Origin of the sequence: Alloalcanivorax venustensis ISO4 (assembly GCF_015356855.1) — a bacterium.
Classification (GTDB): domain Bacteria; phylum Pseudomonadota; class Gammaproteobacteria; order Pseudomonadales; family Alcanivoracaceae; genus Alloalcanivorax; species Alloalcanivorax venustensis.
The window spans coordinates 111,721-169,330 of the sequence record NZ_ARXR01000007.1 but is presented as its reverse complement, the minus strand read 5'-3'; the positions used below and the strand labels follow the sequence as shown (position 1 = coordinate 169,330).

The 57,610-nt window shown below is 57.8% G+C and carries 52 protein-coding genes and 1 tRNA gene (1 of these 53 cut by a window edge); 22 read left to right on the top strand and 31 right to left on the bottom strand.

Features of this window, described 5'->3' with window-relative positions; genetic code table 11:
• Window positions 1-39: 39 nt before the first annotated feature.
• Window positions 40-1,020: an NAD(P)H-dependent flavin oxidoreductase gene (locus ISO4_RS06595; RefSeq protein ID WP_142947312.1), complete on the bottom strand. Its 981-nt coding sequence runs from the start codon at window positions 1,018-1,020 to the stop codon at window positions 40-42.
• 62 nt (window positions 1,021-1,082) lie between these two features.
• Window positions 1,083-2,018, bottom strand: coding sequence for a DMT family transporter (locus tag ISO4_RS06590; protein WP_194855598.1), 936 nt, complete (start codon window positions 2,016-2,018; stop codon window positions 1,083-1,085).
• 169 nt (window positions 2,019-2,187) lie between these two features.
• On the opposite strand from ISO4_RS06590, the gene ISO4_RS06585 reads away from it, so the two are divergent.
• Both ISO4_RS06585 and ISO4_RS06580 read left to right on the top strand, forming a co-directional pair.
• Window positions 2,188-3,438 (top strand): multifunctional CCA addition/repair protein, encoded by a 1,251-nt coding sequence (locus ISO4_RS06585; RefSeq protein ID WP_142947314.1) that lies wholly within the window; start codon window positions 2,188-2,190, stop codon window positions 3,436-3,438.
• A complete protein-coding gene (locus ISO4_RS06580; RefSeq protein WP_142947315.1) occupies window positions 3,417-4,154 on the top strand; it encodes a pteridine reductase in 738 nt (245 codons plus the stop codon). Before ISO4_RS06585 ends, ISO4_RS06580 begins: the two co-directional genes overlap by 22 nt.
• Window positions 4,155-4,160: 6 nt before the next feature.
• Here ISO4_RS06580 and folK read toward each other — a convergent pair whose 3' ends face one another.
• Together folK and folB are read right to left on the bottom strand one after the other, a co-directional pair.
• Window positions 4,161-4,652 carry a 2-amino-4-hydroxy-6-hydroxymethyldihydropteridine diphosphokinase gene (gene folK / locus ISO4_RS06575; RefSeq protein WP_194855597.1) on the bottom strand — a complete coding sequence of 164 codons (492 nt, stop codon included), beginning with the start codon at window positions 4,650-4,652 and terminating at the stop codon, window positions 4,161-4,163.
• On the bottom strand, window positions 4,652-5,008 hold the full coding sequence (gene folB, locus ISO4_RS06570) for a dihydroneopterin aldolase (protein WP_194855596.1): 357 nt from the start codon (window positions 5,006-5,008) through the stop codon (window positions 4,652-4,654). Before folB ends, folK begins: the two co-directional genes overlap by 1 nt.
• A 57-nt stretch (window positions 5,009-5,065) precedes the next feature.
• On the opposite strand from folB, the gene plsY reads away from it, so the two are divergent.
• Entirely contained in the window at window positions 5,066-5,680 is a 615-nt protein-coding gene (gene plsY / locus ISO4_RS06565) for a glycerol-3-phosphate 1-O-acyltransferase PlsY (RefSeq protein ID WP_194855595.1), read from the top strand.
• Between the two features lie 7 nt (window positions 5,681-5,687).
• On the opposite strand, the gene tsaD is transcribed toward plsY, so the two are convergent.
• Entirely contained in the window at window positions 5,688-6,728 is a 1,041-nt protein-coding gene (tsaD, locus tag ISO4_RS06560; protein ID WP_142947319.1) for a tRNA (adenosine(37)-N6)-threonylcarbamoyltransferase complex transferase subunit TsaD, read from the bottom strand.
• A gap of 154 nt (window positions 6,729-6,882) precedes the next feature.
• Here tsaD and rpsU point away from each other — a divergent pair, with 154 nt between their 5' ends.
• From rpsU to ISO4_RS06530, 6 genes are all read left to right on the top strand, one after another.
• Window positions 6,883-7,098, top strand: coding sequence for a 30S ribosomal protein S21 (gene rpsU / locus ISO4_RS06555; protein WP_014993329.1), 216 nt, complete (start codon window positions 6,883-6,885; stop codon window positions 7,096-7,098).
• 56 nt (window positions 7,099-7,154) lie between these two features.
• Window positions 7,155-7,604 (top strand): GatB/YqeY domain-containing protein, encoded by a 450-nt coding sequence (locus ISO4_RS06550; protein ID WP_067607531.1) that lies wholly within the window; start codon window positions 7,155-7,157, stop codon window positions 7,602-7,604.
• 54 nt (window positions 7,605-7,658) lie between these two features.
• Entirely contained in the window at window positions 7,659-9,605 is a 1,947-nt protein-coding gene (gene dnaG, locus ISO4_RS06545) for a DNA primase (protein ID WP_194855594.1), read from the top strand.
• 134 nt (window positions 9,606-9,739) lie between these two features.
• Complete coding sequence (gene rpoD, locus ISO4_RS06540) at window positions 9,740-11,683, top strand: RNA polymerase sigma factor RpoD (protein WP_142947322.1); 1,944 nt, start codon at window positions 9,740-9,742, stop codon at window positions 11,681-11,683.
• 113 nt (window positions 11,684-11,796) lie between these two features.
• A tRNA-Ile gene (locus ISO4_RS06535) sits at window positions 11,797-11,873 on the top strand.
• A gap of 206 nt (window positions 11,874-12,079) precedes the next feature.
• Window positions 12,080-13,282: a tyrosine-type recombinase/integrase gene (locus ISO4_RS06530; RefSeq protein ID WP_194855593.1), complete on the top strand. Its 1,203-nt coding sequence runs from the start codon at window positions 12,080-12,082 to the stop codon at window positions 13,280-13,282.
• Here the strand turns inward: ISO4_RS06530 and ISO4_RS06525 are convergent, their stop codons facing one another.
• Both ISO4_RS06525 and parS read right to left on the bottom strand, forming a co-directional pair.
• Window positions 13,283-13,747 carry an RES family NAD+ phosphorylase gene (locus ISO4_RS06525; RefSeq protein ID WP_138770615.1) on the bottom strand — a complete coding sequence of 155 codons (465 nt, stop codon included), beginning with the start codon at window positions 13,745-13,747 and terminating at the stop codon, window positions 13,283-13,285.
• Entirely contained in the window at window positions 13,744-14,193 is a 450-nt protein-coding gene (gene parS / locus ISO4_RS06520) for a type II RES/Xre toxin-antitoxin system antitoxin (RefSeq protein ID WP_194855592.1), read from the bottom strand. The genes ISO4_RS06525 and parS overlap by 4 nt, the downstream gene beginning before the upstream one ends.
• A gap of 313 nt (window positions 14,194-14,506) precedes the next feature.
• Here parS and ISO4_RS06515 point away from each other — a divergent pair, with 313 nt between their 5' ends.
• The 4 genes from ISO4_RS06515 to ISO4_RS06500 all read left to right on the top strand — a co-directional run bounded on the left by ISO4_RS06515 (window position 14,507) and on the right by ISO4_RS06500 (window position 17,662).
• Complete coding sequence (locus tag ISO4_RS06515; RefSeq protein ID WP_194855591.1) at window positions 14,507-14,905, top strand: hypothetical protein; 399 nt, start codon at window positions 14,507-14,509, stop codon at window positions 14,903-14,905.
• Window positions 14,906-15,130: 225 nt separating this feature from the next.
• Entirely contained in the window at window positions 15,131-16,255 is a 1,125-nt protein-coding gene (locus ISO4_RS06510; protein WP_194855590.1) for a Shedu anti-phage system protein SduA domain-containing protein, read from the top strand.
• Between the two features lie 74 nt (window positions 16,256-16,329).
• Window positions 16,330-17,040, top strand: a complete 711-nt coding sequence (locus tag ISO4_RS06505; RefSeq protein WP_194855589.1) for a hypothetical protein — start codon at window positions 16,330-16,332, stop codon at window positions 17,038-17,040.
• Window positions 17,041-17,392: 352 nt separating this feature from the next.
• The gene (locus ISO4_RS06500) at window positions 17,393-17,662 is read left to right on the top strand and encodes a hypothetical protein (protein WP_194855588.1); all 270 of its coding nucleotides are present in this window, start codon (window positions 17,393-17,395) and stop codon (window positions 17,660-17,662) included.
• 120 nt (window positions 17,663-17,782) lie between these two features.
• Here the strand turns inward: ISO4_RS06500 and ISO4_RS06495 are convergent, their stop codons facing one another.
• The gene (locus tag ISO4_RS06495; RefSeq protein ID WP_194855587.1) at window positions 17,783-18,979 is read right to left on the bottom strand and encodes a PDDEXK-like family protein; all 1,197 of its coding nucleotides are present in this window, start codon (window positions 18,977-18,979) and stop codon (window positions 17,783-17,785) included.
• A gap of 58 nt (window positions 18,980-19,037) precedes the next feature.
• Window positions 19,038-19,478 (bottom strand): hypothetical protein, encoded by a 441-nt coding sequence (locus ISO4_RS06490; RefSeq protein WP_194855586.1) that lies wholly within the window; start codon window positions 19,476-19,478, stop codon window positions 19,038-19,040.
• Window positions 19,479-20,095: 617 nt separating this feature from the next.
• Here ISO4_RS06490 and ISO4_RS06485 point away from each other — a divergent pair.
• Together ISO4_RS06485 and ISO4_RS06480 are read left to right on the top strand one after the other, a co-directional pair.
• Entirely contained in the window at window positions 20,096-20,596 is a 501-nt protein-coding gene (locus ISO4_RS06485) for a JAB domain-containing protein (protein ID WP_194855585.1), read from the top strand.
• A 161-nt stretch (window positions 20,597-20,757) separates the two neighbouring features.
• Window positions 20,758-21,177 (top strand): hypothetical protein, encoded by a 420-nt coding sequence (locus ISO4_RS06480; protein ID WP_194855584.1) that lies wholly within the window; start codon window positions 20,758-20,760, stop codon window positions 21,175-21,177.
• Between the two features lie 411 nt (window positions 21,178-21,588).
• Here the strand turns inward: ISO4_RS06480 and brxL are convergent, their stop codons facing one another.
• From brxL to ISO4_RS06435, 9 genes are all read right to left on the bottom strand, one after another.
• Window positions 21,589-23,655, bottom strand: a complete 2,067-nt coding sequence (gene brxL, locus ISO4_RS06475) for a protease Lon-related BREX system protein BrxL (RefSeq protein ID WP_228547955.1) — start codon at window positions 23,653-23,655, stop codon at window positions 21,589-21,591.
• A complete protein-coding gene (gene pglZ, locus ISO4_RS06470; RefSeq protein ID WP_194855583.1) occupies window positions 23,639-26,269 on the bottom strand; it encodes a BREX-1 system phosphatase PglZ type A in 2,631 nt (876 codons plus the stop codon). Before pglZ ends, brxL begins: the two co-directional genes overlap by 17 nt.
• Before the next feature lie 169 nt (window positions 26,270-26,438).
• Window positions 26,439-27,803, bottom strand: a complete 1,365-nt coding sequence (locus ISO4_RS06465; protein ID WP_194855582.1) for a DUF2130 domain-containing protein — start codon at window positions 27,801-27,803, stop codon at window positions 26,439-26,441.
• A gap of 28 nt (window positions 27,804-27,831) precedes the next feature.
• Complete coding sequence (locus ISO4_RS06460; protein WP_194855581.1) at window positions 27,832-28,635, bottom strand: hypothetical protein; 804 nt, start codon at window positions 28,633-28,635, stop codon at window positions 27,832-27,834.
• Window positions 28,628-32,182, bottom strand: coding sequence for a BREX-1 system adenine-specific DNA-methyltransferase PglX (pglX, locus tag ISO4_RS06455; protein WP_194855580.1), 3,555 nt, complete (start codon window positions 32,180-32,182; stop codon window positions 28,628-28,630). The genes ISO4_RS06460 and pglX overlap by 8 nt, the downstream gene beginning before the upstream one ends.
• A gap of 23 nt (window positions 32,183-32,205) precedes the next feature.
• Window positions 32,206-35,784, bottom strand: coding sequence for a BREX system P-loop protein BrxC (brxC, locus tag ISO4_RS06450; protein ID WP_194855579.1), 3,579 nt, complete (start codon window positions 35,782-35,784; stop codon window positions 32,206-32,208).
• A gap of 29 nt (window positions 35,785-35,813) precedes the next feature.
• Window positions 35,814-36,386, bottom strand: coding sequence for a DUF1788 domain-containing protein (locus tag ISO4_RS06445; RefSeq protein WP_194855578.1), 573 nt, complete (start codon window positions 36,384-36,386; stop codon window positions 35,814-35,816).
• Between the two features lie 13 nt (window positions 36,387-36,399).
• Window positions 36,400-36,984 (bottom strand): DUF1819 family protein, encoded by a 585-nt coding sequence (locus tag ISO4_RS06440; protein WP_194855577.1) that lies wholly within the window; start codon window positions 36,982-36,984, stop codon window positions 36,400-36,402.
• Window positions 36,985-37,208: 224 nt separating this feature from the next.
• Complete coding sequence (locus ISO4_RS06435) at window positions 37,209-38,021, bottom strand: DUF6694 family lipoprotein (RefSeq protein ID WP_194855576.1); 813 nt, start codon at window positions 38,019-38,021, stop codon at window positions 37,209-37,211.
• Between the two features lie 161 nt (window positions 38,022-38,182).
• Here ISO4_RS06435 and ISO4_RS06430 point away from each other — a divergent pair, with 161 nt between their 5' ends.
• Complete coding sequence (locus tag ISO4_RS06430) at window positions 38,183-39,073, top strand: helix-turn-helix transcriptional regulator (protein ID WP_194855575.1); 891 nt, start codon at window positions 38,183-38,185, stop codon at window positions 39,071-39,073.
• 213 nt (window positions 39,074-39,286) lie between these two features.
• Here ISO4_RS06430 and ISO4_RS06425 read toward each other — a convergent pair whose 3' ends face one another.
• On the bottom strand, window positions 39,287-39,913 hold the full coding sequence (locus tag ISO4_RS06425; protein WP_194855574.1) for a hypothetical protein: 627 nt from the start codon (window positions 39,911-39,913) through the stop codon (window positions 39,287-39,289).
• Window positions 39,910-40,164, bottom strand: coding sequence for a hypothetical protein (locus tag ISO4_RS06420; protein WP_194855573.1), 255 nt, complete (start codon window positions 40,162-40,164; stop codon window positions 39,910-39,912). The genes ISO4_RS06425 and ISO4_RS06420 overlap by 4 nt, the downstream gene beginning before the upstream one ends.
• 457 nt (window positions 40,165-40,621) lie before the next feature.
• On the opposite strand from ISO4_RS06420, the gene ISO4_RS06415 reads away from it, so the two are divergent.
• Window positions 40,622-41,167 carry a hypothetical protein gene (locus tag ISO4_RS06415; protein ID WP_194855572.1) on the top strand — a complete coding sequence of 182 codons (546 nt, stop codon included), beginning with the start codon at window positions 40,622-40,624 and terminating at the stop codon, window positions 41,165-41,167.
• 84 nt (window positions 41,168-41,251) lie between these two features.
• Here the strand turns inward: ISO4_RS06415 and ISO4_RS06410 are convergent, their stop codons facing one another.
• The 3 genes from ISO4_RS06410 to ISO4_RS06400 form a co-directional block, all read right to left on the bottom strand.
• Window positions 41,252-41,527 carry a hypothetical protein gene (locus ISO4_RS06410; protein WP_194855571.1) on the bottom strand — a complete coding sequence of 92 codons (276 nt, stop codon included), beginning with the start codon at window positions 41,525-41,527 and terminating at the stop codon, window positions 41,252-41,254.
• Between the two features lie 22 nt (window positions 41,528-41,549).
• Entirely contained in the window at window positions 41,550-42,263 is a 714-nt protein-coding gene (locus ISO4_RS06405) for a hypothetical protein (protein WP_194855570.1), read from the bottom strand.
• Window positions 42,264-42,375: 112 nt separating this feature from the next.
• Window positions 42,376-43,383 carry a helix-turn-helix transcriptional regulator gene (locus ISO4_RS06400; protein ID WP_194855569.1) on the bottom strand — a complete coding sequence of 336 codons (1,008 nt, stop codon included), beginning with the start codon at window positions 43,381-43,383 and terminating at the stop codon, window positions 42,376-42,378.
• A gap of 267 nt (window positions 43,384-43,650) precedes the next feature.
• Here ISO4_RS06400 and ISO4_RS06395 point away from each other — a divergent pair, with 267 nt between their 5' ends.
• Window positions 43,651-44,094, top strand: a complete 444-nt coding sequence (locus ISO4_RS06395) for a hypothetical protein (RefSeq protein WP_194855568.1) — start codon at window positions 43,651-43,653, stop codon at window positions 44,092-44,094.
• 2 nt (window positions 44,095-44,096) lie between these two features.
• Here ISO4_RS06395 and ISO4_RS06390 read toward each other — a convergent pair whose 3' ends face one another.
• Entirely contained in the window at window positions 44,097-44,429 is a 333-nt protein-coding gene (locus ISO4_RS06390; protein ID WP_194855567.1) for a helix-turn-helix domain-containing protein, read from the bottom strand.
• Window positions 44,430-44,686: 257 nt separating this feature from the next.
• Between ISO4_RS06390 and ISO4_RS06385 the strand changes: the two genes are divergently transcribed.
• A complete protein-coding gene (locus ISO4_RS06385) occupies window positions 44,687-47,470 on the top strand; it encodes a PKD domain-containing protein (protein ID WP_194855566.1) in 2,784 nt (927 codons plus the stop codon).
• Window positions 47,471-47,616: 146 nt separating this feature from the next.
• Window positions 47,617-49,191, top strand: coding sequence for a DUF726 domain-containing protein (locus ISO4_RS06380; protein ID WP_194855565.1), 1,575 nt, complete (start codon window positions 47,617-47,619; stop codon window positions 49,189-49,191).
• Between the two features lie 73 nt (window positions 49,192-49,264).
• Here ISO4_RS06380 and ISO4_RS06375 read toward each other — a convergent pair whose 3' ends face one another.
• The 3 genes from ISO4_RS06375 to ISO4_RS06365 form a co-directional block, all read right to left on the bottom strand.
• Window positions 49,265-50,077 carry a hypothetical protein gene (locus ISO4_RS06375; RefSeq protein ID WP_194855564.1) on the bottom strand — a complete coding sequence of 271 codons (813 nt, stop codon included), beginning with the start codon at window positions 50,075-50,077 and terminating at the stop codon, window positions 49,265-49,267.
• Between the two features lie 23 nt (window positions 50,078-50,100).
• Window positions 50,101-51,027 (bottom strand): metallophosphoesterase, encoded by a 927-nt coding sequence (locus ISO4_RS06370; RefSeq protein ID WP_194855563.1) that lies wholly within the window; start codon window positions 51,025-51,027, stop codon window positions 50,101-50,103.
• 106 nt (window positions 51,028-51,133) lie between these two features.
• Window positions 51,134-51,322: a helix-turn-helix transcriptional regulator gene (locus tag ISO4_RS06365; protein ID WP_228547964.1), complete on the bottom strand. Its 189-nt coding sequence runs from the start codon at window positions 51,320-51,322 to the stop codon at window positions 51,134-51,136.
• 444 nt (window positions 51,323-51,766) lie between these two features.
• On the opposite strand from ISO4_RS06365, the gene ISO4_RS06360 reads away from it, so the two are divergent.
• Window positions 51,767-52,912: a hypothetical protein gene (locus tag ISO4_RS06360; RefSeq protein ID WP_194855561.1), complete on the top strand. Its 1,146-nt coding sequence runs from the start codon at window positions 51,767-51,769 to the stop codon at window positions 52,910-52,912.
• Between the two features lie 8 nt (window positions 52,913-52,920).
• On the opposite strand, the gene ISO4_RS06355 is transcribed toward ISO4_RS06360, so the two are convergent.
• From ISO4_RS06355 to ISO4_RS06340, 4 genes are all read right to left on the bottom strand, one after another.
• A complete protein-coding gene (locus ISO4_RS06355; protein WP_194855560.1) occupies window positions 52,921-54,330 on the bottom strand; it encodes a YfjI family protein in 1,410 nt (469 codons plus the stop codon).
• The gene (locus ISO4_RS17285; RefSeq protein WP_194855604.1) at window positions 54,327-54,527 is read right to left on the bottom strand and encodes a helix-turn-helix transcriptional regulator; all 201 of its coding nucleotides are present in this window, start codon (window positions 54,525-54,527) and stop codon (window positions 54,327-54,329) included. Before ISO4_RS17285 ends, ISO4_RS06355 begins: the two co-directional genes overlap by 4 nt.
• Before the next feature lie 168 nt (window positions 54,528-54,695).
• Entirely contained in the window at window positions 54,696-56,174 is a 1,479-nt protein-coding gene (locus tag ISO4_RS06345) for a hypothetical protein (RefSeq protein WP_194855559.1), read from the bottom strand.
• Between the two features lie 423 nt (window positions 56,175-56,597).
• Complete coding sequence (locus ISO4_RS06340) at window positions 56,598-56,951, bottom strand: metal-dependent hydrolase (protein ID WP_194855558.1); 354 nt, start codon at window positions 56,949-56,951, stop codon at window positions 56,598-56,600.
• A 627-nt stretch (window positions 56,952-57,578) separates the two neighbouring features.
• Between ISO4_RS06340 and ISO4_RS06335 the strand changes: the two genes are divergently transcribed.
• On the top strand, window positions 57,579-57,610 hold the start of the coding sequence (locus ISO4_RS06335; protein ID WP_228547953.1) for a WYL domain-containing protein. It continues 754 nt past the right edge of the window; 32 of the gene's 786 nt are visible here — the first part of the coding sequence; it begins with the start codon at window positions 57,579-57,581; the stop codon falls past the right edge of the window.

The following is a 57,610-nucleotide window of genomic DNA, read 5'->3' as shown; positions in this document are numbered from 1 at the left end:
ACACAGACCCGCGCCCCCGCTGGAGGGACCATCTTGCATTCAGGAGGCGGCGAACACCGACAGCCGGTCGCGGATGGTGCTCTCGCACTCGCGGATGATTTCCTGCACCAGGTCCTCGCAGGACGGGATGGCGTCGATCAGCCCCTGCACCATGCCGCTGGTCCAGATGCCGTAGTCCACGTCGCCCTCGGTGAGGGCCACCTTGCCCTTGGCGCCGGCGACCATGTCGCTGATCAGCTCGAACTTCATGTCCTTGCCCTGCTCGCGCTCGATCTCGTTGACCCGCTCGGCGACCTTGTTCTTGTAGACCCGGGCGGTGTTGCGCAGCGGCCGGTAGACCAGCGCGGTGTCGCGCTCGCTGCCTTCGACGATGGCGCGCTTGATGTTCTCGTGGATGGGCGCTTCCTTGGTGGCCATGAAGCGCGTGCCCATGTTGATGCCGTCGGCACCCAGGGCCAGGCAGGCGGCCATCTGCGCGCCGGTGCCGATGCCGCCGGAGGCGACCATGGGAATGTCCAGCACCTTGGCGGCGGCCGGCAGCAGCACCAGGTTGGTGACGTCGTCCTCGCCGGGGTGGCCGGCGCACTCGAAGCCGTCCACGGACACCGCCGCGCAGCCCAGGCTCTGGGCCTTCAGGGAGTGGCGCACCGAGGTGCACTTGTGGATCACCTTGATGCCGTGCTCGTTGAACAGCGGCATGAAGGGTTCCGGGCTGCGCCCGGCGGTTTCCACGATCTTGACGCCGGCGTCGACGATCACCTGGGCGTACTCTTCGTACGGCACCGGCTTGATGGTGGGCAGCAGCGTCAGGTTGACGCCGAACGGCTGGTCGGTCATTTCCTTGCAGCGGGCGATCTCCTTGGCGAGATCCTCCGGCGTGGGCTGGGTCAGCCCGGTGATGATGCCCAGCGCGCCGGCGTTGGACACCGCCGCCGCCAGTTCCGCGTAGCCGACATTCTGCATGCCGCCCTGGATGATCGGGTAGCGGGTACCTAGCAATTCTGTAAGACGTGTTTTCATTGATTCACTCTCCCGTCGTGACCCAGTGACCCTACTCAGAGGCCGCCGTGGGCGCAATGATCTTATCCGTCGCCGGCGGCGGTGGAAACGACACCGCGCCGCACCCGCCGGTCGCCGAGCAGGTACAGACCCAGGGCCGCCACGATCACGGCGGCGCCGGCCAGCACCCGTGCGCCCAGCAGTTCATCGTTGAGGGCGGCGCCCAGCATCAGCGCCAGCACCGGCGTGATCAGGGTGACCAGCGCCACCGTGGCGGCGGGCAGCCGCGCCAGCACCTGGAAGTAGCAATAGAAGCCCAGCAGGGAACCGAACACCGCCAGATAGACGATCGCGCCCAGGCCGCGCTGGTCGCCGCTGTAGTCGAACCCCTGGCCGCTCAGCCACATGGCCAGGGCGTACAGCGGCAGGGAAAACAGCAAACCGCCCACGGTCTGCTGCATCGGCGCCAGCCCGGCGCCGACCCGCTGCACCACGATGCCGGAGGCGGCGAACAGGGTCACCGCGCTGAGAATCCACAGCAGCCCGCGCCCGCGCCGCGCCTCGTCGCCGACCAGCGCGGCGCCGTCCTGGAACAGCAGCGCGAAGCTGTCGCCGAATACCAGCGCCAGGCCGGCCAGCCCCAGCAGGCAGGCCAGCCAGTGCCAACCGTTGAGCCGGGTGCCGCCGGGCAGCCACTGCATCATCACCCCGGAGATCAACGGCGCCAGCCCGAACACCACCGAGATCAGGCCCGACGGCAGGTCCCGCGCCGCCATGTAGCTGCAGCCCATGGCGCCGAAAATCCCCGGCAGCGCCGCCGCGTAGCTGGACAGCGCGCGGCGATGCAGGGGCAGCCCCTGACGCCGCGCCGCCAGCCACAGCAATCCCAGCACGGCGGCGATGGCCATCCGCGAACCGGCGGCGGCGAACGCCGGCAGCGCCTCGCCACTCCATTTGATGCCCAGAGGCGTGGTCGCCCATACGGCGATCACGATCAAATAGGCGACCAGGGTATTCATGGTGTTTATCCGTTCGTAAAACTTGTACCTCGGGGACGCGACAGTGAAAATGCGTTCACTAAGGAGCCCACCGACCTGGATCAAGGTTCCAAAAACAAAAAAGCCGCAGGCTTAACAGCGCCGCGGCCTCGATGTAATCATTCTGCGTTAAAGGGTTGGTAACAACAACATGGACATTTATCTGGTAGGCGGTGCCGTGCGCGATCAACTGCTCGGGCTGCCGGTCAAGGAAAGAGACTGGGTAGTGGTCGGCGCCACGCCGCAACAACTGGTGGACCAGGGTTTCAAACCGGTGGGCAACGATTTCCCCGTGTTTTTGCACCCGGACACCCGCGAGGAGTATGCCCTCGCCCGCACCGAGCGCAAAAGCGGCCACGGTTACGGCGGCTTTGTGTTCCATACCGACACCGATGTAACGCTGGAAGACGATCTGATCCGGCGCGACCTCACCATCAACGCCATGGCCAGAACCCCGGGCGGCGAGATCATCGATCCTTTTAACGGCAAGCGGGATTTAAAGGCGCGTATTCTGCGCCATGTGTCGCCGGCCTTCGCCGAGGATCCGCTGCGCGTGCTGCGCGTGGCGCGCTTCGCCGCCCGCTACCACTGGATGGGTTTCCGGGTGGCGGACACCACCCTGGAACTGATGGGCGACATCGTGATGAGCGGCGAGATGACGCACCTGGCCGCCGAGCGGGTCTGGAAAGAGACCAGCCGCGCCCTGATGGAACGCTCCCCTCAGGTCTTTTTTCAGGTGCTGCACGAATGCGGCGCGCTCGCCGAACTGTTTCCCGAGGTGGCCAACCTGGACGGCATTCCGCAATCGCCGGACCACCAGCCGGCCCTGGATGTGCTCAGCCATCAGTGGCGCTGTCTGGCCCAGGCGGCGCGTCTGAAGCTGCCGTTGACGTCCCGCTACGCCCTGCTCTGCCACGATTTCGGAAAAGCGGAAACGCCGCCGGACGGCTGGCCGGAACACCGCGGCCATGAACGACGCGGCATGCACGTGGCCAAGACCATGTCCCAGCGGCTGCGCGTGCCCAAGGAAATGACCGACGCCGCCATGACCATGGCGCGCTGGCAATCGCGGGTGCAGCGGGTGCTGAAATTGCGCCCGCCGGAGGTCTGGGAGCTGCTGCACAACCTGGACGTGCTGCGCCGCCCCCGGCGGCTGAAGTTTCTGGTCGACGCCTGCGAGGCGGACGCCCGGGTGTGCTCGGCGGACTACAAAACGCCCTACGTTCAGGGCGCGTTTTTGCTGGGCCTCAGTGAAGCGGTGCGCGACGTGGACGTGGCCGGCCTGCGGGAAGCGGGCCTCACCGGTCCGGCCCTGGGCCGCGCCCTGGACGACAAACGCATTAAACGCATCAAGGAATACAAAAAGGAGTTCCTGGAAAAATGGCAGCCCCCATCGCTCTGATTACAGGCAGCGCCCGGCGCATCGGCGCCCGCATCGCGGAAACCCTGCACCGGAAAGGCTGCCGGGTGGTGATTCACTACCACCGGAGCGAACAGGAGGCCCGCCAGCTGGTGGACGCTTTCAACCGCGAGCGGCCGGCCAGCGCCGCGTGCCTGGCCGCCGACCTGCGCGACCCGGTGGCGGTGCGCGATCTGGCGGTGCGCGCCCGGGACGCCTTCGGCGGTCTCGACGTACTGATCAACAACGCCTCCAGCTTCTACCCCACGCCGCTCGGCCAGGCGTCCGACGACGACTGGGACACGCTGATGCACAGCAACCTGCGCGCCCCCTTCCTGCTAAGCCAGCAACTGGCCGGTGACCTGGAGGCGGCCGGCGGGGCGATCGTTAACATCGTCGACGTCTACGCGGAGAAGCCGCTCGCCGGACACCCGCTCTACTGCATGGCGAAAGCCGGGCTGGCGATGATGACCAAGAGCCTGGCCCGCGAATTGGGGCCGGCGGTGCGCGTTAACGGCGTGTCGCCGGGCGCCATCCTGTGGCCCGAGCAGGGCCAGGAAAACCAGCAGGACATCCTCGACGCCACCGCCCTGGGCCGCGCCGGCGATCCCGACGACATCGCCGCCACCGTGGCCTGGCTGGCCCTGGAAGCGCCCTACATCACCGGCCAGATTCTGGCGGTGGACGGCGGCCGCTCGCTCTCCTTCCCCGGCGGCTGAGCCGCTTCAGGGCCAGACGAACGGCACCTGCCAGAGGCGCTGCTCCGGAAAACGGTATTCGTTGAACAGGGCCGCGTAGGTACGGCCAAACTGGGGATGCATCGCGTACGGCGCCAGATCGGCCAGCGGCCGCAGCACGAAAGCGTGTTTGAGGATTTCATCGCGGGGCAGGCTGACGCCGTCGAACTCGCCGGTGAGATCCCCGTAGGTGAGAATGTCGATATCCAGGGTACGGCTGGCGAATTTCTTCTCGCCACGCACCCGGCCGTGGGCGCGTTCGATGTCGCGCAGCCGGTCCGCCAGTTCCGCCACCGGCAGGTCGGTGTCCAGCGCCACCACCAGATTGAAGAACGGGCTGCCCTTGAAACCCACCGCCTCGCTTTCATAGACCGGGCTCAGACGCAGCTCGCCGAAGGCGGCGGCCAGGTCGTCCAGCCCCGAACCGATGTTGTGCTGCCGGTCGATGTTGGAGCCGAGGCTGAGAAATACCGTGGTCATCAGGTGCGCTCCCCCCGCTCAATGATAACGCCCACATCCCGCGACCCGCGCAGGGCGCCGGGCTTGCTGAGGCGCAGCTTCAGCCAGGCCACCCCGAACTCCTCGCGGACCACGTCGGCGACCCGCTCGGCCAGGGTTTCCACCAACTGGAAGTCGCTGTCTTCGATGAACTGAATCACCCGCTTGCCGATGCTCTTGTAGTCCAGAGCGTCATCAATGTGATCGCTGGCGGCGGCCTTGCGTATGTCGGTGGCCATTTCCAGGTCCAGGCTTACGGTCTGGCGGATGCGGCGCTCCCAATCGAAAATGCCGATTACCGTGTCCACCTTCAGATCATTGATATAGACGATATCCATGTTGGTCCTTGATAATGCCCGGGGTTTCGAGACTTTAAAAAAACAGGATTATAGCCGGTGGACACCATAGCATTACAGGAAAGCTGGAGCTGGTTGCTGCCTTTGTGCGCGGCCGCTTACCTGCTGGGTTCGATCTCCAGCGCCATTCTGGTATGCCGGCTGTTCGGCTATCCGGACCCGCGCACCCAGGGGTCCAGCAACCCCGGCGCCACCAATGTGCTGCGCATCGGCGGCAAACCCGCCGCCGCCCTGACCCTGCTCGGCGACGTGCTCAAGGGCACCGTGCCGGTGCTGGTGGCTTACGGCCTGGGGCTGTCCGCCACGGCGGCGGCGCTGGTCGGCTTCTGCGCCTTCCTCGGCCACCTGTTTCCGGTGTTTTTCCAGTTCCGGGGCGGCAAGGGCGTGGCCACCGCCTTCGGTCTGCTGTTTCCGCTGCACTGGCCCAGCGGCCTGGTGGCGGGGGCGGTCTGGCTGCTGGTGTTCGGGGTGACGCGGATCTCCTCGGTGGCGTCGCTGCTGGCCTTTGTCGCCGCGCCGATCAGTCTGTGGTTCTGGCTGCCCACCGCCTTCTGGCCGATGGCGGCGCTCACCGTGATCATGGTGATCCGCCACCGGGCCAACCTCACCAAGCTGCTCAGCGGCGAAGAGCTGGGGTTCCGCGGCAAACGCTGAGATCCGTTCAGGAGGCGTCTTGCGATAGCGGGGCCAGCTCCGCCAGCGGCCAGCGCGGCCGCACCGCGATCGGCAGGCCGCTGCGTTCGCCGCCGGCCAGCCGCAACGCGCCGGCGTAGGCGATCATGGCGCCGTTGTCGGTGCAGTAGGCCAGCCCCGGATAGAACACCCGCACGCCCTTCTTGGCCATGGCCGCGTCCAACCGCTCGCGCAGCATCACGTTGGCGCTGACGCCGCCGGCCACCACCAGCCGTTTGGCGCCGGTCTGCTCCATGGCGCGGCGGCACTTGATCACCAGGGTGTCCACCGCCGCCTCCTGGAACGCCAGGGCGATGTCACAGCGGTCCTGGTCGCTCAGCGCGGCGACGCCGCCCAGGTCGTTGATGGTGTTCAGGGTGAAGGTCTTGAGCCCGGAAAAGCTCATGTCCAGGCCGGGCCGGTCGGTCATCGGCCGGGGGAAGCGGAACCGCCCGGCCGTGCCGCTCTCGGCCAGCTTCGCCAGGCGCGGGCCGCCGGGGTAGCCCAGGCCCATCATTTTCGCCACCTTGTCGAAGGCTTCGCCGGCGGCGTCGTCCACGGACTCGCCCAGCGGTGCGTAGTCGCCCAGGGCGCGCGCCTCCAGCAGCAGCGAATGGCCGCCGCTCACCAGCAGCGCCACGAACGGGAAGTCCGGGCCATCCTCTTCCAGCATCGGCGCCAGCAAATGCCCCTCCATATGGTGCACCGGCACCGCCGGCAGGCCCCAGCCGTAGGCCAGGCTGCGGCCGACGCCGGCGCCCACCAGCAGCGCCCCGGCCAGCCCCGGGCCGGCGGTGAACGCCACGCCGTCGAGCTGCTCCGGGGTGGTGCCGGCCTCGCTCATCACCTGGCGCACCAGCGGCAGCAGCCGGCGCACATGGTCGCGGCTGGCCAGCTCCGGCACCACGCCGCCGTAGGCGGCATGCATGTCGATCTGGCTATACAGCGCCTGGCCGAGCAGGCCCTGTTCGGTGTCGAAGATGGCCACGCCGGTCTCGTCACAGCTGGATTCGATGCCCAATACGCGCATGGAGACTCCCTGAATAAGGAGGCGCATGATACCGCCAAGCCCGCCTCTTTGCATTTCCTCCGAGCTCAGGTAGAATTCGCGCCCTGCTGTCCGGGCCCTCCACCTGAGCCCCTCAGCGCACTCATTAATCCAATTTCAAGGTAGGTGATACTTCATGCCTCAGGTGAAAGTGAAAGAAGGCGAACCCTTCGACGTGGCCCTGCGTCGTTTCAAGCGTTCCTGCGAGAAAGCCGGTGTGCTCTCCGAAGTCCGTCGTCGCGAGAACTACGAGAAGCCCACCCAGGAGCGTAAGCGCAAGCGTGCCGCCGCTGTAAAGCGTCACCTGAAGAAGCTCCAGCGCGAGCAACTCGCCCGTAAGCGTCTCTACTAAGCCGTTCCGGCCGTAGAGACCGCCCGCTAACACGGGCCGCACAGTCAGGAATCGCCATGAGCGCTCTTAAAGAACAGCTCACCACGGCCATGAAAGACGCCATGCGCGCCAAGGACAAGGCGCGCCTGGGCGTTGTGCGTATGGCCCTGTCCGCCATCAAGCAGATCGAAGTGGATGAACGCATCGAGCTGGACGATGAGCGCAGCCTGGCGGTGCTCGACAAGCTGATCAAACAGCGCAAGGATTCCGCCACCCAGTACCGCGACGCCGGCCGGGACGACCTCGCCGACATCGAGGAGGCGGAAATCCAGGTGCTGCAGACCTTCCTGCCCGCGCCGCTCAGCGAGGCGGAGGTCGACGCCCTGATCGATGACGCCATCGCCCAGACCGGCGCCGCCGGCATGCAGGACATGGGCAAGGTCATGGGCGTGCTCAAGCCGCAGCTGCAGGGCCGTGCCGACATCGGCGCCGCCAGCGGCAAGGTGAAGAAACGCCTGACGGCCTGATCGGGCCGTCCGCCCGATCTTGATTCGCGGCCCCGCCGCGAGGAATATCCCCCCATGGCCGGTCGCATTCCCGAACACTTCATTCAGGATCTTCTCGCGCGCAGCGATATCGTGGCGCTCATAGACAGCCGTGTGCCGCTGAAGAAGACCGGCCGCAACTACGCCGCCTGCTGCCCGTTCCACCAGGAAAAGACCCCGTCGTTCACGGTCGCCCCGGACAAGCAGTTCTACTACTGCTTCGGCTGCGGCGCCTCCGGCAACGCGGTGGGCTTTTTGATGGAGTACGACCACCTCAACTTCCCCGAGGCGGTGGAGCAGCTGGCGATCCGCGCGGGCCTGGAAGTGCCCCGCGAGGAAGGCCACGACGCGCGCAAGGACAAGGCCAAGCGGGACCGTCTGCAGACCCTTTACGACCTGCTCGCCCGCGCCGAACGCTTCTACCGGCAGCAGCTGAAAAGCGCCCCGGAAAAGCAGAAAGCAGTGAATTACCTCAAGGGCCGCGGCCTCACCGGGGAGATCGCCGCCCGCTACGGCCTGGGCTTCGCGCCGCCGGGCTTCGACAACCTGATCAACGGCCTGTCCCTGGACAAGGAAGGCCTGGAACAGGCGGTCACCGCCGGCCTGCTGGTGCGCCGCGAAGACAACGGCCGCACCTACGACAAGTTCCGCGACCGTATCCAGTTCCCGATCCGCGACCACCGGGGCCGCACCATCGGCTTCGGCGGCCGGGTGCTGGGCGACGGCAAGCCCAAGTATCTGAACAGCCCGGAAACCCCGGTCTTCCACAAGGGCCGCGAGCTCTACGGCCTGTGGGAATGGCGGCAAAGCCGCGACCGCAGCGACCGCCTCTACGTGGTGGAGGGCTACATGGACGTGATCGCCCTGGCCCAGCACGGGGTGCCCAACGCGGTGGCCACCCTGGGCACCGCCACCAGCGAGGACCACGGCCAGCTGCTGTTCCGCCAGGTCAACGAGGTGGTGTTCTGTTTCGATGGCGACGAAGCCGGCCGGCGCGCCGCCTGGCGGGCGCTGGAATCGATTCTGCCGGTGCTGGACGACGGCAAGCAGGCCCGCTTCCTGTTCCTGGACGAAGGGGAAGACCCGGACACCCTGGTACGCACCCAGGGCCCGGAGGCGTTGTTAGCGCTCACTGACAAGGCCGACGCCCTGTCCACCTACCTGTTCCGGCACCTCTCCGAGGGGCTGGACCTGGCCACCGTGGACGGCCGGGCGCGGCTGGCGCGGCTGGCGCTGCCCTACCTGGACAAGCCGGCCGGGCCGGTCTACCGCGCCCTGCTGGAAGAAGAGCTGGCGCGCCTTACCCGCCTGGAGCAAAGCTCCCTGGAAAAGCTGCGCCAGAGCCTGCCCGCCCAACGGGGCCGCCCGGCGGCGCCCGCGGAGCCGAGCGCCCCGCCGCCAGCGGACGACTACGGCTATGGCGATGGTTACGAGCCGGCAGGCGATCCGGCAGGCGACCCCGGCGGCGAACCACCCCCGGACTGGGACGCCGCCGCCGTGGCCCGCGCCGCCCGGGCAAGGCCCAAGCGCCCGCAACGGCAACGAGGCAGCGCCGGCGGCCTGGGGCTGGTGGAACGGCTGGTGCTGGTGCTGCTGTCGCACCCGGAAGTGCTGGAGGAGCGCCCCCTGCCGGAGGGCCTGGAAGAGCTGGATATCCCCCAGCTGGACCTGCTGATCCAGGTGGCCGGCACCGCCCGCGACCAGGCCAGCTCGCCGCCCGCCCTGCTGGGCGCGGTGATGGCGCTGGAACAGGGCGAATCCCTGTCGGTACTGCTGCGCGAGGCGCTCAAACCGCCCATGGACGCGGCCACGGCGCGGCGCTACTGGCACGACGCCCTGGAGCACCTCAACGCCCTGGCGCTGGAGCAGGCCCTGGAACTGGAGCAGCGCCGCCCGACACCAGACGGGGCGCGGCTTTCAGAGCTGATCAAGGCGCTCGCCGAGGCCCGCAACCGGGCCCGCCAGGCGCCCATCAGCGACTGACGCCGCCCGTGCCGGGCTCTGGCGCCACCCCTTGTACAAACTGGCCCCGGACCCCATATCCCAGTATAATACGCCGTTTCCCAACGACATCTCGTTTTCCTCGACACTCTTCCAATCTGCACGGGCTTTTTCGCATGACGACTCAGAAACAGCAGCAATCACAGCTGAAGCAGTTGATCGCGCTGGGCAAGGAACAGGGCTACCTGACCTATGCCGAGGTGAACGACCACCTGCCCGAGTCCATCACCGACACGGATCAGGTGGAAGACATCATCCAGATGATCAACGACATGGGCATCAGCGTGGTGGAGAAAGCCACCGACGCCGATCAGATCATGATGGATGAGAGCGCGGAAAGCACCGACGAGATGGCCGCCGAAGAAGCCGCCGCCGTGCTCGCCTCCGTGGAGAACGAACCGGGCCGCACCACCGACCCGGTGCGCATGTACATGCGCGAAATGGGCACCGTGGAGCTGCTCACCCGGGAAGGCGAAATCGAGATCGCCAAGCGCATCGAGGAAGGCACCCGTGAAGTCATGCACGCCCTCGCCTTCTGGCCCGGCGCCGTGGAAATGGTCCTCGACGAGTACCAGCGCATCACCGACGAAGAGCGCAAGCTCACCGACGTGATCGCCGGCTACCTGGACCCCAACGACGACGGCGCCGCCGCCACCAACGCCAACAAAGAGCCGCGCTTCAGCCAGAAGAAGCGCGAGGAAGCGGAAAAGGCGGCGAAGGAAAAAGAGCGCGAGAAGGAAAAAGAGAAAGCCAAGCAGAAGGACGACGACGAAGAGGACGACGCCGACAAGAACACCGCCGGCGCCGACGCTGACGAGGAAGAAGAGGACGAAGGCGGCCTGGACCCGGTCCTGGCGGCGGAGCGTTTCGCCGAGCTCAAGAAGCTCTACGAGAAGGCGCAGCGTTCGTTCAAACGCAACGGTCGCGACCACGCCAGCACCGCCAAGGCCCAGGAAGCCCTGGCCGCGCACTTCACCCTGTTCAAACTGGTGCCGCGCATCTACGACCAGCTGCTGGTCGGCGCCCGCACCCACCTGGACACCGTGCGCCGCTTCGAGCGCCACATCATGGCGCTGGCGATCCGCCGCGCCGGCGTGCCGCGCCGTGACTTCATCAAGATCTTCCCCGGCAACGAAACCAACATGGACTGGGTGGATCAGACGCTCAAGAGCAAGAAGTCCAAGGACTACGCCGACAAGCTCCGCCTGGTCAAAGAAGACATCCAGCGCAACCAGCGCAAGATCATGACCCTGGAAGAGGTCATCGGCCTGCCCGTGGCCGACATCAAGGAGATCAACCGCCGCATCTCCATCGGCGAAGCCAAGGCACGCCGCGCCAAGAAAGAAATGGTCGAGGCCAACCTGCGCCTGGTGATCTCCATCGCCAAGAAGTACACCAACCGCGGCCTGCAGTTCCTGGACCTGATCCAGGAAGGCAACATCGGCCTGATGAAAGCCGTGGACAAGTTCGAATACCGCCGGGGCTACAAGTTCTCCACCTACGCCACCTGGTGGATCCGGCAGGCGATCACCCGCTCCATCGCCGACCAGGCCCGCACCATCCGGATTCCGGTGCACATGATAGAGACGATCAACAAGATCAACCGGGTGCAACGCCAGATGCTGCAGGAAATGGGCCGCGAACCGACCCCGGAAGAACTGGGCGTGCGCCTGGAAATGCCGGAAGACAAGGTCCGCAAGGTGCTCAAGATCGCCAAGGAACCGATTTCCATGGAGACCCCGATCGGCGACGACGAGGACTCCAGCCTGGGCGACTTCATCGAAGACGGCAACGTGGACTCGCCGGTGGATTCCGCCACCTCCCTGGGCCTGGAAGAAGCCACCCGGGAAGTGCTGGCCAACCTCACCGCCCGCGAAGCCAAGGTGCTGCGCATGCGCTTCGGCATCGACATGAACACCGACCACACCCTCGAGGAAGTGGGCAAGCAGTTCGACGTCACCCGGGAGCGGATCCGTCAAATAGAGGCCAAGGCGCTGCGCAAGCTCCGCCACCCCTCGCGCAGCGAACATCTCCGCAGCTTCCTCGACGCGGACATGTAATTCGGTATATAACTACCGGCCCGGACAGTCCCGCTGTCCGGGCACCCTTGTAGGAGCGGGCCCGGCCCGCGAAAGCAGGCGCAGCCTGCGCCAACAACAATCAAAACTATCTCGGGCCTATAGCTCAACTGGTTAGAGCAGCGGACTCATAATCCGTTGGTTGCAGGTTCAAGTCCTGCTGGGCCCACCATCTCCCCTTCCGAAGAATTCCCGCAAAGTGCAAAATCTCTCGTAAGACCCTGATAATTAACAACTTTCATTCCCATCCGTTCCGATAGCATCCTGTGGCATCCGACTTCAGTGCGGGTATTGCTGTGGGTATGGCGCCCTTGCTAAGGTCCATACCCACAGCGATTTGGCCGGATGATCGGAGCCATACCCACAACAAGGAAAACTATGAACAAGGGCATCCATAAACTCACGGACAAAGAGGCTAGGAACGCCACCACGGAAGGCGCCCGGCAAAGAAAGTTGGCGGATGGTGGTGGCCTCACCCTGGTAGTTCGCCCCACCTCTAAAGCCTGGTGGCTGCGCTATAGATTCCACGGCAAGGAGCGCACCCTCACCCTCGGCAGCTACCCCCGCACCAGTCTCAAGGAAGCCAGAGCCGCGCGCGACGAAGCTCTCAAGTTGCTCGATCAGGGTATCGACCCCGTGGATTACCGACGTATGGAACAGCGACGGCGGCAGACGGAAACCGCAGATACCTTTCAGAGCATCGCCCTGGAGTGGTACGAAACCATCCACAAACACGAGGTAGGCGCCACCACGCACCCCAAGAACCTACGCCGGATGGAGATGCACCTATTCCCTTATATCGGTCGCATGCCGATCCGCGATATCACCCCACCGGATGCACTCAGCACCCTTCGGCGCATCGAGCAGAAAGGCCATGTGGACAACGCGCACCGACTCAAGACCATCATCGGCCAGGTCTTCCGGTACGCCGTGGGCATCGGCAAAGCCGAGCGTGATATCACCGTGGATTTGCGTGGTCTGTTGCGCTCCCCGAGCGTCAAGCACTACGCCGCCATCACCGACCCCGATCAACTCGGCGATCTGTTGCGCGTTCTGTGGGGTTACGAGGGCACGCCCACGGTCTCTGCCGCCCTGAAGCTGGCTCCTCTGTTCTTCCTGCGCCCTGGCGACCTGCGCCAGATGCAATGGGATCAGATCGACTGGCAGAAAGCCCAGTGGAGCGCGCAGAGAACGAAGAACAGCGACCCTCTGATCGTGCCCCTGGCCGATCAGGCGATCGAGATCCTCCGGGAGCTGGAGCCTATCAATGGACGTAGCCCATACGTCTTCCCCAGTGCCCGTTCACGGGCACGCCCCATGAGCGAAAACGCCGTCACAGCGGCGCTGATTAACCTCGGCTACAAGGACACCATGACCGGGCACGGCTTCCGCGCCACGGCCAGAACACTGCTGGAAGAAGAGCTGCGCTTTCCGGTGGCCATCATCGAGATGCAAATGGCCCACCGGGTGCGCGACGTTCACGGGCGGGCCTACAACCGGACCCAGTGGCTGGATGAGCGCCGCAAGATGATGCAAACGTGGGCCGACTATCTGGAAGGGTTACGCAACGTCCGCAGCTAGCTACAGACGAACATCCGGCTCGAAATTCACCTCCTTCGCGCCAGCAACCAGGCGCTCATACCCCGGATGGCCCGGGTTAAGCAGGTAATTCCACTCCCGGGGCACCACCACGCTCGGCACCGCGAGCACCAGGCTGCTCTGGCCGTCCAACCAACCATCACCCAACTCCGCCGTGGACGGAGGCGCCGGTTCGTCACGCCAATCGCCAGGCAGGTCGGATTCCGGCAACCGCAGTACCTGGTCCTCTGGTAAGCGCACTTCCAGCAGCGCGTAGTGCTGCAGCAAACTGTAATCATCCAGATGGACCATCACCTCCAGCAGCGCCAGAGATTCAGAGCCCGCCAGATACACGCAGGACTTGCCACGGCTGTTCCAGCGACCGCCAAAGCGCCGCGCGCCTTCGCCGTCGAAGACGGTATCCAGCCACTTACGCTTAACCAGCCGATACGCAGCAATCCCACTCATGCGAAGACGCCGTGCTCAAGCCGGCCGATCAGGTCCAGAACCGCCTCCACTTCGGCGGACGTGGCCAGCATGTCCACGGGGCGCCGGTCCCCCAGCCCCCGTACGGGGTTCGACAACCAATGCACGGCCCGCTCACGGTCACCCTCAAACAGATCAATGGCCGCCTTAAGCACCTCCGCGAAGCGGTACAGGCGATCGCTCTCTTCCACCTTGAACTTCCCGGCCTTGGCCCGTCGCCGCAACGTGGCGGGCGGGATCACCAGATAACGGGCCAACTCCTGGTGCTCCAGACCGGCCACCGACACCAGCTGCTTATACACAACGTAGGACACCCCTTCCCGCAGCGCCTCGTGCAACCGGGCGCCGCGCGCAGGGATCCCGACCGTCTTCCAGAAACCTGAGCCTGCTTCCCTAGGGGCTCGATACTCGCCCAAATCAACTGACATAACTTTCGCCCCGAATACTCACCTGATACTTTTAAATAGTATCAATTTGTCACTGAAAAGCAATTATCAGCTCATCGACCTGCCCGCCCTCTCAAAAGTACGCGCCTGATAACGGCCAACCCCGGTCATTTGTGGCTTCGCGACACATGGCCACAAGTATTGACTTGTGAGACAGGTCACGTTTTTATGATTCGATAGTCTGTTCTGAAAATCAGTATAAAAACGCTGACACCGGGATACGGCACACGTGCTTTGTTCAGAAAACCTGCAAGCACGTCTACTACTTGTCATGTTTAAACCATCGGGGGTTATAGTGAGTGAACCGATTCTTGTGAGCTCTAGGGCTGAGCTGAAACAGGCTCTGAGTCAAAGATGCGGAGAAATTCTAATTACGGACAGCAAACTTGCAAACCAAGTGAAAGTGGTCAGCTATGCGTCTAAGGCAGCCATTGCGGCAGCGGTTACGGGCGCGGGAGTCGCAACGGTTAATGCGTGGAACCCTATTGGCTGGGGCGTTGCAGGCATCACCGCAATTACATCCGGTACATTAATTTCTGCTGTGGCGGCCTTAGGTATAGGTGCAGTGTTAATCTGGGTTTTATGGAATGATTACGATTTCAGCTTTGAGGGCGGGACGGAGTACACAGACCCGACCGGGGGCAAACATAAGGTGTACGGCAAGGCATCATTCAATAAGCATAAGAAGAAGTAAGAAAACCTTACTAACTGGGCCCACTAAAGCGCGCTGGTACGCTTGATACTATTAGGACAAAGGCTGCGGACAAGAATTACCGATGAATAACCTTGAAGTCGGCGTTCAAGTTCTGAAGCCTATTGCAACAAGGTACATAGTAGACGCGGTGGTGATTCACCTTAGGATGATGGAGCCGGCATCGACCGTGCCTAACTCAAAGGTTAAGAGGAAACGCTACCGCCTATGAGCCTCCCTCCTGAAGCTACAATCGAGGATGTTAAGGTTCGCATCAGAAAATCGATGCGTAACCCGCATATCGGAAAGGTCGAACAAGCGGTACTGCGTGAGGGGCCTAGAGCTTTTAGATTAGCTACCCTATTTGAGATTCTCAATCCGGGAGACAGCTCGCATCATCACTATACCCTTCGTCTGGACAGTATTGATAAGAAAAAGACTGGATGGTTCCACAAACCAGAAAAGTCTATAACCTTAGAGGCAAATGAACCCGATGAGATATCTCGTCTATATCGCTTTCTGACCGCTCACTTGGCTGGAACGCTAAGTGAGGCGTCGGGCGACGTACGAATAATCAGCTCAGCGGAATATAAAAAACTTGAGAATCTTCTCGAGTTACTTCCCAACTTGGCCTCTCCCGATATGGTCGAGATTCTGCGCGGTATACTGCCCCGGATAAGCGACGCGGGCTCTTACGCTAAGGATTTTTCCGAGGCGCTTGAAAGCAGCGATCCCGATACTGTGGAACACTTAGGCGTTGCGGCTCGATGGGTGCAACATAAAAGGGAGTATGAACGCCTGGTGACACTAATCGATTCTGGTGAATCTAGGGAACAAGCCTATCAAGAGCTCTTGACACAAAACCCTTGGATGTTCGGGAGCGAGTACAGCGAACTCCTCGACCGCCGCACATGGACCCGGGATGACAATCTCGACTTCATGCTTCGGAGGACGTCAGATAATTATCTAGAGATAATCGAGATAAAGACACCGTTCAGAGATAGCTTAATGTTGAAAGACAAATCCCATGGAACATACTATCCATCCTCGAAACTCTCTCCAACTATTGGCCAGGTCATCGGCTACATGGAGGAGATTGAAAGATCTCGAGATACCATTATAAGTAAAGATGGATACGACACTTTAAAAGTACGTGCCCGGGTCATCGTTGGCAGAGACGGGGACCCTTCGGAACAAGAGGCTCTTCGTAACCTCAATGCTCATTTACACAGAATTGAAGTTCTCACCTTCGACCATCTGCGCAGAATAGCTGAAAGAGTAGTAAACGTATTTGGAGTTAAAGAATCAATCGTTAGTCACCAGTCAGAAGTCGATGAAGATATTCCATTTTAGGATGTGGCTGTCGTCGGCCTCAAATCTATCTGCGACATGCCAAAATCAAAACATTAAAGCCTTAAAGGACGAGCATGGATCCAGATGACTCTAAATTACAAAGCAACAGGGTCGATAGCGCGGTTTCAATCGCCAAAGGCGTCTTGGGTACAATACCCTTTGCCGGCAGCGCATTTTCAGAGCTAATCGGCCAAGTAATACCCAATCAACGACTAGATAGAATTGCAGCATTTTTAAATGAGTTAGACAAACGATTAATGAAAATCGAAGTCGAAATGCTACATCAAAATCAATACGCACTGGATCTCTTTGAAGACAGCATGTACCAATCAGTTAAGATCCTCTCTGAGGATCGCAATAAGTACCTGGCTATATTTTTAAAGAAATCTATAGACGTAGACTCGGCGTCCTATAGCACAAGAAAGCAGCTCTTAAACATTCTCCAAGATGTCACAGATGACGACCTAGATGTATTGATATCAATCTCTAGGTACTGGTATCAACCAACAGCACGAAAAAATCTGCTCCGCTCTTTAACCGTTGGACAATACGACTCACTCTCCGACGACGAGAGAAACGAATACGAACACGCTCGAGTTTCCTTCGGCTTGCACATTGCCACTTTAAGCCGCCTAAATCTTATCCATGTAAAATATAAGGAAACTGACCCAGAAGGACACAATGCTCACATAGACCGTGATACAGGTCTGCCTGAAGTAGAAGACTGCTCTTTAACGAATATAGGCAAGCTTCTTCTTTTAAATATAGGCGCATCTGAACTCTAAACTTAGCAAGCAGCATCGTCCTTTCCGGCCCGCCTTTCTGCGCGATGGCGCTATTCTTGGTGCGTAGCGAACGGTTTCTCAATATTAATGAGCAGCTTTCTTTCCCAGATCATCGGATGGATACCCATCAGGACAGACAATTCGAGAAAAACAAGATGCCCGCTGGCAACGTATAGATGTAGCTTTCAGCGGCAGGCGTAACTAACCAGAGGCATGGGCTTAGTTTTCCATACCAAATTGCGTAATTTATTGTCTATAAAAACTGAGATAGTGTCACTTCGTTTTCCAGTACCGATGAAGCCGTCGCCGAACGGCCTTTATTTTTAATTTAAAACCGTCCAGGAGGCCCGATATGGAAGATCGCTCTGAAGCCAAGATAAGCCCTTTAAGCCAGCACCTGAGCGCGGGGAATAAAACCGTCAAGATAGAAATTTGCCGTGGTGACGCTGGCGGCTGGAATCTCGAAATCATAGATGAATTCGGCACATCTACGATATGGGACGACGAGTTCGACACAGACGCGGCGGCACTGAATGAGGCCAAAACCACGATCCGGGAGGAAGGGATTGATTCTCTGATATGTACCGACCCGTGGGTGATGGCGAAGCAGCCACAACACTAGACGACCGACACGAAGGCCGCTGGCGTGATCCTCGCGATCCGAGCATCAGCATTAAACTTAGGTGGCGCCCTTCACGGACCCTGGCCGTTGATTTGCGCTAGGGTTATATGGTGAAGGGCTTTATCTAACCTCTCTCAGATAGCGCCGGCAAAGGTCTATTGCTTTATCAACAATGACACCTTTCCCTTCGGATGTTGCTAATCTCCCAACTCCGCTATCCCCATCAAACTGTGCTGGGTCCACTTCCTGAATCGTAACCCAGCTCAACCACCAATTATTGTGCGTCGCCCCTTCGATGTCAGCAAAGCGATTGCGGTCAGCGGGCACTTCAGCGTGCTTTCCTTCCTCGAAACGCCCCAGACCTACCCAAAACCTGTCTGATGCGTCCAGCCCTACTACCAAATGCATATCCTCTAGCTCGGCATCGCGCACACCATTTATACGGTAGAATCGGTAGCCACTAGGCGTTCTCCCCCTCGCCCAGCCTTCATAGATCCCCCAGTCAAGCTCACTCCAGCGCTCCGGCGATTTTACTCTTTCCAGGCGAGGCTCTTTCTCTAGCGCCTGATGTATACCCTCGATCAGTTCGTCAAGCAGCCTGGCGTGCAAGAAGAAGACGGAGCGGGTTAGCCTCGCCAATGTGGTTACCTCGCCCTGGTTAGCGACCACGTGATCCATCAAACCGCTGCTATTCAGTTCGCTCAATGCCTCTTCTCGCGAGTGCATGCCGATAGCCTCCATTAAAACTTCGTTGTATTGCGTCAGGATATGGTGAATCCGGCCTGTTTTCTGCTTATCGGACGTCCATTCCAACAGGCCGGTTAGCCAAGAGTGGATCTCGGTCTCGTAGCTGATGCATTGATAGCTGCCTTCTGCCAGCCCCGGCGTATCGCCGGAGCTGGCCGGGGCAGAAACCGAGATGGGAGACGGTTCACAGCCGTCTAGCGTGAGATAACACAGACGTGAGGTTACGGGTGGTGTTGCCTCGGATGCGAGCACCTGCTGGTAGCGCCATAGCTGAGCTTCTTGATCGGCCGCGTAGAGCTTGTTCTCGATCACCAAGCAGCAACTGGGCAGCCGGATCATCAGATCGACCCGACCATGCTCAGGGAAAGACCGTTCACGCCAGACCTGGGCGTGGTCGGCGCCAGCGTCATCAATCTCCAGCATGGATAAGAAGCGGCTCAAAGGCTCCCTTCCCAAGCCGTGATCGCCTTTTGGGTCCAGCAACCACCCCAGTAGCGGCGTGTGCAAGCGAACCTCATCGTGGACCGCGAAAAGCAGCGTTAGAAGGTTAGGCTTCTCTGTATACGACATCGCCCGGAGGCTCTGACACAGGTCGGATTCCCAAAACCAAGACAGATCGCTCCCACACTCACTCAATCTCAAACTCCTTCGCATCCAGCTCCAAAGGCGCCTTGCTGTACCCAAACGTCAGAACTTGATGGAGATACTCCTCCATGAAGGCTTCTAACGATCCGAACGTTTCATACTGGTAGACGTGACGAAACTCATGAGAATAGAGGCGCGCTGACTCAAAGCCCCTGACTATGTAGATCGAGTGCCCAAAGGTCATCCCCATTATCGTGCCATTCAGCATACCAACGCTCTTGGCCAGGCTGCTAATCACCGGGTCTTCCATGATCGGCACCTGATCGACCAGCATTACTCTGATATGAGTAGGCTCGAGCACGCCCACACTTCTAGCCAGATCGACACCAGCATCGCTCAGCTCCGTGCCCGAGTCCTGAATGGCACGGTAGTGGCCCTGGGCCCAACGGATCACCGCTGTTCGCACGTTCTGATAGTTATCCACGCCTACCCCTTCGCGCTAACGCCATCTCCTCTCGATCATCCCATCTAGTCGCGACAGCTTTTGTCGCAACACCGCGCTCTAAAACACCAATCAACGTACAGCACGCCTGGACACGCTGCCCGCTTGGGGTATCGGCGCTCTATTCGAGATTTTTTCAGATACACATTACTTCCATGAGCCCAGGGAATCGAACCCTTGGTGACCACCAACTGGAGGTATCAATGATTCTGCAATGCCCAAATTGCAGCTCGATCCATGTCGGCACCCGTCATGACGCCAGGAAAGCCTGCGGCGCTGCCGGCACGATTGCGGGCGTAGTAGGCGGAGTAGCAACCGGCGCCGGTCGCATGCAACTCGGTGTCGCTCTGGGCGTGGCTGCAGGCCCGCCCGGCATGGCTATGGGGCTGCTACTCGGTGGGCTGGCTGGCGGCCTTGTCGGAGGTGCCGGTGGAGCCGCCCTCGGTGACCTGATCGACCAAACCCAATTGGATTCGCTGGAGTGCCTGCGGTGCGGACACCGGTTCTCAGTGCCCTCGGAGCCTCCTAACGCTGACTGATTCCTTGTTTTCCTCTTCCAAGCCCGCTCACGCGGGCTTTTTTGCTTCTGGAGACCATTTATGTGCGATTGCGACAAGACCTTCGTAAAGAGTGAGAAGGGCCTGTATCAAGCTTTTGGTCCGATCACGTCGGACGATATTATCCGCACCGCCGCCGCCATCCTGCAGGAGAGCCTGACTCGAGGCGAGGCCCTTGCCACCCCCCAGGACGCCGCCCGGTTTCTGCAGATGGCCTTGGCCAACGAGAAGAACGAGCACTTCGCGGTGCTGTTTATGAACAACAAACATCAGGTACTTAGCTTCGAACGGCTGTTTTTCGGTACCGTCGACGGCGCCACCGTTCACCCACGGATCGTTGTACAGAAGGCCCTGGAATGGAACGCCGCCTCGGTCATTTTGGCGCACAACCATCCCTCCGGGCACAGCGAGCCATCCGAAGCGGATCGAACCGTAACCCAGCAGCTCGTGAAAGCACTCAGCTTGGTCGACGTCCGAGTACTGGACCACCTGGTGGTTTCTCAGTCGGGCTGGGAAAGCCTGTCCCGGCGCGGCTGGGTCTGAACTGCTCCCTGCCTACTGTCTTCGACTCGTCTTTCCGATCTCGCCCCGCCAGACCGGCTGGGGCGCCGCCTATTTCCAGCTTAATACTGCGCCATAAGCCTTCCGAGTTAGTGGAACCTCTTCGCTGGCTAAAACATCCACCTTTCCACCAGAGAAACGCTATGTCTTCCAACGATCCATCGCCCTATCGCCGGTTATCGCTGGCGGCGGACCTGAAAAGCAAGGCCCTGCCTCGAGCCGTCGCCCCAATCTGGGGGGCCTTTCTCTGCGAAGGGCTTATGACATCCAAAAGAGACCCGTATCGGAGTGAGCGCCTACTTAACTTCTGGAGCTCAGGCCGCATGAAGCTGATGATAGAGAGCTGTCGCTACTTGGATCGGATCTGGGCGTACCGCCGGCGCCGTTGGGGCCACCTGAGCCCCAAATACGGTATCTTCGAGTATGAGGTCATTTCCGCGTTCGGTGATCTTCTGGGTGTGCACCTGATCTTAAATCATGGTGAGCTCCCATCCGACGAAGAAGCCGACTTGATCATCCGGGGCTTGGTCGACGCTTTCTTTACCCGTGAAGATGCCCCCTAAGAGAGCCAGCGTATGAGCAGGGGAAGCACGTCGCCGGGTACCGTAATAATGGCATCCAACCCGCGTTTCGCTGTGCTGTCAACCTGACTGGGGCTCCTTCCGCGTGGCGAAGCCCTTCGGCCAGCGCCTCACTGCGTCCAGTGGTTCGATAATGCTTCCGCCTGCTCCATGATCCGCTCATATGCCTTTTACAAGGAGAATGCCCCTGGCCCTCTCTCCTTCGACGCCCCAAAGGTGCTTTGCCGCTCGGATACCCGTGCGCCGTTGTCCGTGGTGAGAAAGCGCTACCAAGTGGTTCAGCTTCAGACAATCTTGGAGCTTTACCGGGATGTGACCGAGCTGTCCAGTTTTGAGCCGGAACGGCAGGCGTGCTGAAAGGCGGCCGTAAGATCAAGTCTGAATTACTACAAATCACTCCACTCCCAATGCCTTAAACACCGCATCAACCGGATCAGAGTAAAAACTCACCTGATACTTGGAAAACAACTCCGCAGGCACCGTCGGAATATCCTGGGCATTGGCCATCGGGAGCAATACCTTCTTCGCGCCTGCATCCATACCCACCTGTAGCGCCTCTGCCATATTCTCGGCGGGGATAATGTTGCCACCCAGGCTCATGTCCCCCAGTACGATCATTTGGTTCTGGGTTGGCCGTTTCATGGTTGCAGAGCAGTAGGCAATAAATGACGCCAGCGTCATCTGCTTTGATGGGCCGGTGTTGTGTAACTCAACCATGTGCAAATGGAGGTCGAAGTCACTCGCCTTAGTCATGGTGCTTACGCGATTCACATTCGCCTTGAAGTAATCATGGGCGACTTTCAGACCTTCTTTAGCCCCAGAACTGGAACCTAAACCCGAGGTGTTGAGCTTGCCATTCCCCGCTGTAGCCTGAGTTTCCAGCCGGTAAAGGCCCAAGTGGCCGTTGGGCGCGCCTGTCGAAACGGTATAGACAGTGCCTGGCTTGGGCTGCCCCTCTGGAATCAGTCCACCGCCACCCTGCTCTTTCACACTGACATAGTGCTCTTCCATGGTCTCGGCATCGATGTAGGAGAAATGCACATCGAAGAATTCCATGCCACCGATTTTCTTGAGCTGTTCCTTCACCCGGCGGCGCACTTCAAGCGCATATTGCAGGCAACGCTCGATGGCAGCCTTGTCGTATTCACCATGCGGGTATAGCAGTTTCAATAGGCCTGACACTGTACGCCGCACCGCGATGCTGTCGCGCTGATTAAGGTTATTACCGAGCTTGTAGTACTTGTCGATGGCATCAGAGAACGTGCGCTTACGCATCTCGCGCATGTACTCCGCCAGATAGTCCACGATCAGCCCATACTGATTGGTGAAAAACTCAGGCCGCATCTTGGGTATTTCCCAACCCGGCACATAGGCATGGAAACGATCGAAGAAAGCGGAATCAATCATGGCTTCAGGGAATGGCGACAACAGGTGGCTGGTTTTCACCAGCGTTTCCACGGAATGATTGATATTGCCGACAAACACCATACTAGCACTAGCTGATATGGAGTCACGGCCACGGGCAAAGGAGCCTGAGGCCATGTAGTCCTTCATGATTTGCACGCCATCCTTGTCTTTGAATGAGATCCCGGCCACTTCGTCGAAAGCCACCACGTCCCACATTCCCACCAGCCCAACCTGCCGGCGTGACATGTTGTAGAACAGGTTGGCAACGGTGGTCTGCCCGCCAGACACGAGAATGCTGTTCGGGCTGCATTCCTTGTAAACGTGGCTTTTACCCGTGCCACGCGGGCCCAGTTCGCAAACGTTGTAGTTGTTCTCAACAAACGGAATCAAGCGCGCAAGCAAGTGCCACTTCACGCGGGTATCAAAATGTGCAGGCTCCATGCCGGTCGAGCGCAGCAGCACATCCAGCCACTCGTCCTCGGTAAACTGTTGCCGCGCCTCCATCAAGGCATTCATATCCATATTCGGCATCTGAATGGGTTTCAATTCCTTGATGGCGAAGGGCGAACTACTTTGGCCATCTTCATAATCATACTTGATGGAGATAATCGACCAGATTCCGCCGACCAGCAGCTTCTCATAGTCGTGAACCTGGCGGCTTTCGATATTGGCGTTATTGATGCCAAGATTGGAGAGAATGGCTTCGTATTGGTCTTTCTTCTCGTTAAGGCGAACCGTCACCTTGTCGATGATCTTGAAATTGCCGCTCTCACGGATGCGGGCCTTGATCTTCTCTGCCTCGTCGGGCCGCACATAGTTCTGTGACAGCACCTGCTTGACCCGATCCATGCCCTCGGCAATCTGCTCCTCATCGGCTGAGGAACAGTACATACCTAGCAGGTACTCCAGCACATATACCGGCACGTTGGCGCCTTCTTTCAGGCGCTTGGTCAGATCCTTGCGAACAATTTTGCCGGGAAAGTGCTCGACCAGCTTTGCGTCCAGATCTAGGGCGTTATCCGCCTCGTTTCGCATGTCAGAAGTCGAAGTCATTCTCTATTGCCAGGTCGATGCGCACCGGAATGCGCTGAAGTTCGATTTCGCTCTCAGCATCGCTGAGTACCAGAAAGTGGTCATTGCCAGGCTTCACCGCTTGAGCAGCCAGACTCAGGGACACTTTGCTTTGCCGCTCACCCAGCTCGGCGGCATCGCTGTCCAGGTTCAACAGCTCCCGGGATGAAACGCTGTCTCCGTTCTGATTCACCAATTCGATGGTGATCGTTGTCGCCAGCACCTTTTCACTGACCGGCTCGGTCTGCAGCAAGGTAAAGACATGGTAATTGGTCGTGATGCGATGTTGCTGGCCCAATACGTTCACGCCCACTTTGGAAACACGGGTGACCTCTGCAGACTTGCCGTATTTCTGCCGGATCTCGATGATCGGCACGGCCACCTCCTGCAAGGCGGCACCGCCATGAACAAAGCGCGCCCCTCCCACAAAGTGGAACCGCCCCACACCACGGGGGAGCCAGAACTCGGTATTACACCCCGTTCCAGCGGTGACGGCCGTTTTGCCCTGATGGGCGTACTCGGCCTCGCCCAGGTCCTTGCCAACCAGATAGCGCTTCTTGGCGGTTATGGCCCCGGCAGGCTTGCTGTCCATGGCACTCTTTTCCAGCGCATCCGGTGGCGTTTCTCGGAACAGGAAACCATGATCCGCCGTCACCGTAATCGCTGTCGCACTGGCATTATTCACCAGCCGCGACACCAGATCCGCCAGTTCATTGATCGCCTGGCGGCAGGCGATCCAGGTGCTCGATTCTGTACTGGCGGAATCCCCGACCGCATCAATGGTGTTGTGGTAAATGTAAATCACACGGTGCGGCCTGACGAAATCTCGCAGGGCCTGTTTGCCCATATTGGCCAGGGTTTCTGCCTTCACTGCGGTGCCGCCGACAGCCCCCACTATCTTGTTGCGGTTACCCAGGCCCTCCGAGGAGCGACCATCCACATCCACCGAGCCTTTCGCGTTGTAGGTCAGGATCTTGTGCGGCAGCAGGCTGGCCATGCCCAATTTGGTATAACTGGGAAGTACACCCAGCTGGCTACGTAGGGTGGCATTAATACGCTCGCGACCATTGATCTGGGTCTTCAGCTCATCGGCCACTTCATAGCGCAGCGCATCGCTGATAATGACAAACATGCGGCGCTCGTCACCTTTCGCCAGATAAGGCGCCACCACTTTCTGGTAGAAGTTCTGCTGGTTGACGACACCCTCCAGCCTCCAATTCTCCAGCAGGCCATTTTTCAGATGTCCATCCCAATGGATGGCCAGCTTGTTCAGGTAGCGATTGAGGTAGGCCGCTTCCACCTGATCAGCCAGGGGGGCAATCGCATCCGGGACACGGGCGGACACCACATCCGCTGCCTCGTGGAACAGACGATAGAACTGATCAATTTCGAACAGCGACTCGGTATAAGCGGTATACGCCTGCTCCGGGCTGGTGAAGGCAAATTGTTGGGCGCGGGTTTCGATGGCCTCGAACAGACCCGTCGCCGATAACAGCGCCTGATAATAGCCTCGCCAAATACTGCGCTTCCCCACCTCCGTATCGGGATAGCGATCACTCACCCAATAGCTGGCCAGGCGACCATTCACCGTGCGGCGTACATCGGCCATCACACTGCTGGCCATATTGCCCAGCAGCTGATCGCGCAGTGCATTGGCGACGATTCGCTCCAGATCCACAAACGTCGCACAGTTCGCCACATCGGCGGGCGTCAGGCCGGCGAGATGACGGGCAAGATGCAGGTCACTGGCCAACCGGGCGGACAGCACGTCGTAATCCTTCTGCCGTGCCGTCGAATCCCGCCATTGGGACAATAGCACCGCCACGTTCCCGGCTTTCGCTTGCGGCAACGCAAGCTTGATCAAGCCGGTCGGCAGGGGCTTTTTCAAGCCCCGGCCAAGATCAGTCACCAACAGCCGAGGAATGAACCGTGCCAGGCTGGGCGCGTCATCCCCATAGCCGAAATGCCGCTCGACCAGGGCCCATGCGAACGGTTCCAGACCGTACTTGACCAGGCTCTTCCACAAAGGGGACTCATCAAAGGCCACGCCCTCGTCGAGCTGAGCCACGTCGCAGAGCAAATCCAGCAGCAGCGTAAAGGGATCCGCCGAGCCACTCCGCGACAACACCGCCCAGGTCTTGGCATCGATGTCGCGCTCCATGTCGTCGGCATGCAGCAAACTGGCCAAACGCTCGGTGCGGTCTTTACTGGCAAAAAAACGGCCACGATCTTTGAGGTAATGACGCAGGCTGGCATGTTGCAGCCCGAGGTCCTGCTGCAGCATGGAGGTGGCATCGGCGGCAAACGGCTCGGCATAAAGGCGAATATCCAACAACCAGTCCTGCTCTGGGTCAGGTGCTTGCTGGCCTTCGTACAGCACAAAGCAACTCGCGGGCGACTCCAGCTCCACCTGCCGCTTCACCTCCAGTGCAGGGGTATCGCCCAGGGAGACCACGTCTGCCCCACCAAGGGAAAGGTCAGCCACGGCATCGGCAAATTCGCCGTCAGGATCAGACCACCAGACAATCCGGTTGCCTGCCTGCAGCAGCTTAGCCAATCCGTTCTCTATCCGCTCTATGGCGCTTGTTCCGCTCACTTAAGCGTCTCCGTCAAAATTGGCATCATACCCCAGCGTGTCCCTGATAGCCTGCCGGCCCCAAACAGGTCATATTGAGCCAGCATTCAGCACCGCGTCAAAAGAGAACCGGATCATCGTGCGCGCATTCGGCTCTCTTTAACCGGTCATCAGCCCCTCATCCTCAGCCTTACTCGTCTTTACCCTCAAGCTGCTCAAACGCCGCCTGCATCGTAGGATTCTTGCGGGTCAGCTTCTTCACCGTCACGTCCTGCGCCTTGTCGTTTGCCAATCGAAGATTCCGATCCGTGCTCATCAGCGCATCCTTGGTCTTTTGCAGGTGGTTGATTGATTTATCGATCTCATCAATGGCTGTCTGGAATTTTCGGGACGCCAGATCGTAGTTCTTGGCAAAGGCCGTTTTGAATGTATCCAGATCACTCTCAAAGTTAGTGATATCGATGTTCTGGGCTTTAACCAGCGCCAGCTCCTGCTTGTACTCCAGGGAATTCATGGCGGCATTGCGCAGCAGGGTGATCATGGGAATGAAAAACTGGGGGCGAATGACATACATCTTGGGGTAACGATGGAATACGTCCACGATACCAGAGTTATACAGCTCGCAGTCTGGTTCTAGTAGGGATACCAGGATGGCGTATTCGCAGCCCTTCTCATTGCGATCCTTGTCCAGCTCCTTGAGAAAGTCTTCATTTTTCTTCTTTGTCGCGGTGGTATCGCTCTCGTTCTTCATCTCGAACATGATCGAGACGATGGGCGTATCGTTCTCGTCAACATCCCGGAAGATGTAGTCGCCCTTGCTGCCGGAGCTGGCGTCGTTGTCCTTCTCAAAGTAGGCCCGAGGGAAGGCCGTCGAGCGAATGCGGTTGAATTCGGTTTCGCAATGCTGCTCCAGGGTCTCACCCACCATTTTGGTAGACAGCCGCGCCTTCATATCCCGCAGGCGCTCGATGGCATCGTCCCGGTCTTTGATCTGGGTCTCGTATTTGTCTTTGAGCGAGCGCTCCGCAGCTTGCTTCTCAAGATCCGCCTGGCTCAGCTTGTGCTGTAGCTGGTCACGCTCCCTTTCCACCACAGAAACCGCCTGGGTAATGGCGAGCTGCTTGCTGGTATCCGTCGCATCGAGTTTGGATTTCAGCTCCTGAATTTCCTGATTCAGGCGTGCTTCAATCAACTGGGTAGCTGATTCGTTATCGCGCTTTGCCTGTTTGAGGTCACTCAATAGTGAATCGCGCTCTCTCTCGACCACTTTCAGGGCATCGGCAATGGCCAGTTGCTGAGAGGCCTCACCGGCTTGCAACTTGGCCTGCAGCTCCTGGAGCTCCTTATCTTTGGCTGCCTCTGATTTCTGGATTTCGCTGGCTGCCTGCTCCCTGGCCAGAGCGAGCGCAGCATCTTTGTCCTTTTCGGCCAGCGCGAGGCGCTCCTGTAGCTGCTCTTCAAAAGCGTGGTCGCGCACCTGCTTGAGGATATCCGCATAGCCGGCTTCATCGATCTTGAACGCCTTGTTGCAATGAGGGCAGATTATCTCATTCATGGCAAAATCCTTTTATTATCATGGATCACTAATTTGGCTCGTGAGTGATATTCCAGTTCTTCAACAGCTCCGCGTATCGAGGCCCAAGCTTCAAATCTTCTTTATGTATATCGTGAAGAATTTTGAGGTTACCAAGCAATTCCGCATCGGACTCCGCCGAATCTTGAGAAAAGGCGCAGGAAGCCGGTGTTATTTGCCAAAACCCGTACCCTGCCTTCTGAACCACGAGGCGCAATGGATCGTCTGAGGGAAAAGCATCCATAAATACTGAGTGGGCATTGCTATCCATTAGAATTCTGGGCCACAGAGCAAAGCATGAACCGCTTTCAAGTTCGTAAGCCCTATTCATTGCCGGACCAAAAAGAACACCCGGTGACTCATGAATAGCCTTACCCACTGTCATACCGCCGCGCACAGTGATGCCTTTACGCAAAAATGCTCTAACCAATGCTCTTACGAGCGAAAAGTGAAAATACGTAGACCCTTTGTTACTAGCCGGGGTTGAAATGACAAAGCTATCAGAAAAATGCGTGATAGAAATGGGCCATAATTCTTTGCTTTCTTTGTACTCTCTTTGTTGTGCTAGGCCTTCGAGGCCATCTATCGGTTTGACTTGCTTGCTCCCATCAATCCCCAAGGTCGGAACGCCGCCCACAACAACCGACTCAAGAAGGTCTCCCGTAAACTCCTTGAGCAGCCAGTACAATTTGTTAGCACTCCAATCACCATCATTTTCCAATGTTTGATCGATAACGCCTTTAAAGCCGCAGAGATCGAGAAATGTCAGCAGCCTATCTTCATATTCTACCGGTAACTTGCTTTGATCAGTCACCGGCCTTCTTCCCCGTCACGGCTTTCACCTCAGCCAGCAGATCACCAAACTTTCCGTAGTTGAACTTTACGCCATCGTCGAGATCCAGGGTGATGCGCTGATCGGCGTAGTGGCGGAGGCTTTCGTCGAAGCGGCGGAGTTCGTCGAGTTGTTTGATGAGCTCGTCCTTTTTCTTCTGGAAGCGTTTTTGCTCGGCGCTGGAGGTGGAGGATTGGATGTCCTGCTCCAGGTTGTCGATGCGGGCTTGCATACGGGATTGCAGGGGGACGACGTATTCCATGCGCATGCGGGAGAGTGTGCCGGCGTTGTAGCGGTGCAGATAGACGAGGGCTTCGAAGGCTTTGTGTTTGCCGGAGCTGAACAGCCAGTAGATGGGTCGCTTTTTGTAGGTTTGCAGGTGGTCTTTGTAGAAGTCGCGGCTGAGGTAGCGGCGGATGGTGCCGTCGGCGGATTCGCTGGCTTTTTGCCCCAAGGATTCGGCGAGCCAGGCCATGTTCTCGGCTTCGGTCTCTTCACCCCAGACGACACGGACAAATTCGCGAATGCGGTTGGCACCGTCATCCTCGAACCAGGCTTCATCGGTGATGGGGACGATGCCGTCATCGTCGGCCGGGAAGGTTTCGTAGCGGCTGGGGTCGAAGCCTTCGTTGCCGGCGTGGGCGTAGATCAGGCCGGGGGCGTCGAGGCTGTAGCGGCCCATCATGCAACCGATCGAGTATGAAGCGAGCTCTTTGGCGAGTTCCTCATCCCCACTTCTGGAGATGGTAACTCTCTCGCTGGAACCGAAAGCTTGAACTTCGCTGAGGCCATAGCACGCCGCAATAGTCTGATTTAGCTCCTGCTCCAAACCGGCAGTAATAGCGATTGCGGATCCTTGATTCTTTTGAATTTCTACGGCGCTTAAAGCCAATGACGCATGATTCGTAGAACAAAGCGGCAATCTCTGAAAATCCCAGGATGATTCACGTGCATCCCAGTCCGCTTTAGCCAAATCCACTGCCTTAGTCACGAGTTCTTCGATTTCCGCTTTTCTCTCTACAAGGCTGGTGGAAATTGGCAGGTTTCCAATGTTCCACGCTTGAAAATTCAAGGTCGGATTTATTGCATAGAGCAATGATTTTGCCGTAGAGCTGTTTAGGAATGCAGCCAGCATGCTCACATACTGAGCCTTAGGAAAAGCAGCGGACCCCGATGCGTCGAATAAGCAGCCACCGAAGGTAACACGACATGAAAACTCTGACGACGTAATCGCTGACCAATTCACATTGGGTTTGAAAATGTACTTTTCATTGAACGCATGCGCCGGCACTTTTCCTTTTGAGTCTTTGGTAGTTCTGAGCCGGTTGCCGTCTTTCTCCCAGTCGACTACGTATTCGTAGTTTCCGTACCATTTTCTATACTGGCCACCTTTTTGATAGGGAAACCATTTTTTTCCAGAGGCTGCAGCAGAATCGCGATCCTTGAAGCCCAACCCAAACGAATCGAGCGGGACCTCGTGCCATAGCCTGACGAAATCCGCGTTATTCCCCGTGATCATCCCAGCCCGGGGAGTTCCGAACTCATGCAGTGGTGTACCAGTCTGAAATGCACTTAACGTGGTCTGATCCACCCAATACGCCACAGGGCTTCCCGGAATCTTCTTGAAATCATCCGGTTTGGCGGTATAGAACCAGCCGCAATCCGGGTTGCGAATGGCCTCCAGTGTCCTCGGCCCCTGATTCTCGGAGCCTCGGAAGTCCGATAGCCGGACGTAGGAGCCGGTGAAGTTCTCGACATGTGCCTTCGATAGCGTAAAGGTACAGATGGGCACCGTCGCCTCGGCAAAACCTGAGTATTCCAACTGCACCAGTGTGGTCAGCGTGTTCCGCTCGATGAAGTGCCGCCGCAGTTCCTCGTAACTGGAGATGAACATCCAGACGAAGGGCGACATGAAGCCAAGCTGTCCTGCCGGCTTGGTCAGTGCCAAATCGCGGATCATGAATGCGGAGAACAAATCCTTCTCGTAACCTTTGTATTTAGCCTTGAGGTGTTTCTTCAGATTAGGGTTGAGGTACTTGTTGCCCATGTACGGAGGATTAGCCACCACCGCATCAAACTGCATCGCCAGCACCTCCGCCTGCTCCACCAGTCCCAGTAGTGTTTCTGCCGCATCACGCCCCAACATGTCACCACCACCAAGAACGGCTTCCAGCTCCCGTCGCAAATCCGGCAAGGCACTCGCCAGTTCGGCGGAAATCTGAATCAGCGAGCCAAAAGTCTTCGCCTGTTCGAAGGACTCTACAAGCTGGCTCACGGTCGTGTCGCTGACCTGCGGCGCATTCAACGCACTGTGCAGTTCCGTGGCACTGCCTGACTTCGCCTCCTGCAAGGCCAGCACATTCAAGGCCACCGGCTGCCCAAACAGGCGCCGATCATCGGCACGCGCTTTCATCAGCAGCGCAAAGCCGGCGAGCTGGGCGGCACGGTCGTCGATGTCCAGGCCGTAGAGGTTCTTTTCGAGGATCAGCCGGGGGATGTCCTGCCGGCGGTAGCCGCGTTCGAGATAGATGTCGCGCAGCAGGTCGTAGGCTTCCACCAGGATGTGGCCGGAGCCACAGGCCGGGTCGAGCAGCGTGAGGGATTCGGGGTTTAGCGTGGCGCCGTCCTCGTCTATGCGGGCCTGAATGAGCGCGTCGAGCTGGGCGTTGACTTCCTCCGTCTGCTCGTCGGGCTTGATGTAGTACTCCCACTTGGTGGCCAGTTGGCTGGTGGGGTTGGCCATCAGCCACAGGCGGCCGAGGCTGTTCTGTACCAGGTATTTGACGATCCAGTTGGGGGTGAAGAGCTGGGTGGCGGCGGGGATGTCCTCGCTTTTCACCACCTTGCCGATGACCTGATCCTTTTTTTCGCTGATGTAGAACTGGTAGAGCCAGCCGATGATTTCCACGTCCTGCCAGTCGGCCTCGTCGATGGCGGTGACGAGCTTGCCCAGAATGGAATCGGTGCGCAGCAGGCCGTCGGGCAATAACAGTTCGGTGGCATCATCCAGTGATTCAAACAGGAAGGGCATCGCGGTATGCAGGGCATGGCACTGGGCCAGTAGCACTTCGCGGTAAAGTTCTTCGTCTTTATTGCCCGCCAGTTTGAGTTCCAGCGCGACTGGCTTATCCAGCCCCGGCAATTCCAGGTCTGCAATATGATCCAGGATCTCGGGCTGGGTGTGGCCGGTGTCTTTATTGGCAGGATGACTGAGCACCCGATAGCCATGATCCAGAAAGCCGTGCAGCTCCATATAACGGACTGCAACCAGGCGGTTGAACCAGGTATAGGCCATCGCCTCCATGACCTGCGTAAATCCCTGTTCACGAATGCGGGCTTCCAGCGTGGTACGCATTTTCCCGTAGGCTGCCGGGAAGGCACGGCCATTGATGAGCAGCGCATCGCCCTGCTTTTCGACGTTGGCGGGGCTTTCCGGGTTCAGCCCCAGCAGCTCGGCACGGCGCGTGACGGCAGCGATAAAATGGAGACGCGCCTGGGGCGCGTATTTTTTGAGGGCGGATTTGTTCATGCTTTAGGTCACTTCCCCAATGTCTAGCGGATTTGCACCCGGCAGTCTTTTGCCAGTGCATCCATAATTTGTTTACGCAGCTCTTCCAGGTATTTATCGGCGCTTTCAGCATCTTCGATATAGGTGCTGGTGAGCCTGCTGGCATGTATCGGCTTGACCGGTTTTACTGCTTGCACGGGTTCGCTCAAGTACTTGCCTTTTTCTTCTGCCACCTTTTTCGCCTCGGCCGAGATTTTGGCTAGTTCGTCTACGGCATCGTCCGCCGCATCGGTGGACTGGGTCGATAGCTGATGCAGGTGAGCCAGGCTGGTTTGCGTTTCTGCGCGTTGGCGCAGAGTTTGAAGCGGGTTCAGGCTTTGATTGCGGGTATCCGCATCGGCCTTGGCGGCATCCAGATCGGCGCTGACCCGTGCAATTTGTTTGTCAATATAATCCAGCGCATGGGTGCGCACTCTGGCGATCTCCACGCTGTTCACTTGGTCGATTTTGCTGACCAGGGCTTCCACCTCTTGCAGCAGGCCAAAGGGCGATGGCGCCGTGCGGATGGCTTCCAGCCGTTGCAGCGCGGTTTTGGCGCCGTTGTCTTTTTCCAGCGCGGGGCGGTTGGGGTCAAACTCGCGCAGCGCCTTGATAAGCTTGTCCCAGACCGGCTTCTGGTTGGTGAAGAAATGGCCAAGCTCTTGATGGTTATCGGCGGTATCCAGCAGGTCATCTTTGTGGCCGGTGAACTGCTGTATGGCCGTATAGCTGTCTGGCGCGGACAGCAGTTTGTCGCACAGGGCCAGGCCCTCATCCGCCAGGGACTTACCGGGGTAGCCGGTGTTGCTGAGGGTGCTCCACTGCTTGAAGTCTTGCTGCCAGTGTTGCAGGTGGCCTTTGATGGCCGCATAGAGGCGGTCTTCATCTTCAGGCGGCAGTTTACCAAAGATGTCGCGGGTGAGGTTTCTGGCTTGCTGAAGCTCACCACTACCAATGGCTTTGCGACGTTCGACCTCAATGGAGCGCCAGCGCGACGGCGGGTTGAGCTGCTCGTAGACCTTCTCAATAGGCAACACGGTTTGATTGAGCTTGAGGCTGAGGTCCCCAGCCCTGACCAGCCGGATAACCAGCAAAACGGTTTCCCATTCCGACCAGCCATAGGGGCGGCGGGCGAAGTGGGTGTTGGCCAGATCATGCAGGATGATTTGGCGGTGGCTGGCACTGGCCAGCTCGACGTATTGCTGCACTTCTTTCAGGGCGCGGGGGTTGACGGTCTCGCCTTCGCCCAGATCCAGGGCCAGCGTTGACGGGTCATCCAGCAGGGCCTTGATTTCGGCCTGGGGGTCCCCGGTGAGGTGCTCGATATAGGCCAGCTTACCGAAGCTGTTGCGCACCAGGTCATGCAGGGCTTCATTGACGATAGCCTGGGCGGTGGAGGCTTTGAGGTCTGGCTGGTGACCAGCGGAAAACGCCACGGCGTTTTGCAGGAGCTTTTCCAGCGTCACTTTGAGGCGATCACGGCGCTGACGGTTTTCATCGGCGCGGTCTTGCAGGATACGCCTGGCGGTGGATGGAAGACTGCCATCGGTGCGCTTCATCACGTATTTGTCGGTCTGGATGTACTGGCGCAGCTCGATAGCCAGCTGGCTATCGTCTGGCAGGCGCAAGATGACCTGGCCGTCGCCGTCGGTACTGCGCATCAGGGTTTTGTCGTCGCGCCATTCGTCGCGGTCGTCAATCAACGGGGTGATGACCTGGAGGTTCAGCGCACCCTCATTACGATTGCCGTAGGGGTGTTGGTCACAGCTGAGGTTAAGGGCAAAGTCGTTGCCGTTGTCGGTAAAGCGGAATTTGCGCATACCGCCAAGCAGGTCTTCAAAAATCAGCTCGCCGAGCTTCTTGGCTTCTTCTGCGGCGGTAAGATCTACCGCTTTGATCTCGCGGCTGATATCGCGCTCTTCGTTGGTAAGGAAGAAGAAATTATCGCCGTTTCGGCTGACTAGGGTTTGCCCTTCCAGCCGTTGCAGGCTTTCCTCGATTTGAGTGCGCAGGCCCCGACGGTCGGCGTCGATCTGGTCGATAAACAGGGTAATGAGGTTATCGACATTGCCCGGGATCTCGTCCACATAGCGGATCAAGAACAGGGTTTGCAGCACGTTGACGTCGAAATCCTGCAGCGAGGGATTCTTTGCGGCATTTTCGATGGTGGATTTCACCACCCCTTCAAGGAAGCTTTCGATGGAGGGGTAAAAGCAGTACAGCGGCACCAGTATACCCGGCTCCTGCTCTACCACCGCTTTGGCAGCAGATTGGAAGGCGTCCAGCAGCGAGCGCTCCCCCCGCGCCAGGTGCAAGCCGGTGGCCCCAGCCTTACGCACGGATTCAAAAATGCTTTGTACGAGGGTGAATTGGTATGGCGCAAAGGGGTACACCTCCGCGAATTCGTCTTCATCAGCGTAGGCCTTGAAGGTGCGCCCGGTGTTGGTGAAGCTGAGCTGGTTTTTGAGGATGTCCGCTTCTTTGCGGAATAGCTCGCGCAGGATGTCTGCGGCTTCCGGGCGCTTTTTCAGCAAGCGTTTTTGGATGACCTCATCCACATTGGCCGAGGAAAGAGACAGCCGGGTGCGGAAGCGCCCCTGAATTTTGGAGAAGTCGTTGGCGCTGCTGGCTTTGAGCTGACCGACAACGGCGTCGATATCTTCCTGGGAGGTAACAATGACCCAAGCGCGGCCATCACAGATGGTGCCAAGGTTTTCCGTGATGGTTTGCAGGTTCAGCATCAACTGGGTGTTGCCACCAATGAACTGGCCGATCTCGTCCACCAGAAAGACGATGCGGTGTTGTTTGCCGCATTTTTCCAAGTATTCCTTGATCATCTTGCAGACGTTTTCGACCGAGAGCCAGTTGTCGAAGTCACGCTCCAGGCGCTCCAACCAGGCATCCGGATCTGATACCGCTTGCCCCATCGCGGCGCTGTAGGCGGTGGCGACGGCATCAGAGTAGAAGGTGTAGCCGTCACGCTCATCCAACCAGGGAGAGTCGGCGGCTTTTTCGAATTCGGCTTTGAAGGTGTCGAACGCCCCCTTCTCCTCCAGCTCCTGCTCCAGGCGGGCAATATGAGGGTGGTCGGGGCTGAAGCCACGCATTTCATTGAAGACTTTCAGGAAGACCTTAAGGATGGCATCGCGGGTGTTATCGGCATCGGCTTTGCTATCGATGTTGAACAGCAGAACGTCGGTATCGCCGGTAATGGCGCGGGCAATGTCTCCCGCCAGCATGGGATCGGTGATTTTGTCCTCAAAGAAGTCCTGGGCTTTGCGGGTTTGCCCTTCCTGGCTGACCTGCCGATTGGCGAGCAGGTAGGAAAGGATTTTGATGAAGTGGGATTTACCACTGCCGAAGAAGCCGGATACCCAGACCCCCACATTGCCGCTGGCCTCAGCGGGATTATCCAGGGCAGAGAGATAGCGCTCGAAAAAACCGCGCAGGTGGCCATCCAGCTCTTTGGTGATTACGTATTCGTCAAGCTCCTGCCAGACGTTGACGTCGTCCTTCTGATCCGCCTTGATAACGCCGTTAATGCTGCGCTGGATGCTGCGCTCGAACATATCCCCTATCGACATGCTTTATCTCCCTATTTAATATTCTGTCGTCAATCGACCAGCCGAAAAGCGCGATAATACGGCGTGTCGCTCAGCTGACCGAACAGCCGTAGCGACTGACCGTCGTATTTGCCCGGAAAGAACAGCACCAGTGGCGTTAACCCGGTGTAAGGCTGCAAGACGTTGAGTAATTTGTGGGTACGGATGATGGGGTAGGCGCTGCCGACCCCATCGATCAGGTAGGCGTCGTACTCATCGGCCGGCCATTTTGCGGTAATGAAACCTGCTACCTTTTCGGCCTTGAGCGGCCCCTTCAACTGTTTCAGCAACGCCTCGCCACCTTTCGCGGCTTGCAGCTTCACGGCCTTGTCGTAGAAATTGCGCTCTTCGAGCATGTCGACCAACACCTGGAACAAGTGAACGCGGGCAACCTTCAGCGCCGGCTTGGATTTAGCGAGTTGGGCGACCAGGAAGTCGACATGCTCGCGCACCTGCTCCTCACTTTCTGCCGGGTAGTCGAATGCATAAAACGGCACTTCGTTGCCCAGGCCCCGGTTTTCCCTGAATTTCTCTGAGGTCAGGGTGGGCAGTATTTTGTTGAGTCGTTCGTCTAGGCGATTCACGCCGGCCTCCCTTTCAATGCGCGCAATCCATGGCAGACAGAATGTCGTTATGGCCATGTGCGGCCAGGTAATTGCGGACTTCTGGCAGCACACGCACATGCTGCAAGGATTTCGCTTTGTTCTTCGCCAGATACCCGGCTTCGGTCAGCATGCGGTAGGCATTCTGCCTGAGCTTGGTTTGGGTGCCTTCAGAGACTTCAGCCAGATTGGCGTGGATGAGACTCATGTCTGCGAAGAAGCTTCGCCAGATACGGTCTTCCAGACCGGAGCTCATTCGACGGTACTCGTCACTTAACGCGGTACGCATGAACTCCGCCAGCAACGGCGAAAATTTCAGCGCACAGGCCAGGACGGCCTGGGTTGCCGCTGGACGCTCTGCATTGGCGACAATCTCCCAGAGATCCTCATCCATGGTTTCCAGGCGCATGCGGGCTATGTCGGCGTAGCTTTTAGCGGTATTAACCGTTTTCGCCTGAAGGATATTCTCTGCCTCGACCGCCTGCCGCCACCGCTTAGCATCCGGGCGCTCCAGCAACAGGCGAGCAACAGACTGGGTCTCAGGAACAATCAGCGATGCCTTGGTGAAATTGGCTAGCAATGGGGCTCCTTGTCTGGGTTGATGCAGCAATGACTGCTGAGGTTTAAGGCGGAGCTGGCGACACGTTCCCCAAGCGCACGATTTTACTGCTATTTTAGCGTTGGGCTCCCGGATTGTAACCCGCACAGAGGGACATACGCAGGAGGCGCTACTGCGATCATTATTCCACCATCGTTGCCTACCCCGCCCGAACCGGGCTGTCTGTGATTCAGCCGGAGGCCGACTCAATCAACACCATATTGCTTTTTCAGCTCAGCCAGTCTTTTCCGGTCTCTCTCGTTAAAGTCTCTGGTGGAATAAAGCGCCTCCCCATCGGGCCCGTCCAGCTGTTCCACTATCACGGTAAAGACGGCATCTGCAGGGGCATCCACCTTGCCCCAGTCAGAAAATCGGTTCGGTCCCAGCGTCCAGGTAGCTTCCTCACCAGGCTCCAGGCCGCCGGAAATGCTGTAATTGAACTGGTCTTCATGCCAGGGTACGCTCCTATCAGGGCTGGCAATCGTGCCAGAGAAATAGGCACGGGAGATGGCCTGATCCGTGCCGTTTTTGACCGTTAGTTCAATGATCGGCTGCTCGCCAAGGTATTGCCTTTCCCGCATAGAGAAGCGGGAGCGAACCACCTGGAATTTGTTCAGCTGCTGTTTTGCCTGCTCAGCCCTTTCCCGCTTGGCAACGAGTTCGCGGATTTCAGCCAGCGCCTGCTCTTTCTCCCGAGCCTTGCGTTCGGCCTGGATTTTATCTGCCTGGGCCAGCACCTGCTCTGCCGTCTTGCCGTTCAGGGCTTCTCGCATTTTGCCTTCCATATCTCCCGCATCGGCGCCCCCATTGGCAAACAGGCTTTTCATGTCGATCTGACTAAAGGCGATCAACTGAACCGCCTGATCAAAGTCTGACCGCTTCACCTCAGGCAATGACTCCCGAACCTTGGCCACAGATTCTTTCATCTTGGCCTCACTGGAGGCATCAATGGTCGGATCAGAACAGCCTGTAACGGCCATGGCCGCCAGGACCAGCATCAACAGTGCATATACTTTCATTGTTTTCTCCTTCGCCCCTTTCCCTAAGTCAGATGCGGCATCCTGCCGCTTTCGTCTCGTCCATGATGACACGCAAAGGCTATTTACTTATTATTGTCATGTCGATACTGAATACATGAACACGTCGCCTTTTGACGCATATCGCGTTTTGGAGCATATCCATGGCACGGACTGCGGGCAAAAACGCAGCGGACTGGCCGCTGCGCTGGGATCTGTTATTGCGCTACAGGCTGATTGAGGTGATCGCCCTCTGGGAAGGACGGCTGACCACCAATCACCTGATGCGGGCCTTTGGTATCGGCCGGCAGCAGGCCAGCAAGGACATCAACACCTATCTGGCCGACTATGGACCTGGCAACTTGGAGTACGACCGCTTCCTCAAGGGCTACCGCCCCGCCGAGGGCTTCCGTCCAGTGTTCACCCGGGGCGTGGCGGACGAATACCTGCAGATGATGCATGCCCGGGAGGACCTGGCCTGCTCCTTGGAATCGTTAACGGTACGGGAGCTCAATACCGAGGTGCTGCTGCCGCCGGCCCGGGACCTGCGTCCCGAGGTGTTGCGCCCGGTACTGCAGGCTTGCCGGGAAAAGAAGCGAGTGGAGATCGAGTACGCGTCGCTGGCGAACCCGGAGCCCGAGTTCAGGGTGATCCAGCCGCACACCGTGGTGCATACCGGTTTCCGCTGGCATGTGCGGGCCTGGTGCGAGAAGAACGGGGACTTTCGGGACTTCGTGCTCAGCCGCATCAGCGATCGACCGGAGTTGGTTCTGCCGGCAGACCACGGCGCCGAGGACGATGCCGCCTGGTGTGCCCGGGTGGCGGTGCGCCTGACGCCGGATCCGCGCCTCAACGACGCCCAGCGCGCGTTGATCGCCAGAGACTACGGCATGGTCCGCCAGCAACTGAAGATTGAGACTCGGGGTGCCCTGGTCAGTTATCTGTTGCAACAACTCCGCGTGGATCTGCCGGCGGAACAGCGCTCGCCGCAGGCGCAGCAAATCGTGGTGGCTAACGCGAATGAAATTCAGATTTGGACAACAATGTCGGACTGAGAATTCTAAGCGCCCCCAAGACCTGGGCGTTCACGGAGCTGGGACACAAGCGACCGGGCTGGTAAGTCGCGATTAACGTGGTTGACCAGGAACGGCCGTGAATCTCCGGATGACACCAGGCGCCGTTAGTTCCTGATGCTCAGCTTGGTCCAGCTTCACCAGGGCGTAACGTGGCGGTGGATATCACTGATAACATCGTACCTGTTAACCACGTTAGCTGATGATCTCTTCCACGCTTGGACTCAGTTTGCTACGGCTCGGTACCGGTCCATGGCGCTCGCCGATGACCCTTCCGTCTCGGCTCAACAATAAGGCTTGCTCCTCTTTATGGAAAAACCAATAACGCTGTATTGCTCCCCAAATACCAAGCTCCCCGGCGGTGTCCCTAATGTGGGAGCGGATACGGCGCCGGGCGCGTAGCAGTTGATCATGTAGCGGAAGACGCCAGAAATCTCGCCCGAATCTTAGATAACGCTGAGATTCACAGGCCGCCAGGGCGAAGACCGGCTGAGACGTGCGCTGGAAGTCGGTGTCCACCCACACATAAGGCCGGAATGCCTTTTTTTCCTCGTCTTGTTCGGCGATTATAGCCGCCATGTGTTCGGTTAGCGCACGTTGATCAAGCCCCAACACAACACCCAGCGCTTTGAGAAACGCCTGATCACTATACTTGAAGTCGAAGTTGCCACTGCCCAAGCCCAGGTCCGGGTTCTCTACCACATTTTTCAAACGACGCCGGCTTTTCTGCGTGGGTGCACCATAACCCATCACTTTTAGCAAGTCGTCAGCTTGATATCGGGCGACTCGCCTGCATAGCTCAATCCCGATGCCCGAGCTCATGTGATCACTTCCTCCAAGGCACTAACCACTTCATTCAGCCCCGCGTCTGCGGTCGGATCGGCGCCGAAGCATTCGTCGAATGCACCGACCACCGCCGCTTTTAAGGAACGTCCGTGTTCAAGCCGGTCCGCTACAGCCATCGCAACCCCGTCATATTCTTCGAAACAATCATTTTCTTTACAACAGGTCCCCATTGGATCGATGTCAAAAAGCACCCGAGAGATGCGTTGCCAAATTTCTTGATCTTCCATAAGCCGCTCCCGCAATTAAAGGGTAGTCCTTACTCGACCCAACGCGTCTGTAGCTTCTCAAGATATGACGCCATTATCGTCATGGCAATACTGGCTACCTTAACATGTCGCTTTTTGCAACACACCCCGGGAAGAACCCCACCGACTAGCCAATAACGGAGATCTGCTAGCCCCTGCGGGTGAAGCTTCCAATGACGCGCCGACCAACAACGGGCGGCAGCAGATGTCGCAAGGTAAGAAATACCACCATGGCGGATTAGTCCTCCCTTCTAAATACCGCATAAACATGACCTTTCGGTCTGTTTATTGCTCAATCCCCATTAGATCATTTTCCAATCGTCTGATAGCTTTTCGCCACCATGGCCGGCCCGAGAGGCCACCTCTATCCCGATAGAGGCGATGCGCGGCAATCCCCCATGAAAAAGAACAACATACCGATCCAACGGAAGTTAGAGCTATGGACAGGCTAGTTAAACGCCCTCCCCACATCCACCCGTTCTTATACCTTTATAGATTGCACAGCCCTGCACTCTGGTTCTGTGTCATCCCGCACCTGGACTCGGAAGGCAAGCGAAAGCTCAGAAGGAAAGATTTTAGAGACCGGAAGCATGGCGGAAAAGACGCTGCTTTTGCCGCCGCGAAAGCCTGGCGGGACGAGCAACTTACGCTTCCAGAAGTCAAAGCTGCCATGGGTGACCAGCGCCCTCTGAAGCTGTTCACCGAGAAAACAGAGGCCAATCCATTCGGCCTGGTCGGAATCCGGCCGGTACAAAGAGGCAAATCCCAAGACTGGAACATCACGGTGACCGCGCAGCAGGGCCTGAAGAAGAGTTTTTCCATGCGGCGGTACGGGATATGGGGGGCGTATCAGCGCGCTGTTTATCAGAGATGCGAATGGATAGGCGTCGACAACCCGAATATTGACGACCTGAAGGTTCGCTTCAATCGTTGGCTCGACGAAAACCCGAACCTGCTAGATCTTTATGAGTTAGATTCAGAGTAAAAAACGGTCTTCGTGTCATGAGTAAAAAAAGGGTGGGCCAGAATGCGCCCACCAGATAAAGGTATACACCTAAGCAAGATCTATTCACATCGCTGAAAATCTCACTCCGTGAACACGCAAGGGCCTTAACGCACCGGGTGCATAAGCTGGACTACCGTCCGCCTGCGCCATGCGGATAGTGCCTTTGTCATCCAAAAGCCCGGCTTCCAGCATCTCTATCAGCTCGCTTTCCGTCACCTTTACCGTGTCGCGGGTGGTCGGTCCGGCATAGATCACATAGCGCCCATCTCGAAGTGAAACGGGGTGGCACTTCTTGCCTGAACGGTTTGCACCCTCGACGGATCGCAGCAACTTCTTCATGACTATCTCCTTTAAGACCTGATTATGATTCGTTGGACGAGTGGGTAGGCGTAAAACGTTTCTGCTTTAGCAGGTAGGTCAACGCATCTCTTGGTGATGCCACCGAGCGACTCATGCTTCTTGAACGGCTACCAACGCGGCCCTGATAACTGGTCCGCCGGAGCGTCAACTCTTCACCACGGGATGGAGAGGCGGCATTTCTCACGGTGATTTCACTAAGCCCCGCCAACAGCGCCACTTCGCGGATCGAAAGATCTTCTTCCGGCAGGCCGAGCACTGATAGCGAGTTCATCTCATCCAAATCCAGGTTGAATCCAGGCAGTGGAAAGATGGCCCCTCGCGGATGGTCTGGCAGTTCCATAGGATTGCCGGCGAGCCAGCAGTCCAGCTTCGCCCGGGCATAAAGGCCGCAGATGGTCTGTAGAAGGAGGGATTGGTGCTCGCCAGGACCACCGCTGAGCTCGATCAGGGGCTCGAGAACACCGACGAACTTGAGCGCATCGCTCAGCCAGTCGTCCATGTGCCACCCAGGGAAAAGCGAAGGTTTGTCATCACCTTGAGGAGGGAGCTCGCCGCCGAAGGCGTACGAATGAGCAGCCAGAAGTTGATCTCTCGAAGGCACGCTTTTAGTGAAGTAACCGGTCTCCTCCATGTGTTGAAAGCCAGCATCAACGGCGTTTACCAGATCGTCCGCCGTAAAGATGCCATCGACCTTGAACAACAATTCGTCAAACATTGGAATGCTTCCCGAGCAGTTAAGATACATTCACAATATATCTATCTTTGATACATTGCAAACATATCTTTTCGCCCAGGAGGTCCTCGTGTCGGCTGCTCCGCTCGGGCGGCTACTTTTTATACAGCTTCTGCGCGCGCCGAACCTCGTCAGCGACTTCTTCCCGAAGGCCTAGCGGCTCGACCACTTCTACGCTGGCGCCAAAGCCCAGGATCCACCAAACAAGCTCCTGCGTGTGTTCGAGGTGCGCCGTAAGAAGAGTGCCGTCATCAAGTTTCTGCAAGCTTTGGCTGGCATTAATCGGTGTCTCGTAAAGGTGATCGCCGGCCCGACCCTTGAAGTTCAGCACGACTTCAATGGTCTCCCCATACGGCAGATTCATCTGGCTATCCCGGAGATAACGATCCAGATCGAAATCCCCCGCTCTGTCGACCTCATCGTCGAGCACCCTGACTTTCCGGAGCCGCTGCAGCGCCAGGTGCCGGTAGTCCTCGTACTGCCAGAATCTGACCACCAGATAGCGTACCGCGCCGCGATCGACCAGCGCGTATGGGTGGACGCGCTGGGGTTCGGCGTTGTCCTTGTACCAGATGTCCATCTGCCGGTTGCGGTGGAGGGCGTCATAGACCTGATCCGCGATACCCGGCGCCACCTTGGCCGGCTGCAACGCAAAGCCACGGGGCACATAGGCGACTTTGTCCGACCAGTACCGTTTGCCAATGGGCCGGTGCTTCTCGAACCAGCTTCTGGCTTCGCGAAAGACCGGATCGAGCTTATCTAGCGCATCCTTCGCCATTAAAGGCTTCAGATAGCGGTGCACCAGGTCCCAGGTGGCCGCCATCTGTGCGTCCATGCCGGGGATAGAAAGATTGCGTTCGCTGTGGATCGACCAGCCGTAGGGCTGCGAGGCGTCATCACACCGCAGCATGGCGCCGAACTCGTGGGACGAGCTCAGTTCTTCAAGGTAACGCTCCACCGAGCGCTTGCTGATTTTGTGGCCATCGTTCGCCAGCTTTTCTTTGAGCTCCGCGCTGGTGGCCTTCCTCGGTGCTCGCGGCAACGCATGCAGCAAAGCCAGCATCCGGAAGGTCTTATTACTGATAGAGGCGCTAACCGACATACAACAAATCCCCAGAATTCCCATGTTTTTAGTATCTCGATCGCTGCGACAGATACTGTCGCCCCGCTATCCATACTCGGGTTATCGCGGTCGAACGATGTCGCCCCGCCAACAACGATCAGCGGACGGCAATTACACCAAAACGTAATGAACAGTAGAAGGCAAAGAGCGATGCTTTATGAATCCAAGCCTGGATCGCACCCCCACTGCGGCGAACCCAATTGGCCCACGCCCCCTGCGAAACGGACAACCAGCGTTAGGAAAGCAATGACAAAGGACTTGAAGCGACCCCATACCACAGAACAGGCCAGCGATGCCGTGGATTTGCGGGAGGAGCACGTACCGCGCCCACTGGCGGCGGTCTGGGGCGCTTTCCTCTACGAGGGGCTCATGGTCTCCTCGCGCAATCCAGAGCGACGTGAGCATGTGCTCCTGCGCTGGAAGGAGAGCCGAGCTGAGCTCATTACTCAAAGTTGCGGCTATTTGGATCGGCTCTGGTTGCTCAGTCGCGATCGCTTGCGGGAGGTGGCTTGGCCGGACCGGCCTTTCGAAGAGGAAGTGGTGACACAGTTCGGCGAACTGCTGGGTTACCACTTGATTCTGAACGACGGTGAGCTGCCGGACGAGAAAGAGGCCGATGCGGTGATCCGCTATTTGGTGGATCGTTTTTTCGAGGCGCGGGCTGAACCTGGCGATGGAGCTGATAAGTGATGTCAGCCCTTCCCAAGCAGCTCGAGCCAAGCCTTGCGTCGCTTAGCGGGAAGTTTGCGATAGGCCTTTAGCAGATCGGCTTCACCTTCATTGCGGGCGACCAAGGGCTGCTCGGCCAGCAATTCTCGGTCGGCATCCAGGCCGCAGATCAGATCGTCCAAAGAGACATCAAGAACAATCCTGAGCTTCGGCAACAACCGAAAGCCAGGCTTCTCGCGGCCGTTCTCCCATGCGGAGACGGACGCTTTAGTGACATTAAGTTCCTCGGCCAGCGCTTCCTGGGTCAAACCCAACCGCTGTCGAGCGGACTTGAGACGTTCCTGGAAACCTGACATGAGCGGGGCCTCGGTATCGATCAGCCCTCACAAAGTACGGCACGCCCGAACCTCTGTCGTACAGCTTATCTTGACTCTGAATGTGTGGTAAATCCATACTTTTAGAGTTTGGGGATTGTGACCCGCCGCTCATATCAGAGCATCCGAGAGCACTCCTAACCCAACCGGGGACTCCCGGCATGGGTTCGTGCGCCCGGGCTGAGCCCGGCCGGCGCATAACTGAAACCCGAAACGCAATAAAATAGGGAGCAAAAACAATGATTCGAAGGATCGGTTACGGCCTGCTTACGGGCCTGATTTTGAGCGGTTGTGGTGGCGGGAGCTCGGATTCGAGCGCTCCGGCGCCAGACGGCGGTTCCGGCACCTCAAACAACGCCCCGGTTGCTCAGGTCGGGGCCGATCAGAACGTCAAAGTCGGCGACACCGTCACGCTGGATGGCAGTGCCAGCCGGGACCCCGACGGCGATACCCTCAGCTACCATTGGGAAATAACCACGCTACCGGAAAGCAGCGCCGCCACGCTGACGGAAGTAAGTACTCCCAAACCCCGGTTCCCAGCGGACGCGTCGGGCCGCTATGTAGTCACCCTGGTCGTCAACGATGGCCAGGCCGATAGCGAAGCCGCCTCGGTTGAGGTGGTGGCTGCCGTCCAGAACAGTGCTCCGGTAGCGGACGCCGGGCCGGATCAGAATGTCGCCACGGGAACAACCGTCCAACTCGACGGCCGCGACAGCAGCGACGCAGATGGCGATACCTTGACCTACCAGTGGTCCTTCACCAACCGTCCCGCGAGCAGCACCGCAGACCTGCAGGAAGTGGACACCGTCCAGCCCTCCTTCACGCCGGATCAGGATGGCGAGTATCGCCTCGCCCTGGTGGTCAACGACGGCCTGGTCGATAGCAGCGCGGATGAGGTTGTCATTATGGCCACCACTGCCAACAGCGCTCCGGTCGCGGACGCGGGAGCGGATCAAAACGTCGTCGCAGGTGATACCGTCACCCTGGATGGCAGCAAGAGTAGCGACGCGGACGGCGACGCCCTCAGCTATCACTGGCGTTTCGTGTCACGCCCTGGTGGCAGCGCCGCCACGCTGGGTGATACCGAGACCGCTCGGCCCAGCTTCCAGGCGGACGCCGCCGGTGATTACGTAATTGAACTGATCGTCAACGACGGAGAAGCCGAAGGCACTCCAGATAACGTGACCGTTACCGCTGCGGAAGCAAACTCGGTGCCCGTCGCAGATGCCGGTGCCGATCAAGCCGTTGTTGCAGGTGATCGCGTCACGCTGGACGGTCAAGACAGCCAGGATGCAGATGGTGACCGGCTGACCTATCAGTGGCAGTTTGTGTCCACTCCCGATGGCAGCCTGGCATCCCTGGATGACGCGGACACCGTGGCGCCATCCTTCGAGGCGGATCTGCCCGGCAGCTACGTGATCAGCCTGGTGGTCAGCGATGGTGAGGATGAGAGCGAAGCAGTCCGGGTTACGGTCACTGCCACCGAGCGTAACGCTGCCCCCATCGCCAACCCTGGCGACGACCAGGAGGTGGTGGAAGGTGAGACCGTGCGACTGGACGGGTCCGCCAGCTCCGATGCGAACGGTGACGAGCTGTCTTACCAATGGCGCTTCGTCAGCCGGCCCGACGGCAGTTCCGCGTCCTTGAGCGATCCCAGCAGCGTGTCCCCGGAGTTTGTTGCGGATCAGCCCGGCACCTTCGTGCTGGAACTGGTCGTCAGCGATGGGGCGCTCGACAGTACCGCGCAGACAGCGACCATCACGGCCACCCGCGCTAACGTGAAGCCAGTGGCTGATGCCGGCGCCGATCAGGCGGTGGTAGAGGGGACAACCGTTACCCTGGATGGCAGTGCCAGCAGCGACGCGGACGGCGACACCCTCACCTATACCTGGCGTTTCGTATCCACGCCGAGTGGCAGCGCGGCCGGCCTCTCCGACACCGACGCCGTGGCCCCAACCTTCACCGCTGATATCGCTGGCAGCTACCTCGTAGCATTGGTCGTCAACGATGGCGAGAAGGACAGTGCGGAGGATCGCATCACCGTGACCGCAGCGGAAGCCAACGCGGCGCCAGTGGCCGATGCCGGCCGTGACCAAAATGCCATGACCGGCACGCTTGTCACTCTGGATGGCTCAAACAGCAGCGATGCGGACGGCGACACCCTGGTGTACCAATGGAGCTTTGTCTCTCGGCCATCCGGGAGCGCCGCGACACTGGTTGATGGGGCCTCTGCCACCCCTGCGTTCACCCCGGACCTGGACGGCACCTATGTGTTGGAACTGGCGGTCGACGACGGTGAGCTGGAAGGCACCGACCGGGTCCAGGTGACCTCGGAAACCGCCAATAGCGCTCCAGTTGCCGACGCCGGGGCGGATGCCACGGTCTACACCGGCAACCGCGTTGAGCTCGACGGCAGCGGCAGCTCCGACGCCGATGGCGACACCCTGACCTACGCCTGGTCACTGAGCAGCCTGCCCGCCGGCAGCGGGGTGTCATTACGCGATGCCGCCACGGCGCGCCCCTCCTTCACACCCGATGTGGCGGGAGACTACGTGGCCAAGCTGACCGTGAACGACGGAGAGGCCACCAGCGAGGAAGACACTGTCCGCATCACCGCTCTGGAACCGACCTTGGCCATGGAGCAATACGACGAAGGCGATGTGTTCAATCCTCCCTCCTGGAGAAACGTGGGCCTGCCTTACACCAGTAATAGCTCCATAGATCGGGCCTGTACCGGCACTTGCGGCACCATCGAGCTGGCCCGGTTCCGACTGGAAGCCCAAGGCCAGAGCTATAGCCTCAGAAATGTCCAGGTGACAAGAGTCGACGGCGGGCCTTTACCGGCCGGCCTGAACGCTCGCTTCTCCGGAATCAGCAGCGGGCAAACCATCGAGGCCGACGAGACGTTGTCGTTCAGCCTGCTGGTGGAGCACGTTGACGCGTCCGTGCAGGTCGAGTTCGCCTTCCTGGTGGATGAGACCGGCGACGCTTTCAGTAGCCGTTACACTCTTAATTTACGCTAGCAGTGACAGGCCTCATGCCACTGGCATGGGGCCTTAACCACTACGTACTGACCTCTATTTGATAACGGTGGACACCAGAGCTATATTTTTCGGTCTTCAAAAGAAGCCAATAATAATTCAGTGAGTACTCAACAGGGGGATAAATCGTGCTCGATAAAGCCAAAAAAGGCCTAACTGCTGCCCAACGGGCCGCTGGCCAAGTCTACGATGAAGCAAAGGACCGCGCGGAAGGCGCCTATGAGATCGGTAGGAACTCTGTAGAAGGAGTCTATGACGGTGTTCGTGACAAGGTCGCAGAGGAACCGGCGAAGACCCTCACCTCATGGTGTTCTTGGTGCGGCACACATGGCGATCATGTTTTAAGCGTTAAACGCACCGTGGGCCGCTCTACATACGTCTGCCAGAACTGCGAGCTGAGCACCCTACCCTGCCGGTTCTGCGATAACATGGCCAAAGCTGTCTCAAAGGCAGAAGATTCAGAACCGTCCGAAAATAAGAAAAGCAGGATAGCCAAGCTCCTTAAAGATAACTGGAACCACGAGCTTTGCGCAGAACATGACGGCAGCATACCGAACTTCGAGCGCGCCCACGATAAAATCAAAGAACTCGGTGAGTTCAGGCGATTGATGGAACCCAAATCGCGCAACCTCTACGGACTCGCCAAGAACGCCAGCATGATCGTCGGTGGCGTGGCGGCTGTCGGCACCGGCGCTGTCTTCGTGGCTCCCGGTATAGCAGCAGCTCTGGGATCCGCCGGCATTCTGGGTGCCGCCAGTACAGGAACGGCGATTTCAAGCCTGAGTGGCGCAGCACTCACCAGCGCTTCATTGTCCGCCATCGGACCAGTGGGATTTAGTATTATCACAGCCACCGGGGCAGGGTTGGGAGGACGTGCCGGTTTCGGCATCGCCAACTCCTACCTTAAGGACATTCCGGACTACGGCTTCTTTTACCGGCGCGCTCCAGTGAAAGACAGCGGCCATCGGATAGTCGTTGTAAACGGCTTTATGACGGAGAACGACAAGGACGGCCACGACTGGTGCGAAGGCCTGGAAGGTTATTCCGAGGACAGTGGGCTTTGGTATTTGTCCTGGGAATCCAAAACACTGCTTAAGCTAGGCAAGGCCTTCTCAGGCACTGGAGGGCACTGGCTGTCAAGGTCTATGGCCGCCAAAGCAGCCGGCTTTGCGTCAAAACAAACTGCCAAGAACGTGTCCTTGGTTGGCCACGCTCTCACGGCCAGCGAAATTGCCAGCAATCCTTGGCACTCGGCAATGCTAAACGCCGAAAAGGCCGGCACTTTGCTGGCCGAAGCCATCAGCCGTACGGAAGGGCAGACGTTCACACTCATGGGGCACTCGCTGGGTGCCCGCGTGGTTTTCTTTGCGCTGCTGGCCCTGGCCACCAAAGATCCCGAGAAACGCTTTGTTGATAAAGCCATTCTCATGGGCGGTGCGGTTGGGCGAACTGATGTGGAATCCTGGGATTCGGCTGCGTCTGCGGTCTCAGAAGGGATTTATAACTGCTACTCCAGCAAGGACCAGATACTTCGGCGTCTCTATCAATCGACGACCGTAGGCCTATCGAAGCCCGCTGGGCTCGGCCTCGCATCCTGCTCGTATGATTCTGTCCGGAATATCGATTTTTCCGATCTCATTGATGGGCACAATGCTTGGAAGCCCAACCTGAAAGAAGTGCTCGCTCGGTTGCAGGTGAACTAAATTCACTCGTACATGCGGGCAAACCGCTTTGCCATGTCGTAGCCGGCCCCGGCTGAACGGGGCCGGTCAACGATCAAATCACGGGCGGGATCTGACCGATAAAGAAGATGCCGCCGGTCCGATCCGCAGTGGGCGCCACAGCAATCAAATCCCCATCCTGCGCAATCGCGATGCCCTGCAGTGTCTCTCCATCATAGGTACAGGTACCACCGTCAAACGTTACGTTCAGGTTATAGACGTCGCCACTTTCTCGGGCGGCCACTGTGCCGTTGAACGTGCATCCGAAGTCGTCCACGCCTGAGAAGTTGCCCTGAGCATCGATATCAACCTCAGCATCGCCCTGGCCGCCCGGGTTCAGGGCCGTACCCTCATAGGTGCCAGCATCCTCGGTCAGGTCCGGAGTCTGCTCGTAACTGTCTTCATAGGCCAAGCTGAACCCGACCTCGTCCCCGCTTCCGTCCTCCACGACTTCACCGGTAAGGTTCTGCTTGCGCGTAAAGGTCGCATCCAGGCTGCCTTCATAGACTTGGCCATCCACGAAGTTGAAGTCACGGGCGTTTGAGGAAGTGAAGCGGTCGCCGCGCGCGGTGCCCCGGCCTTGAACAACCCCTTCAAGCTTATAGATGCCGCCACTGTCCTCGCCGTACAGGACATAGTAATCACCATTATCCAGCACCACGCCGATCAGTTGCGCGCCAAGGTCGCTGGTCCCCGCGTAAAAGCCTTCTGGCGCCGGGTCGCTCGTGTCGGGCAGCATGCCGTTCGAATCGCTACTGTCGCCACCACAGGCCGCCAGCCCCACAACCAGAGGCACGGCCCAGAGCATTTTGCCGAGTGCATTAAACACCTTCATTGCGTTCTCCTTTTTATGGTTATCAACTTCCATTACCGCCTCTCCGGCGGCGTTTATCAGGCCTCCACCCAGGTGAACCTCTCCGGGCTCAACGGGTGGCGGCCATCCCACCGATACGCCGCCAACCGGCCCCCTTGCCGGGCGGCGACGCTGTAATCAAGGCAAGCCACGTCCGCCGTGAGCGGGCGCGGCTCGCCACGCAACCAATAATGACCAATGAAAACCGGCTTCTCGCCGTCATAACCAGGCAGCAGCCCATCGGCGACGGGCGTATCCGGGACGCTGGCCAGGGTGGCCTCGGGAACCAGAGCCAGATCTCGATAGCTGGCAGGTGAGTCTTGCCACCAACGCGTGCGGATCTCACGGCGCGGGTGGCCGTCCTTGTCATGGAAAGCCGCGCCGTCCGGCAATGCCGCCTCCAGGCCTTTGAGAACGGTTTCCACCGCCTCGAACAGAGGCTCGCCCTTGGTGGCAGCGGCGACCCAAGCGTTGTCGCGCAACCGGCCGCCACGATCCAAATAGGGCCTGAGGCGCCCGAGCTGCTCCGGGTGCCAACAGGCGTGGACGGCGCGCAGTTCAGGGAGCTCCAGATAGAGCGGCAGGGTACGGAACCAGTCCAGCATCTCGTGGTGGAGGCGGGAGTCCTCTTCCACCTGGTCCAGAAATGCCCTGTGTTGGTGTCGGTTCTTGGCGGAATGCGGGCGCAGGTAGGCGCCGGCTTGGTGTGGGTCAGGCGTAGCCCAAGCCACGGCATTGAATTCGTGATTACCCATGATCGCCAGCGCCTCGCCGGCATCCACCATGGCGCGCACGATACGCACCACCTCCACCTGCTCCGGCCCCCGATCGATGTAATCGCCCAGGAAAAGTGCGCGGCGGGAAGAGTGGCGCCACACGCCGGCGGACTCCACATAGCCCAGCCGATCCAGCAGCCGCTTCAACGGCCCTGCGTGACCGTGGATATCCCCAATAATGTCGTACACGACTTCCCCCAAAATGACGTCCTGTCCGGGGCAGAGCTTAGGCGGTTGGCGGTGGAGGGTGAAGACTGAACGGACGAACAGGTCGCGAATCGGCGCAGAAGGCAGGTTAGTCACTGCTTTTGTGACTATCCCGCTCCTCTATCCTGGCCGCCATCCAGTGGTCGACCTCGTCTGACACCCAGGCAACAGCGCGCCCACCCAAAGAAACGGATCTTGGGAATTGGCCGAGCGCCATTCGATTGTAAATAGAGGACCGGCAAAGCCCGGTTATAGCAATCACTTCCGATAGACGCATGAATCGCATTCGATGCCTCTCCATAATCGGGGCACAGGGCCAGCCAGACAATCAGCGAAGAAACCGGAAAACCACGGTACCTGTTTAAGAAAACCTGCTATTTCCGCTACGTGTAGCGGAATAGCGGCATTTTACTCTATCCCTTTATCTGACCGCACCAATATCGGCCCATGCCCGACGGCAGGTCAGGCCTTTTACCAGTGCCCAGCCCGCTGCGTAAGAACGTACACCGGATCCCCATAGTATAGAGAGGGGAAACCAGCATTCATGGGGCTCTCAGAACCACACAGGCCCATCGAAAGCCAGGACCTATCTATTCTTTAACTTTGATTAATATAAATGATGGCCGCTCTACCCCGCTTATCTGTAAAAGCCCCCCCCTCCTCAATGGCCTGTTCTGACTACCCAGCGATCTCACCAAACCATCGGAATCTGGAGACAGGTATGTGCGAACAGCACCACATATCGCCTGAAGCGCAGCGCCAACTTGATGCTCTGAGCCACTTCCATCTAACCCGAGACAAGGGTCTGGACGTCTACAACCCAAACGACAACGCGGACACCACCTACCTCGTGAATCCACCGCATTCGGCGGAGGCGCTGCGGGACGTTACCAAACTGCTTGACGAAATACTCCACAAGAAGCGACTGGTTATCAGCCGACGCCAGGAAACCGGCCAGGGGTTGATAAAGCGCATCCGCAACGAGAAGACGCGGCTGGTGGAGTCCTGCGCGTTGCTAACCAGGGACTACTTTGCAGGCTATGAGATTGATCGCGATATTGACGTTCTACTTGGAGTAAACGAGAGGATGGGTGTTGGCGCACTGGCAGGGCTCCCTTTACACACCAACATAGATGGGAAGACGGTACATGAGCACTACCTTGAGTACCTGCGACAGATCAGGCAGCGGCTTATCACGCCCGAGATGCGAAGGTACAGAAGCAACCTCAGGATCAGGAGACAGAGGCGCGTTGAAGCTATCGACGCGGCTGTGAAGGACGCTCTCTCTTTATGCAAACGAGCACGCCTGATACGTGTCGACGGCAACTATCTTCAATCAGTCAGGCCCACGGTCACTCCCGACCGCATCTCATCGGACCTAGACCGAATGGTGAGAAGCATGCGCCACAATAAGCGTCATTTCGGCGGGCTGGTGCTGGCGGTCCTGAAGATCGAATATGGGCCAGAGAAGGGATACCACTGGCACGGCTATTTCATCTATGACGGCGACCTGGTGCACAAGGATATGCTCAAAGGGAAATACATCCTTAACTACTGGATCAAGGTGGTCACTAAGGGGGGCGGCAGCGGCTTCAACGTGAACAGCGCCAGTGCTCGGCGTCAGCTCGCTAGCAGGCTGGGGATACATGAGGACCACTTGGCTATAGGGTCGTTCCGGCCGGGCGATCCTTTACAACATGCGAATCTAAATACGCTTGTCAACTATCTCGGAAAAGAGCAGCAAAGCATAAGGGTCACTCAGGACACGAGAATCCGCTCACTGCGAATCGTTCGAGGGCCGAGATATAGAGGTATCCGCACGAATACCGGGATTGACCAGGACGCCCTGTCGCGCAGGGCGCCCTAAGATGCCTATCAAACGTAGGCGGCAGCAGGGGCAAGCCAAATCATTTCTTTCCTAGTGTGTGGGCAAAGGTATATCGATATCTGACCGTCGAGCCTCAACCTCTCCAGCGCGATATAGAACCTACGGTCTTTCCTGAGACTGTTAGGACAGATTTGACGCGCCGTATTCTTAGGCAAATGCCATTGGTTCATAGAGCGATACTTATCGAAAAATTGATTGAGAACATAGGCGTCCGACTCCTCCTGGGGAGGCTTCGAAAAGATCTTAACGTAATCATGCGAACAGTCTCGGCAAACCTCCATTGCTACTCTCAATGTGTCAACAGATATACCTCCATCAAAACCTTCGAAGAGGTGGAGGAGCGCTGCCAGTCTAGCGATCATCTCCGCCAGCTTAGAGCCATGGTCCTGCACCTGCTCGTAAAATCCTCCAGGAGACAGCTGGCCCTCGATCTCATCAGCTGTTTTCACCCACAAATCGGCTGCTTCAGGGGTAAACTCCAGAACTTTACGTTGGAAGCCTGGCTGCTTCCAAGCAGCATGAAGCTGGTCGATCAATTCAATCATCCTCTTATTGTACTTAGCGATGTGATCAGTTGCGTGGGATCGCCCATTCGAGAAGCGCTGCCCCATGGTCGATTTGTCATAGCAGATCAGAAAGCGGGACCAGTGACCGGACCCATATATTTTTTCCCATTTCTTTCCGGTGGCACCTTCAAAAAACACAGGCTGAATCATCACTGACATCGTCAGCCTTGCGTTTTTAATTCTAAGGGACGGCTTATTGACGCGGGTTATCATGACAGAATCTCCACTGTGCAACGCATTCATGTGAGGAACACTGTCGTAAGTTCGCCCTTCGGTCATGACCGACCCTTCACTTGTAACCAGTCCTCCCACACCGGTTTCATGAATGCCGGACAACATAGCCATCGGCGTAACGTCTTCATAAATTAGTATAAGCTTACGGGGCCGTACAGGCCGGGCCGCTATATGACTCTCTAGTTCGTTTTTAGCGGATGCATGACCAGACCGCATCGCCCTCTCGAGTTTCCTTTGCTTCGATTTCCATTCTGAGAGGTTGGCCTCGTACTCATTAAGGTCCTCAGCGAAGAGGTCCTCCACAATGTCATCGTTTCTCCGTATAGTCTCGAAGAAGCAGCGCTGTACTGCCGACTTCCTCTCGCCTGATCCAGCGATCGTCAACGTAGCAAGCGATACAGGACCGACGACCTGGTGCGGCGTCTTTACATCTACGAGGTACTGGCCGACGGTCGAGATCGCGCCAAACGCCGCGATCTCGACCATCCGTCGTGGTGCTTGGAAGAGCAGAGTCGCCTCGTGAATGGCTTCGCCAAGCAGCGGGAGACGATGGATGATAAAGTGCGCGCGGTCATGCGGAATTAGATCGTCGCTCACGACAGCACCTCCTTGCCTGCCTGGGCATTCACCCAGCGTACGACATCAGCCTCATACCACCCGCGAGCTCGGCAACGGCCTGAGTTACCGATCTTAAATCCCTTGGGGAAAGTCTCATCGTAGTATGGAGAGCCAGGGTCAAGACGTGCGTAAATCGAGGACTTCGACAAGCCCACCATTCGGCATAGGGCCTGCATCCTGATGACATGGTTTTGGTGCTTTACTGGTTCGATCACAGTGATCTCCTAATCTTTATATTGGAGATCAGACGGTATCGGCGAAGCCGCCTCCAAAAAGAGGGAAAAGGGGGAAAATACTGCAATCCCGGATTTTTATTCCTTTACAATCAACAGGTTATGCGTCAATCATTTAAACATCTCTTTTGGGATAAGGATGTCATACAACGCGTCCGACGCTTCCTCTGCGTCTATCTTATAAAATTTGAGTAGCTCATCCATCTTCGTCTTCATGTCCATGCGGCACAGCTGCTCCTGTTTTCTTATTTCTAATAGCTGCCTAACTATTTCGAGAATAGACCGAAGATGCGTGCTTAATATGCAATTATCTTGGTCATGTTTCTTTTTATAAAGAGATCTGGATGAGTCCACACTTCTTCGAACCAGGGGCGACAAGACATCGGCCTTTTTACGCCCTATGACGCCGTCCTTTTTTAAAAGAGTCTTAAGCCGACCGGCATTACACTCCGATTTCACTTCAGTTTCTTGCCAGGAAAAACGTGCTGCGGCGACCACATGAGCTAATTTATAAAAGGCAGATAAATCAATGCTGGAGTCAACCTGCTGTCGAATTAAATTATCTGCATATTTTCCAGCTTCCAACCATTTTTGCTGCTCTTCTTGATCCGACGGCGCCACTACCGAGAAGTCTCTATCGTCGAGCAGAACTTTAACTTTTTTCTCAAAATCCCGTATTACTTTTCCTTCTTCGTCTTCTCTTTCTTTATATATTCTTTCTAAAACCTCAATCCCATCGACGAATAGGATGTGCAAATCATCTAAGTGGACGTCCGTTGCTGCAGGTTTTTCGTACCCCTGCTCTGGATAAAATTTGGGGTAGCGCAGCGGGCTCGCAGGACTCTTCGGTGGAAAGAAGCTGCTGTCGGCCTCTTGTATGCAGATGGGCTGATCGTATCCCCCTAGCCAAACCTCCTGCCGATGGAAGGGCACATAATCGCTAGTAGTCGCGCCCTCCTTTTCAGGCGCGGCAATGCTACCCGCGCTACCACCGGCAAACCACGCTTTTGTCTCGACTACTCGCAGCTTCGGCATGACCCGTGTGGCCGTTCGGATCGGCAAACGGCAGTTCCAACTTATAGAAACCAAACCGCCTTCAAATAACTTCATTTTCTCGACGTCACGCTCTGCGTGAGGAGATACTTTATGATTCGTATATTCAGACGCCTCACCTTTATCTCGTATAAAGATCTTTTCAGGTGAAACAGGGGCCGGATATTCAGAGAGGTAATTTTTATCAATCGCATAGACTCTATGAGGGTTGCCCTCTGATGCAGCTAGGCCACCAGAAAAGAATCGTATAGTCGCACGCGATTCCGCAGCGAGTTTTATCAGGCTCACTTTGGGCAAGGAAAGAGCATAGATATCCGGTTGATGATGGTTTGTTACCCCACCTAGTAAAGGGATGTTATAGGGCTCAGAGTTGACGGTGTGGTTTTTTAATATAGTGAATGCCGTACGAGGTACGATACGCCGAAACACATCCAACTCGACCTCGCCTTTAGCTATGAGTTTCACTAGTGATGACAAGCTGCACCCAATGGCGCTAGCCAAATAAGCGAGTGGAACTAAAGCATAATTGCGAGTCATGTTACGGCCCCCACCGCTGTTGGATTAGTGAACGATTAAGGCTAGCATACCGGCACTGCACGCATGCGTCTGCAAGGCCTGGCCAGTGGAACCAAGCCGGCCTTCTTGGCATTGAACCAATGCGGATGTTTGACCCACTTTCTTTATGGGTACGGATGCGGGTATAAAAAGAATCACCTATTAATTAGCCCTTTGGATTCAAAGACTTAGACATAGCGTTCAAGTCCTGCTGGGCCCACCATTCTTCCCTTGTAAATCAAGACTTGAAGGTCCGTCTCTTCAGTATGTCTATTCATGGGCCACATCTACGTCAGTATCGGAGTTTCAGGCTCAGTAACGGTATTGCTAAGAGCGGCTGTATCTACGATAGACCTTGAGATATGCCCTGATTAAGCTACAGCCAGCTTACCTGCCAAAGTGTTTCTACATTAAAGGCAAGCTTCTTGGCGTAAAAGCATCAAGTGCAAGATGCGATATGTAAGCAATCGAACCGGCAACAAGGGCCGCCCTCATCGCCCTCTCAGGCCATGAATCTGGCCGCCATTGGTAGGCTTTATAGCCGCCATAAGCCACAAACCCTCCCATCGCCATACTGTGGAAAAAACGGCGATGAAGAGGATTGTTTGCAGGCTCCAAAATATCTGGCAAACGTCCCATGCAGTACGCGGCAAACGTTGAAATCGAGATCTCGGCCAAGTCATTACGGTCAGTATCGGCTGAAAGAGCAACAAGGCAGCTAATAGCCGCCGCTGCCTTGTGCTCTGGTCCATTAGCCATTACTTCTCCTTTCTTACGCCCTTGAAGGGGTTCATGTCCGCTTTCTGATCCATAAATCGGCCAGTGGTCGTGTCCCGCTTGACGTAGTGCCCTGAGGGAGTACGCGTCTGGGAGCGGTCACGTACGGCGCCATTACGGTGACCATCACCTTTCGGGGGGTTAGTAGCCACGATTATCTCCATTACTTACAAATGAACTAAAAGGCCCTTCACGGTTACCGTGTTGAGCCACCCAGGCACCATGCACAGTTGTCATGTCCTGCGCGATGGGCACTATCCAGATTGCTGAACGGCCGGTCATTCCCAGCCCGGATAATTTCGTCGATCTGGCAATTGGTGTTTTCATCATCCAAATCGTGGACTTCCATCTTGTGGGAATTGCCGCAATAACGCTCCCCGTTCATGTTTCCGCTATACCGTCTCATGTTTTTCCCTCATTCCTATGAAATCATAATGATCTTATAGTGCGATCATTATGATCTTTATACCAAACCAAAATGAGTCATGCTATACTAGTCTACATATTTCTACTCAGTGTATACACTTGCCTATGAGCTCTTATCAGTCTAATCGCTTGGCGTTCATCGATTTCCGATTAATGTTTCTGGGCCGTGTCAAGAGACAGGACTTGGTTGACACGTTTTCCCTTTCCGTAGCGGC

Excerpts from the sequence above, each read along its gene's own strand:
- ISO4_RS06430 (WP_194855575.1), top strand. The coding sequence starts at position 38,183 with ATGGCACGGACTGCGGGCAAAAACGCAGCGGACTGGCCGCTGCGCTGG.
- ISO4_RS06550 (WP_067607531.1), top strand. The coding sequence starts at position 7,155 with ATGAGCGCTCTTAAAGAACAGCTCACCACGGCCATGAAAGACGCCATG.
- ISO4_RS06530 (WP_194855593.1), top strand. The coding sequence starts at position 12,080 with ATGAACAAGGGCATCCATAAACTCACGGACAAAGAGGCTAGGAACGCC.
- ISO4_RS06500 (WP_194855588.1), top strand. The coding sequence starts at position 17,393 with ATGGAAGATCGCTCTGAAGCCAAGATAAGCCCTTTAAGCCAGCACCTG.
- ISO4_RS06395 (WP_194855568.1), top strand. The coding sequence starts at position 43,651 with ATGACAAAGGACTTGAAGCGACCCCATACCACAGAACAGGCCAGCGAT.
- ISO4_RS06390 (WP_194855567.1), bottom strand. The coding sequence starts at position 44,429 with ATGTCAGGTTTCCAGGAACGTCTCAAGTCCGCTCGACAGCGGTTGGGT.
- ISO4_RS06525 (WP_138770615.1), bottom strand. The coding sequence starts at position 13,747 with ATGAGTGGGATTGCTGCGTATCGGCTGGTTAAGCGTAAGTGGCTGGAT.
- ISO4_RS06465 (WP_194855582.1), bottom strand. The coding sequence starts at position 27,803 with ATGAATGAGATAATCTGCCCTCATTGCAACAAGGCGTTCAAGATCGAT.
- ISO4_RS06345 (WP_194855559.1), bottom strand. The coding sequence starts at position 56,174 with ATGACTCGCAATTATGCTTTAGTTCCACTCGCTTATTTGGCTAGCGCC.
- ISO4_RS06410 (WP_194855571.1), bottom strand. The coding sequence starts at position 41,527 with ATGAAGAAGTTGCTGCGATCCGTCGAGGGTGCAAACCGTTCAGGCAAG.
- ISO4_RS06375 (WP_194855564.1), bottom strand. The coding sequence starts at position 50,077 with ATGGAAGTTGATAACCATAAAAAGGAGAACGCAATGAAGGTGTTTAAT.
- folK (WP_194855597.1), bottom strand. The coding sequence starts at position 4,652 with ATGACCACGGTATTTCTCAGCCTCGGCTCCAACATCGACCGGCAGCAC.
- ISO4_RS17285 (WP_194855604.1), bottom strand. The coding sequence starts at position 54,527 with ATGCAGGCCCTATGCCGAATGGTGGGCTTGTCGAAGTCCTCGATTTAC.
- rpoD (WP_142947322.1), top strand. The coding sequence starts at position 9,740 with ATGACGACTCAGAAACAGCAGCAATCACAGCTGAAGCAGTTGATCGCG.
- ISO4_RS06425 (WP_194855574.1), bottom strand. The coding sequence starts at position 39,913 with ATGAGCTCGGGCATCGGGATTGAGCTATGCAGGCGAGTCGCCCGATAT.
- ISO4_RS06480 (WP_194855584.1), top strand. The coding sequence starts at position 20,758 with ATGTCTTCCAACGATCCATCGCCCTATCGCCGGTTATCGCTGGCGGCG.
- ISO4_RS06495 (WP_194855587.1), bottom strand. The coding sequence starts at position 18,979 with ATGTCGTATACAGAGAAGCCTAACCTTCTAACGCTGCTTTTCGCGGTC.
- tsaD (WP_142947319.1), bottom strand. The coding sequence starts at position 6,728 with ATGCGCGTATTGGGCATCGAATCCAGCTGTGACGAGACCGGCGTGGCC.
- ISO4_RS06420 (WP_194855573.1), bottom strand. The coding sequence starts at position 40,164 with ATGGAAGATCAAGAAATTTGGCAACGCATCTCTCGGGTGCTTTTTGAC.
- ISO4_RS06385 (WP_194855566.1), top strand. The coding sequence starts at position 44,687 with ATGATTCGAAGGATCGGTTACGGCCTGCTTACGGGCCTGATTTTGAGC.
- ISO4_RS06585 (WP_142947314.1), top strand. The coding sequence starts at position 2,188 with ATGGACATTTATCTGGTAGGCGGTGCCGTGCGCGATCAACTGCTCGGG.
- pglX (WP_194855580.1), bottom strand. The coding sequence starts at position 32,182 with ATGAACAAATCCGCCCTCAAAAAATACGCGCCCCAGGCGCGTCTCCAT.
- ISO4_RS06365 (WP_228547964.1), bottom strand. The coding sequence starts at position 51,322 with ATGCGTCTATCGGAAGTGATTGCTATAACCGGGCTTTGCCGGTCCTCT.
- ISO4_RS06595 (WP_142947312.1), bottom strand. The coding sequence starts at position 1,020 with ATGAAAACACGTCTTACAGAATTGCTAGGTACCCGCTACCCGATCATC.
- ISO4_RS06405 (WP_194855570.1), bottom strand. The coding sequence starts at position 42,263 with ATGTTTGACGAATTGTTGTTCAAGGTCGATGGCATCTTTACGGCGGAC.
- parS (WP_194855592.1), bottom strand. The coding sequence starts at position 14,193 with ATGTCAGTTGATTTGGGCGAGTATCGAGCCCCTAGGGAAGCAGGCTCA.
- ISO4_RS06360 (WP_194855561.1), top strand. The coding sequence starts at position 51,767 with ATGTGCGAACAGCACCACATATCGCCTGAAGCGCAGCGCCAACTTGAT.
- folB (WP_194855596.1), bottom strand. The coding sequence starts at position 5,008 with ATGGATATCGTCTATATCAATGATCTGAAGGTGGACACGGTAATCGGC.
- brxC (WP_194855579.1), bottom strand. The coding sequence starts at position 35,784 with ATGTCGATAGGGGATATGTTCGAGCGCAGCATCCAGCGCAGCATTAAC.
- ISO4_RS06505 (WP_194855589.1), top strand. The coding sequence starts at position 16,330 with ATGGATCCAGATGACTCTAAATTACAAAGCAACAGGGTCGATAGCGCG.
- rpsU (WP_014993329.1), top strand. The coding sequence starts at position 6,883 with ATGCCTCAGGTGAAAGTGAAAGAAGGCGAACCCTTCGACGTGGCCCTG.
- ISO4_RS06415 (WP_194855572.1), top strand. The coding sequence starts at position 40,622 with ATGGACAGGCTAGTTAAACGCCCTCCCCACATCCACCCGTTCTTATAC.
- ISO4_RS06340 (WP_194855558.1), bottom strand. The coding sequence starts at position 56,951 with ATGGCTAATGGACCAGAGCACAAGGCAGCGGCGGCTATTAGCTGCCTT.
- brxL (WP_228547955.1), bottom strand. The coding sequence starts at position 23,655 with ATGACTTCGACTTCTGACATGCGAAACGAGGCGGATAACGCCCTAGAT.
- ISO4_RS06510 (WP_194855590.1), top strand. The coding sequence starts at position 15,131 with ATGAGCCTCCCTCCTGAAGCTACAATCGAGGATGTTAAGGTTCGCATC.
- dnaG (WP_194855594.1), top strand. The coding sequence starts at position 7,659 with ATGGCCGGTCGCATTCCCGAACACTTCATTCAGGATCTTCTCGCGCGC.
- ISO4_RS06590 (WP_194855598.1), bottom strand. The coding sequence starts at position 2,018 with ATGAATACCCTGGTCGCCTATTTGATCGTGATCGCCGTATGGGCGACC.
- ISO4_RS06400 (WP_194855569.1), bottom strand. The coding sequence starts at position 43,383 with ATGTCGGTTAGCGCCTCTATCAGTAATAAGACCTTCCGGATGCTGGCT.
- ISO4_RS06485 (WP_194855585.1), top strand. The coding sequence starts at position 20,096 with ATGTGCGATTGCGACAAGACCTTCGTAAAGAGTGAGAAGGGCCTGTAT.
- ISO4_RS06435 (WP_194855576.1), bottom strand. The coding sequence starts at position 38,021 with ATGAAAGTATATGCACTGTTGATGCTGGTCCTGGCGGCCATGGCCGTT.
- ISO4_RS06580 (WP_142947315.1), top strand. The coding sequence starts at position 3,417 with ATGGCAGCCCCCATCGCTCTGATTACAGGCAGCGCCCGGCGCATCGGC.